Annotated in this window: 39 protein-coding genes and 3 tRNA genes (2 of these 42 only partly in view); 31 read left to right on the top strand and 11 right to left on the bottom strand. The window is 58.9% G+C overall.

What is annotated here, in order from left to right:
* The 3 genes from QFX05_RS01100 to QFX05_RS01090 form a co-directional block, all read right to left on the bottom strand.
* Positions 1-678, bottom strand: partial view of an NAD-dependent epimerase/dehydratase family protein gene (locus QFX05_RS01100; protein WP_279740365.1) — the 5' portion only. Its footprint begins 564 nt before the window's first position; 678 of the gene's 1,242 nt are visible here — the first part of the coding sequence; it begins with the start codon at positions 676-678; its stop codon lies beyond the left edge, outside the window.
* Between the two features lie 33 nt (positions 679-711).
* Positions 712-3,717, bottom strand: coding sequence for an alpha/beta fold hydrolase (locus QFX05_RS01095; RefSeq protein WP_279740190.1), 3,006 nt, complete (start codon positions 3,715-3,717; stop codon positions 712-714).
* 87 nt (positions 3,718-3,804) lie between these two features.
* Positions 3,805-4,860, bottom strand: a complete 1,056-nt coding sequence (locus QFX05_RS01090; protein ID WP_279740189.1) for a 3-oxoacyl-ACP synthase III — start codon at positions 4,858-4,860, stop codon at positions 3,805-3,807.
* A 318-nt stretch (positions 4,861-5,178) separates the two neighbouring features.
* Here QFX05_RS01090 and QFX05_RS01085 point away from each other — a divergent pair, with 318 nt between their 5' ends.
* From QFX05_RS01085 to adhP, 5 genes are all read left to right on the top strand, one after another.
* A complete protein-coding gene (locus QFX05_RS01085; protein ID WP_279740364.1) occupies positions 5,179-8,463 on the top strand; it encodes a chromosome segregation SMC family protein in 3,285 nt (1,094 codons plus the stop codon).
* A gap of 290 nt (positions 8,464-8,753) precedes the next feature.
* Entirely contained in the window at positions 8,754-10,088 is a 1,335-nt protein-coding gene (gene trpB / locus QFX05_RS01080; protein ID WP_279740187.1) for a tryptophan synthase subunit beta, read from the top strand.
* Complete coding sequence (trpA, locus tag QFX05_RS01075) at positions 10,088-10,942, top strand: tryptophan synthase subunit alpha (protein ID WP_279740185.1); 855 nt, start codon at positions 10,088-10,090, stop codon at positions 10,940-10,942. Before trpB ends, trpA begins: the two co-directional genes overlap by 1 nt.
* Positions 10,942-11,946, top strand: a complete 1,005-nt coding sequence (lgt, locus tag QFX05_RS01070) for a prolipoprotein diacylglyceryl transferase (protein WP_279740184.1) — start codon at positions 10,942-10,944, stop codon at positions 11,944-11,946. The genes trpA and lgt overlap by 1 nt, the downstream gene beginning before the upstream one ends.
* A 721-nt stretch (positions 11,947-12,667) precedes the next feature.
* Positions 12,668-13,708: an alcohol dehydrogenase AdhP gene (adhP, locus tag QFX05_RS01065; RefSeq protein WP_279740182.1), complete on the top strand. Its 1,041-nt coding sequence runs from the start codon at positions 12,668-12,670 to the stop codon at positions 13,706-13,708.
* A 768-nt stretch (positions 13,709-14,476) separates the two neighbouring features.
* Here adhP and QFX05_RS01060 read toward each other — a convergent pair.
* Together QFX05_RS01060 and QFX05_RS01055 are read right to left on the bottom strand one after the other, a co-directional pair.
* Complete coding sequence (locus QFX05_RS01060) at positions 14,477-15,013, bottom strand: GH25 family lysozyme (protein ID WP_279740180.1); 537 nt, start codon at positions 15,011-15,013, stop codon at positions 14,477-14,479.
* Positions 15,014-15,531: 518 nt separating this feature from the next.
* On the bottom strand, positions 15,532-16,104 hold the full coding sequence (locus QFX05_RS01055; RefSeq protein ID WP_049354549.1) for a flavodoxin domain-containing protein: 573 nt from the start codon (positions 16,102-16,104) through the stop codon (positions 15,532-15,534).
* 516 nt (positions 16,105-16,620) lie between these two features.
* On the opposite strand from QFX05_RS01055, the gene pyk reads away from it, so the two are divergent.
* Complete coding sequence (gene pyk / locus QFX05_RS01050; protein WP_279740175.1) at positions 16,621-18,084, top strand: pyruvate kinase; 1,464 nt, start codon at positions 16,621-16,623, stop codon at positions 18,082-18,084.
* Positions 18,085-18,313: 229 nt separating this feature from the next.
* Here pyk and QFX05_RS01045 read toward each other — a convergent pair.
* Positions 18,314-18,393, bottom strand: a tRNA-Leu gene (locus tag QFX05_RS01045).
* A 311-nt stretch (positions 18,394-18,704) separates the two neighbouring features.
* Between QFX05_RS01045 and ffh the strand changes: the two genes are divergently transcribed.
* The 10 genes from ffh (at position 18,705) to QFX05_RS00995 (ending at position 30,249) form a co-directional block, all read left to right on the top strand.
* Positions 18,705-20,282, top strand: a complete 1,578-nt coding sequence (gene ffh, locus QFX05_RS01040; RefSeq protein WP_279740173.1) for a signal recognition particle protein — start codon at positions 18,705-18,707, stop codon at positions 20,280-20,282.
* 118 nt (positions 20,283-20,400) lie between these two features.
* On the top strand, positions 20,401-23,073 hold the full coding sequence (locus QFX05_RS01035; RefSeq protein WP_279740171.1) for a YqhG/Tai3 family protein: 2,673 nt from the start codon (positions 20,401-20,403) through the stop codon (positions 23,071-23,073).
* A gap of 12 nt (positions 23,074-23,085) precedes the next feature.
* A complete protein-coding gene (locus QFX05_RS01030) occupies positions 23,086-23,571 on the top strand; it encodes an NUDIX hydrolase (protein ID WP_279740169.1) in 486 nt (161 codons plus the stop codon).
* A 310-nt stretch (positions 23,572-23,881) separates the two neighbouring features.
* The gene (rpsP, locus tag QFX05_RS01025) at positions 23,882-24,304 is read left to right on the top strand and encodes a 30S ribosomal protein S16 (protein ID WP_005505689.1); all 423 of its coding nucleotides are present in this window, start codon (positions 23,882-23,884) and stop codon (positions 24,302-24,304) included.
* 2 nt (positions 24,305-24,306) lie between these two features.
* Entirely contained in the window at positions 24,307-24,552 is a 246-nt protein-coding gene (locus QFX05_RS01020; protein ID WP_005505691.1) for an RNA-binding protein, read from the top strand.
* A gap of 236 nt (positions 24,553-24,788) precedes the next feature.
* Positions 24,789-25,451: a ribosome maturation factor RimM gene (rimM, locus tag QFX05_RS01015; RefSeq protein WP_279740166.1), complete on the top strand. Its 663-nt coding sequence runs from the start codon at positions 24,789-24,791 to the stop codon at positions 25,449-25,451.
* Between the two features lie 3 nt (positions 25,452-25,454).
* Positions 25,455-26,399 (top strand): tRNA (guanosine(37)-N1)-methyltransferase TrmD, encoded by a 945-nt coding sequence (trmD, locus tag QFX05_RS01010; RefSeq protein ID WP_279740164.1) that lies wholly within the window; start codon positions 25,455-25,457, stop codon positions 26,397-26,399.
* Between the two features lie 207 nt (positions 26,400-26,606).
* The gene (locus QFX05_RS01005; RefSeq protein WP_279740163.1) at positions 26,607-26,894 is read left to right on the top strand and encodes an antibiotic biosynthesis monooxygenase family protein; all 288 of its coding nucleotides are present in this window, start codon (positions 26,607-26,609) and stop codon (positions 26,892-26,894) included.
* A gap of 809 nt (positions 26,895-27,703) precedes the next feature.
* Positions 27,704-29,383, top strand: coding sequence for an energy-dependent translational throttle protein EttA (ettA, locus tag QFX05_RS01000; protein ID WP_070831151.1), 1,680 nt, complete (start codon positions 27,704-27,706; stop codon positions 29,381-29,383).
* Positions 29,384-29,673: 290 nt separating this feature from the next.
* Positions 29,674-30,249, top strand: a complete 576-nt coding sequence (locus QFX05_RS00995; protein ID WP_135007788.1) for an HdeD family acid-resistance protein — start codon at positions 29,674-29,676, stop codon at positions 30,247-30,249.
* Between the two features lie 134 nt (positions 30,250-30,383).
* On the opposite strand, the gene QFX05_RS00990 is transcribed toward QFX05_RS00995, so the two are convergent.
* Positions 30,384-31,292, bottom strand: a complete 909-nt coding sequence (locus QFX05_RS00990) for an acyl-CoA thioesterase (RefSeq protein ID WP_279740160.1) — start codon at positions 31,290-31,292, stop codon at positions 30,384-30,386.
* A 218-nt stretch (positions 31,293-31,510) separates the two neighbouring features.
* Between QFX05_RS00990 and QFX05_RS00985 the strand changes: the two genes are divergently transcribed.
* Positions 31,511-32,374 (top strand): transcriptional regulator, encoded by an 864-nt coding sequence (locus QFX05_RS00985; RefSeq protein WP_279740158.1) that lies wholly within the window; start codon positions 31,511-31,513, stop codon positions 32,372-32,374.
* A 547-nt stretch (positions 32,375-32,921) separates the two neighbouring features.
* On the opposite strand, the gene QFX05_RS00980 is transcribed toward QFX05_RS00985, so the two are convergent.
* Both QFX05_RS00980 and pepN read right to left on the bottom strand, forming a co-directional pair.
* Positions 32,922-34,082 carry an SGNH/GDSL hydrolase family protein gene (locus tag QFX05_RS00980; RefSeq protein ID WP_279740156.1) on the bottom strand — a complete coding sequence of 387 codons (1,161 nt, stop codon included), beginning with the start codon at positions 34,080-34,082 and terminating at the stop codon, positions 32,922-32,924.
* 203 nt (positions 34,083-34,285) lie between these two features.
* Positions 34,286-36,835 carry an aminopeptidase N gene (pepN, locus tag QFX05_RS00975; RefSeq protein ID WP_279740155.1) on the bottom strand — a complete coding sequence of 850 codons (2,550 nt, stop codon included), beginning with the start codon at positions 36,833-36,835 and terminating at the stop codon, positions 34,286-34,288.
* A 376-nt stretch (positions 36,836-37,211) separates the two neighbouring features.
* Here pepN and QFX05_RS00970 point away from each other — a divergent pair, with 376 nt between their 5' ends.
* The 9 genes from QFX05_RS00970 to QFX05_RS00930 all read left to right on the top strand — a co-directional run bounded on the left by QFX05_RS00970 (position 37,212) and on the right by QFX05_RS00930 (position 44,965).
* Positions 37,212-37,703 carry a ribose-5-phosphate isomerase gene (locus tag QFX05_RS00970; protein ID WP_070686549.1) on the top strand — a complete coding sequence of 164 codons (492 nt, stop codon included), beginning with the start codon at positions 37,212-37,214 and terminating at the stop codon, positions 37,701-37,703.
* A 103-nt stretch (positions 37,704-37,806) separates the two neighbouring features.
* The gene (locus QFX05_RS00965; RefSeq protein WP_279740151.1) at positions 37,807-38,691 is read left to right on the top strand and encodes an Fpg/Nei family DNA glycosylase; all 885 of its coding nucleotides are present in this window, start codon (positions 37,807-37,809) and stop codon (positions 38,689-38,691) included.
* 73 nt (positions 38,692-38,764) lie between these two features.
* A tRNA-Gly gene (locus tag QFX05_RS00960) sits at positions 38,765-38,838 on the top strand.
* Between the two features lie 291 nt (positions 38,839-39,129).
* Positions 39,130-39,204, top strand: a tRNA-Pro gene (locus tag QFX05_RS00955).
* Between the two features lie 109 nt (positions 39,205-39,313).
* Positions 39,314-40,615, top strand: a complete 1,302-nt coding sequence (gene tig / locus QFX05_RS00950; protein WP_279740149.1) for a trigger factor — start codon at positions 39,314-39,316, stop codon at positions 40,613-40,615.
* Between the two features lie 303 nt (positions 40,616-40,918).
* Positions 40,919-41,572: an ATP-dependent Clp protease proteolytic subunit gene (locus QFX05_RS00945; protein ID WP_005505718.1), complete on the top strand. Its 654-nt coding sequence runs from the start codon at positions 40,919-40,921 to the stop codon at positions 41,570-41,572.
* A gap of 5 nt (positions 41,573-41,577) precedes the next feature.
* On the top strand, positions 41,578-42,267 hold the full coding sequence (locus tag QFX05_RS00940) for an ATP-dependent Clp protease proteolytic subunit (RefSeq protein ID WP_414628308.1): 690 nt from the start codon (positions 41,578-41,580) through the stop codon (positions 42,265-42,267).
* Between the two features lie 499 nt (positions 42,268-42,766).
* Positions 42,767-44,134 (top strand): ATP-dependent Clp protease ATP-binding subunit ClpX, encoded by a 1,368-nt coding sequence (gene clpX, locus QFX05_RS00935; RefSeq protein ID WP_279740143.1) that lies wholly within the window; start codon positions 42,767-42,769, stop codon positions 44,132-44,134.
* Positions 44,135-44,323: 189 nt separating this feature from the next.
* The gene (locus tag QFX05_RS00930) at positions 44,324-44,965 is read left to right on the top strand and encodes a DsbA family oxidoreductase (protein WP_279740141.1); all 642 of its coding nucleotides are present in this window, start codon (positions 44,324-44,326) and stop codon (positions 44,963-44,965) included.
* A gap of 133 nt (positions 44,966-45,098) precedes the next feature.
* On the opposite strand, the gene QFX05_RS00925 is transcribed toward QFX05_RS00930, so the two are convergent.
* Complete coding sequence (locus QFX05_RS00925) at positions 45,099-46,655, bottom strand: LssY C-terminal domain-containing protein (RefSeq protein ID WP_279740138.1); 1,557 nt, start codon at positions 46,653-46,655, stop codon at positions 45,099-45,101.
* Between the two features lie 610 nt (positions 46,656-47,265).
* Positions 47,266-49,998: a valine--tRNA ligase gene (gene valS / locus QFX05_RS00920; RefSeq protein ID WP_279740136.1), complete on the bottom strand. Its 2,733-nt coding sequence runs from the start codon at positions 49,996-49,998 to the stop codon at positions 47,266-47,268.
* Positions 49,999-50,550: 552 nt separating this feature from the next.
* Between valS and QFX05_RS00915 the strand changes: the two genes are divergently transcribed.
* The 5 genes from QFX05_RS00915 to QFX05_RS00895 form a co-directional block, all read left to right on the top strand.
* Entirely contained in the window at positions 50,551-50,865 is a 315-nt protein-coding gene (locus tag QFX05_RS00915) for a penicillin-binding protein (RefSeq protein WP_279740135.1), read from the top strand.
* A gap of 140 nt (positions 50,866-51,005) precedes the next feature.
* On the top strand, positions 51,006-51,806 hold the full coding sequence (locus tag QFX05_RS00910; protein ID WP_279740133.1) for an SDR family oxidoreductase: 801 nt from the start codon (positions 51,006-51,008) through the stop codon (positions 51,804-51,806).
* Between the two features lie 543 nt (positions 51,807-52,349).
* Positions 52,350-53,963: an LPXTG cell wall anchor domain-containing protein gene (locus QFX05_RS00905; protein WP_279740131.1), complete on the top strand. Its 1,614-nt coding sequence runs from the start codon at positions 52,350-52,352 to the stop codon at positions 53,961-53,963.
* 1,144 nt (positions 53,964-55,107) lie between these two features.
* Positions 55,108-55,566, top strand: a complete 459-nt coding sequence (locus QFX05_RS00900) for a hypothetical protein (protein WP_279740129.1) — start codon at positions 55,108-55,110, stop codon at positions 55,564-55,566.
* 203 nt (positions 55,567-55,769) lie between these two features.
* On the top strand, positions 55,770-57,671 hold the 5' portion of the coding sequence (locus tag QFX05_RS00895; protein ID WP_279740127.1) for an HtaA domain-containing protein. It continues 684 nt past the right edge of the window; 1,902 of the gene's 2,586 nt are visible here — the first part of the coding sequence; it begins with the start codon at positions 55,770-55,772; the stop codon falls past the right edge of the window.

The raw sequence follows: 57,671 nt of genomic DNA, 5'->3' as shown, positions 1-57,671 counted from the left end.
GTTCGCCTCCAACGCCAGCAGCTCAGCGGCAGCCTTTGAACGCGCATAGTTACCGCGCGCATGCTCCGGGGACGCTACGCCGGCACCATCACCCACGATTGCCGCACCGGCATGAGCCACCGACGGCGAGGAAATATACAGGAACGAACCCACCGAATGGTTCAGTGCCGCCTGCAACAGGGTGCGGGTTCCCTCAATGTTGATGCGCTCATAATCAGACCACTCGCCGCTGACCGAAACCTTCGCCGCAGCATGCACCACGCCGTTCATACCGGTCATCGCCAGATCCACAGCCTGCGCGTTCGTAATATCGCCGCGCACCTGCTCAAAACGCGGGCGCACCGAATCGGGCAACAGAGCCGCAATACCCGAATCACCACGCTGAAAAACGCGCACATCATAGCCGGCACGCAACAACGCCAACACACTCTCACGACCTAGCAGGCCGCTCGCACCGGTAAAGAGGATGCGCTCGCCAATACGCGGCGCAAAATCAGGCTCCTCAATTGGGCGTAGCGAACGCGGGGCGGGATCAGTGTACCGTGCCGCCAGCGGCTGCGCCGGCTTACGGAACCGAGCCGTCGGGGAAGTCACCGCATGCGAGGTCGACAGGCGCGGTTCAGATAAGCGGGGTACAGACTCATGGGAAGAGGACTCACGCGAAGAATGAGGGGACATCATACTCCTTAGACTTAGGGATCCGGCAGGCGCTTACGCCCCCGCAAGAACCTTCGACGCCCACTCACCCAGGGCGGGGCGGTTAATCTTTGAATTATGGCGAATATCGGTCGGATGCTCGTGCACCACCAGCACCGCGGCAAGCTCCACACCGGTATCCTCGGCAACCTTCTGACGCACCAGCTGCGACAGCTCGAAGGGAGCCACACCCTCTACAACGGGGAAGCAGTTGGTGCCAGGCACGCGATTGAGCAGGGCACGCTTGAGACCCGATGCCGACTGGCGTGCCTCCAAAGCGGCAGTATTCGCCGAAGCCTCAATGACCAGCACCGGGGCGGCAGTACCGGCAGGGCCCACAGCAACCAGGGCGGCGCGGCGCACCTCCGGCAGGGACTCGGCGGACTGCTCAGCCGCAACCGGGGTCAGTACACCCTGCGAAGTCAGCAGTACGTGCGCGAGACGGCCTTCAACCCACAGGCGACCCGAAGCGTCCAGGTGTCCAACGTCACCGGTATGATGCCAACCCGGAGTGCTAATGGACTGCTCCTCAGTCACCCACAGGGTGTCGTAGCGGTCCTTCACATGCGGTGCCGACACCAGAATCTCACCGGTCACACCCGGCTCATGGGTCAGCTCATCCGCCACCGAACCGTCCTGCAGCAGCGGCGCAATAGCGACCGCCGCACCGTACACCGCAAACCCAACGCATACGCCGTCACGGGCGAACGGGTCAAGCACCTCACCGGCAGCATTCGGGGTGCCCTCAGCAATCGCCTGGCGAATCATCTCGAAAGACACATCGGTCACCGGCAGGCCCTCGGTCATGCCGTACGGGGTGTGCAGGGAAGCGTTCGGCACCAGGGCGAAGAGCGCCTCCAGCAGCGGCACGGGAATTGGTGCGCCAGCACTCAGCACGGTCTGAACCTTAGCCAATGCCGCACGCTGCTCCCCGTTCAGCTCATCGGCGGTTGCCACAACATTCACCAGAGCGGCAGGGGAAGCGAACACGACCGTCGCATCAATAGCCGCCGCAGCCGACGCCAGTGCAGAAGCCGTCAGAGTCTTCGGGCGGGTCACATCCATCGTAGGAGTCACGCTGGTAGCACCCAGCGCCGGGCCCAACAGAGCAAAAGGCGCGAAGCCAGCCACCAGACCGCTACCGGGCGCAAAACCGTACGTATTCGCAATGGCATCACGCATACCCGCCAGCTGACGCTGCGTGTACACCACGCCCTTAGCCGGGCCGGTCGAACCGGAGGTGTACAGCACCGCTGCATCAGCATCCGGCACGGGGGAGGGGAACTCCACCACGGTCGGGGTGGGCACTGGCGCACCCGGAGTACCGTCAGCGGCGGGCGCGGTAAATACCGAACCGGCAACGCCTAGTAGCTTCTCCTGCACCGGACCCAGCGGATCCACAGAAATACGCACACCCGGCCACAGCAGCGTACGTGCAGCACTGAGCGCAGCGGGAATACCCACCAGGAAGCCCGGGTTAGCACCCTTCAACGCGCGAGTCAGACCCGGCAGACCCAGACCGGTATCAGCCACCACAATGACAGCGCCCAGCTTCATGCAAGCGTAAATCAGAGTGGTCAGACGGGCACCCGGAGGCACCATCAGGTTCACGCGGTCGCCCGGACGCACACCCAGGGCGTGCAGGCGGGTAGCGGTGGCGTTGACCTGCTGGTTCAGTTCAGTCCAGGTCAGGGTCACAGACACGGAGGTGCCGTCACCCTTGGGGTCCATATCCACCACGGCGATGGAGGCATCGTCGGCGCGTTCGGTGAGAGCGGCGAGCATGGGGCGGAACGCCGCGGGAACAGTACCCTCAGATTCCTCAGCGGCAGCGCCCTCGCCGGTCGTAAGGCCGTGGCGGCGTGCGCGTGCGGCACGATGCTCCGCCTCCGCATTACGCGCCGGAACCAACACGCCATCCTCCAGCGTGCCAAAGGTTTGCGCAAGCCACGAAATCATGGGGGTGGCAATATCGTAATCCTCAATGACCAGGTGCGACGCCTTCTCGTAACGGTGCACCTTCGCCTGCGGCATGCGCTCCATCAGATCGAACAGGTAGCGGCGCTGGAACACCGGGTCCTTCGTACCCCACTGGAAGAACGCGGGCACATCCAGCTCACGGATCTGCTCGGCAATATGCTGCATCGGAGCATAGGAGGGGATATCAGTACCGGTCGGAATATCACCCACAAAATTACGCACACCCTCACGCCACGCCGAATGAGCGTACGGCGCACGGTATGTACGGTATATCGCCTCGTTCAGAGGGCTCGGGTATAGGCGCTTAGGCTGCTTACCTACCGGCTGCGGTAGAGCACCATCAAGCGCCCCGGCACCGGCAGAACCCGGCACAGGCAGGCGGCCCTCATTCTGAGCCAAGCCCAAGGTCACATCAATAAACGCGGTCGAATCGTGAGTACCCCACTCGTGCACACCCAACGCCAGACGTAGGGCGGCAGGGATATTCTCAATGCCGTCATGGTAGACCGCGGTGTTCGTCAGCATCACGCCCGAAAGAATCTCACGATGCTCCAGCGCCCAACCAAAGGACACCAGCCCACCCCAATCATGGGCGAGGGTCACGACCGGCTTGTTGGTCTCATCCAGACCCAGCGCCTTCGTAAAGTCACCCAGATCAGTGATACGGTCGGTCAGGGTACGGCGCTCACCCTCCAAATCCAGGTGGGTTCGCTCCGAATAACCCATATCAATCTGATCAACCGCAACCACACGCCACGGAGCGCGCTCATTCACACCCGCATCCAGCACGGTACGCCACAGGTACGACCAGGTCGGGTTCCCGTGCACACAGAGGATTGTGCCAATCGGCTCCAAACCCTGCTCGACCAGCACCGGAAGGTTATCTAGGTAGTGCCAGCGGCGCGCACCAGCCTGCTGCGCCCGCTGCTCAATGGGAGCGGTGGTGGGCACCTCCAGAAGGTGGGAGTAGCGCGGGTTCACGCCCGCCCATTCCTCCGGGTTGTAGGGAGGCTGAGCCTTAGGGAAGTTCAAATGGCGCATGCTGGGGGAATCCTTCCGGATCGAATCGGTAAATGTCTACCGCACAAAGGTTAAGGGGCTGCCGGCTAAAGGTTGCCGACTAACGGGCTACCACTGAATTTCAAGTAGGGCAGTGTTCAGACCAGAACCCACACCCATGCACAAAATACGGTCGCCCCCCTTGTAGGTCGGGGCGCACTCCGCAAGAGTCATCGGCAGAGCTGCCGCAGCCACATTGCCCCACTTCGGGAAGGTCATGGGGATGCGCTCACGCTCAATACCGACCGCCTCAATAATCGCGTTCGTGTGGGCGTTAGAAATCTGGTGGGTCACGTAGGAGGTCATGTCGTTCCACTCCCAGCCGTCCTGATGCGCTTGCTCCCAGGCCTGCGCCACCAGCTCCAGACCGTGCTTGAGCAGGCCCTCAGCATCAGTGTTCATGCCCTGATCCGCTTCGCCACCGATGCACAGGTTACGGTGCTCAGTGCCCGCACGGGATACCGAACCGACAATGCGGTGACCCTCCGGGTGGCGGTCAGCGCGACCGATCACAGCCGCCGCCGCGCCCGAACCGAGGGTCAGGGTCGCGAACTGTGCCAGCACATCCTCGCGGGTCGAATCAGGGTTGTTCAGAATGCGCACCGCGGTACGGTGCCACGGGGAGGGATCCTCGCCAGCGACAATCAGGGCGTAGTCGATAGCACCCGCATCAATCATGGTGGAGGCAACAGTCATCGCGTTCACAAAGCCCAGGCAGGCGTTCGTAATATCGAAGTTCAGGGCGTGACGCGGCAGCTCCAAGCGGTCATGCACACCCACCGAAACGGCGGGCTCAAAGTTATCGCGAGTCACCGAAGCGTTAATCAGCAGGCCAATCTGGGAACGGTCAATACCCGCCTCCGCAATAGCCTTCTCGGCTGCGGCAACCACGCCGTCCTCGAAGGTCTGGCCCTCGGTCCAGCCGCGGCGAGTGCTAATACCTGCAAGACGCTCCAGCAGGCCCTTCGGCATGCGCAGACGCTGATAGGTTTGGGCCAGCTGCTCATCGAAGTAGTCGCTTGTGACGACCTCCGGAGGCAGCTCATGAGTAATGGACAGCAGAGCTGCATTAGCGTGACGAATGTCAGAGTTCGTGCCGACCTTCTCGGCGGGTGCTTTCAACAATGGTGTGGCCCTTGAAAATAGATGTCAGTGGTATACAAAGACGGCGGGGATACGCACTGCGTTCCCGCAGAATTCGCGATGCTCATTCCAACATACCGCACCGGTCGAGCGGACCCGTATCCGTAGACCCAATATGGACGCCCCCGTTCACCCCGCGCGTAAGATGATGCACAATGACGAACTTTGACTCCCCATCACCCGGTGCACGCTAACGCCGCCAGCCCGCCGCACCGCGTACACTAGAGGGATGCCGCCAGGCACCACAAAACGTGCCTGGCACACACCAGTTCTTTTGCAGAAAGGCCCCTTGTGCACCTGATGTCGCTGACCCTGCGCGGGTTCAAGTCTTTCGCCTCCGCCACCACTTTTGAGTTTACCTCCGGCATTAACGCGGTGGTCGGACCCAACGGCTCCGGTAAGTCCAATGTGTTGGATGCGCTCGCCTGGGTGATGGGAGAGCAGGGCGCTAAGAGCCTACGTGGTGGCAGCATGAAGGACGTCATTTTCGCGGGCTCCGGCGAGGCTGGTTCGGGCGACGGGGCCCAGCGTGCGCCCCTGGGTCGGGCCAAAGTCACCCTGACTTTCGATAATTCCGACGGCACCCTCAGCATTCCCGCTGACCGGGTGCAGATTTCGCGCACCATGTTCCGCTCAGGTGGCAGCGAGTACGAGATTAACGGTTCCCCGGCGCGTCTTGCCGATATTCAGGACCTGCTCTCGGAGGCGGGTCTGGGTCAGCAGATGCACGTGCTCGTCGGGCAGGGGCAGCTGGATGCGGTTCTGCACGCTACCGCCCAGCAGCGCCGCGACATGATTGAGCAGGCGGCAGGCGTGGTCAAGTACCGCCGCCGCCAGGAAAAGACCAGCCGCAAGCTGGAGTCTGTGGCATCGAACGTTACCCGCCTGAGCGACCTGGTGGCCGAGCTGGATTCGCAGCTGCAGCCGCTGAGCGAGCAGGCGGAATCCGCCGCGACCGCGCGTCAGCTGCAGGCGCGCATCCGCCAGCTGGAGGCGGTACTTTTGGCGCGTCAGCTGGGTGTTCTGCAGGCTGAGCAAGCGCAGGCTCTCGCCTCCGAGTCTGAAGGTACCCGTCGCACCGAAACCCTGAAAGAACAGCTGGAGGCGGCGCGTGCCGCATCCGCGAAGCATCAGCAGGAGCAGAACCGTCTGAACGCTGAGGTCACCGCTTGCCAGAAGGCCGTGTCGACCCTGCGCGAGTCCGCCGCGCGCGTGCGCACCGTGCAGTCCATCGCCGCCGAACGTGTGCGCACCTACCGCGTGGAGCTGACCGAGGCAACCGCCGCCGCCCGCGCCGGATACGAACGTACCCTGGAACTGCTGGAGGAACGCCGCGAAGAGGCAGAACGCGCAGTTGAAATCTACTCTAGCTTTGAAGAGCGCTACGATGCGGCACTGAAGACCGTTGAGAAGGCGGCATCTGAGGTGGCGCAGACTGAGCGTGTCTCGGGTGAGGCAGCGCAGTCTCGTTCCCGCGCGCAGGCTCAGCTCGATACCGCCCGCGCCGCTGCGGTGGAGGCGACCCGCGCCTACGCGGCGGCGGCTGAGCGTGCAGCAACTCTGCGTGAGGCGCTGGGTCAGAGCCTGGGGGAAGTACCCGCCGAGCTGGGCACTGAATCTGCCGAGGCGTTGTTCGACCCTGAGACTGGTGAGCTCATGGATTCTGCGAGCGAGGGCGCGAGCCTGCTGCGTGTGCTGGATGCCGTGCAGATTAACCCCGAGTATGCGCGCGCGGCATCTGCGGCACTGACCTCGCTGGCAACCGCGGCGTTGAGCGTGCCGGTTGAGGGCGCCGAGGTATCGCAGCTGCGCGGTAATAAGGGTGAAGAAAGCGGCGAATCTGCCGCGAAGGAACTTTCAACAGAACTGCCCGAATCCTGCGCCGCTGAGCTGCGTGAGCTGGGTATCCGCCCCGCAACCGAGATGATTGAACCGCTCAGCGAGGACGCCGCCGCGCTCGCCGGTATCGACGAGCACGCCCTGGCACGCGTCACCGCGGCGCTGGGTGAGCGCCTGGCGGGTGTGCTGTTCGCGCCGGACGCCGCCTCCGCAGAGCACGCCCTGCACCTGCTCGCAGAGAATCCCCTCGCAGGTCAGCGCACTATGTGGCGTATTTTTGACCCCGCAGGCACCGAGCACACCCGCTACAGCCTGCTCTACCCGGCTGAGGGCGCCAGCCCCCTGGAACTTGCCGCCGCATACCGCGCCGCCTCCCAGGTCGTGACCCGCACCCGCGCGGAACTGGACGAAGCCGAGCAGTCCGTTCAGCAGGCTCAGACCGCGGCAGAATCGGCGGTCGAAGCAGAACGCGAGGCAGCGAAGGCGGCGGGCGTGGCGAGCGCCGAGCATGCCCGCGCCCGCGCCCAGGCGGAGTCCCTGGAAGCCTCCGCGCAGAACATTCAGAATGAGCGTGCCCGCCTGAACGAGCGCCTCACCGCCGCGGAGGAGTCCGTAGCCGAAGCGCGCACCGCCTACGAGTCGGCGCGTACCCGCGAGGATTCCTACCTGGCGGGCACGGGGGAGCAGGCTCCTGCTGCAACAATTGAGCGCCGCGCCCAGCGTCTGGGTGAGGTACTTGCCGAGCAGGTGAGCGAGCGCGAGCAGCAGCTGCACGAGCTGAGCGGTGCCCTGAAGAACGCCCAGGAGGGCCTGACCAGCACGAATGATGAGGTGCAGGACCTGCAGGCGGCGCACGCGGCGGCGCTGACCCTGCTGGCGCGCACCCAGACGGAGGCGGCGCGCGTGCAGGAGCGCGTACAGGCGCTGGCTGAGCGTGCCCGCCTGGTGACCGGTTTGACCCTGGAGCAGCTGGAGGAGGAGTACTCCGAGCAGCTGCCGGTTGACGTGCCCGCAGAGGAGGCTTCCGAAAATTCCGCCCCCGAAAATACTGCTACCGAGACGGCATCAGAGACTGCCGAAGCCTCCACCGAGAGCGTCCGCGCTCGCCTCAAGGCGACCCGCGCCGAACTGGATGCGCTGGGCGCCATTAACCCGCTGGCGTTGGAGGAGTACGAGGCGCTTTCGGAACGCCACGCCTACCTGAATCAGCAGATTGAGGATTTGAAGGCGACCCGCCGCGACCTGAACACGGTCATGGACGAGGTCAGTAGCCACATTGCGGAGGTGTTCACCGCCGCTATGGATGACATCAACACCCACTACCGCCGCATCTTTGAGACCCTGTTCCCGGGAGGCGAGGGCCACCTGGAGCTGGACGACCCCTCCGATCCGTTGAACTCGGGTGTGGAGATTCACGCGCGCCCGGCGGGTAAGAAGGTCAAGCGCCTGTCGCTGCTGTCCGGCGGTGAGCGTTCGCTCGCGTCGCTGGCGTTGCTGATTGCGATTTATATGTCTCGCCCGTCGCCGTTCTACGCCCTGGATGAGGTTGAGGCGGCGCTAGATGACCGCAACCTCTCGCGCCTGCTGCAGGTGATTGGTGAGCTGGGGGAGCGTTCGCAGCTGATTGTGGTGACGCATCAGAAGCGCACGATGCAGATTGCGGAGACCCTGTACGGGGTGTCGATGCGCGGTGGCGTGTCGACGGTGCTTTCCCAGCAGATGGAGGAGCTGCGCGAGCTGCTGTAGCTCGCCGCCCTTGCCCGGTCCTGCGCCACCCCTTCCCAGCGTTTAGACCTTCCAATGCGAGCCGCCCATACCCGCGGGCGCACCCACCCCGGCGAACGTCACATGTCCTAGGAATGGTCATGTGAACCTCAAGGTACTGTTCACTGCCCGTGCCCGGGTACTATAGGGGGATATGTGCGAACACCGCGCACCTATTCGCGGTTGGCGTGGTGTTTCGCTGTGATCAGGCCTGATGCCCCGCCCTACCCGCGGTGCGCATCCGGCGGCAACCATCCAGGGAAGGAATAGTGATGAGCGAGAACCTGGCAGATGCTTTCCTCAACGGCGAGTCGTTGAAGAATGCCCCCGGCCCCTATTTTGGTGAGTACGGCGGGCGGTGGATGCCCGAGTCGCTGATTGCCGCCATGGATGAGCTGGAGGCAACCTTTAACGAGGCGAAGAACGACCCCGAGTTTATTGCTGAGTTCCAGCGTCTTTCTGCTGAGTATTCGAACCGTCCGTCGCTGCTGACGGAGGTTCCGAAGTTCTCTGAGCATGCTGGTGCGCGTGTGTTCCTCAAGCGTGAGGACCTGAACCACACCGGTAGCCATAAGATTAATAACGTGCTGGGTCAGGCTCTGCTGGCTAAGCGTATGGGTAAGACCCGTCTGATTGCGGAGACTGGCGCGGGTCAGCACGGTGTTGCGACTGCTACTGCGGCTGCGCTCTTCGGCATGGAGTGCGTGGTCTACATGGGTGAGGAAGATACTGAGCGTCAGTCGCTGAATGTGGCCCGTATGCAGCTACTGGGTGCGAAGGTGATTGCGGTTCAGAACGGTTCCCGCACTCTCAAGGATGCCATTAATGAGGCGCTGCGCGATTGGGTTTCGAACGTTGAAAACACCCACTATCTGCTGGGTACTGCTGCTGGTGCGCATCCGTTCCCGGCGATGGTGCGTTTCTTCCACGACGCTATCGGTGAGGAGGCCCGCGAGCAGATTCTGGTTGAGACCGGCCGCCTGCCCGATGGTATTGCTGCCTGCGTGGGTGGCGGTTCGAACGCGATTGGCCTGTTCCACGCGTTCTTGGACGATTCGTCGGTTGAGATTTACGGTTTTGAGGCTGGTGGCGACGGCGTGGAGACGGGCCGTCACGCGGCGACTATTACTCTGGGACGCCCGGGCATGCTGCACGGCGCGATGACCTACCTGATGCAGGATGAAGACGGTCAGACTATTGAGTCCCACTCGATTTCGGCTGGTTTGGATTACCCTGGTGTGGGTCCGGAACACTCTTACCTGTCTGATATTGGTCGCGTGACCTACGAGCCGGTGACTGACACCGAGGCGATGGATGCCCTGAGCCTGCTGTGCCGTACTGAGGGTATTATCCCGGCGATTGAATCCTCGCACGCTCTGGCGGGCGCGCTGCGCGTGTGCCAGCGTTGGGCTGCGGAGGACCCGGAAGCCGCACGCGAGAAGACGATGATTGTCTGCCTGTCCGGTCGTGGCGATAAGGACATGGAGACCGCCCTGAAGTGGTTCGGCCTGGGTAAGGCGATTCCCTCTTCAACCCTGATGACCGGTAATAAGGAAGCTGCCGCATCCACTGCACAGAACGCACAGGCTGAAAGTGAGGCTAAGTAATGAGCTACCAGGACGCTATTTCGCATGCTGCCCCCTTTGAGGTGTTGGACGGTACGTTCCCGACTTCTAACCCCGATTCGCCGCTGGCAGCTCGTCTGACTGAGTGTGAGAAGCAGGGCCGCGCGGCGCTGATTGGCTACCTGCCGGTGGGCTTCCCGACCCTGGATGAGTCGATTGACGCGGCGATTGCTTTGGGCAATAACGGCGCGGACATTATTGAGCTGGGCGTGCCTTATTCTGATCCGGTCATGGATGGCCCGGTGATTCAGAAGGCGACTGGCGTGGCGCTGGAGAACGGTTTCAAGCTTCCTCATCTGTTTGAGGCGGTCCGCCGTATTACCGAGGCGACCGACGCGGTGGTTGTAGTGATGACTTACTGGAACCCGGTTCTGGCGTACGGTGTGAAGAATTTTGCGCGTGATTTGGTAGCTGCCGGTGGCGCGGGTATGATCACCCCGGATTTGGTGCCTGATGAGGCGTCGGCGTGGTTTGAGGCTTCTGACGAGTACGGTCTGGATCGTATATTCTTGGCGGCTCTTTCTTCTTCGCCGGAGCGTCTGGCGACTATTGCGAAGGCGTCGAGCGGCTTCGTATACGCCGTGTCGGTGATGGGTGTGACTGGTGCCCGCACCTCCGTGTCGGAGGCGGCTCGTACCCTGGTTGCAGACATTAAGGCTGCCGGTGCGCCTCGTGCGTGCGTGGGCCTGGGTGTTTCGACTCGCGCTCACGTCGAGGAGATTGGTGCGTATGCGGACGGCGTGATTGTCGGTACCGCACTGGTGAAGGCTTTGGCTTCTGGCGGTGTTGATGCGGTGGCTAAGCTGACCCGTGAGCTGGCGGGGTGTGAAGGCTAATGTCTGATGTACTCTCTCTGGCGAGCGTGCCGGTAGCTAACGTGCTGGCTTCGATTCCCTCCCCGAGCGTTTCGTACCTGCAGCTGGGCCCGTTCCGTGTGCATTTCTATGCCCTGTGTATTCTTGCGGGTATGGCGGTGTGCTTGTGGCTGGGCGCTCGCCGTTGGAAGGCGGCGGGTGGCACCCCTGAACGCGTTTTTGACGTGGCGATGTGGGCTATTCCGGCGGGCATTATTGGTGCTCGCGCCTACCACGTGCTGATTACTGACCCGGGTAGCTATTTCGGTCCGAATGTTGCTGATCCGTGGGCTTTCCTGAAGATTTGGGAGGGCGGCATCGGCATCATGGGTGCCGTGTCGGTTGGCGCATTGGGTGCTTGGTATGGTTGCCGCCGCTACGGGATTAATTTCCCGGCTTTTGCGGATGCGGTAGCGCCGGGTATACTGCTGGCTCAGGCGTTTGGCCGCTGGGGTAACTGGTTCAACCAGGAACTGTTCGGCAAGCCGACGACTCTGCCGTGGGGCTTGGAGATTAGCGCGTCGAGCAGTAATTTCCCGCCCCAGTATCCGGCGGGTACGCTGTTCCATCCGACATTTCTGTACGAGTCGTTGTGGAACCTGCTGGGTGTGGCTTTGTTGCTGTGGCTGGGCCGTAAGGGCGTGCTGAAGCTGGGGCAGACCCTGTGGCTGTACGTGCTCTACTACGGTATAGGGCGCCTCTTCATTGAGATGTTCCTGCGTATTGATACCTCGGAGATGCTCTGGGGTGTTCGTATTCACGTGTGGACTGCTCTGCTGCTGGTTCTGCTGGGTGCTACTGGTTTTGTGGTGGCTGGTCGTCGTGCGGCGGCGAAGGCTGCTGCGGGTATTGAGCCAGCTCCTGCGGAGTTCGTTCTGAAGCCTGCCGCAGATGAGTCTGCAGAGGACGCTGAGAAGAAGGCATCCGAGAGGGTAGAGTCCGCCGAGGATTCTGACTCTTCTGAGTCTTCGAGGAAGGGCTCCTAGCTTTCGTCTTCTAGCTTTCGTCTAAATTTCATCTTGATTGAACCCGCCGTGTGGAGGTGCACTCCGCACGGCGGGTTTGCTGTACTTGCCGATGCTTCATCTGCCCTGTCACGCCGCCGACTGCTGATGGTTCGGTGATTGATTTTTCGAGCACTTGCACCCAGAAGCTAGTGAGTACTGCGACTGCCGGTGCAGCTGGCTGACGGTGGCGCTGGCAGCGGTAGTAGGTTCATGGATCTGGGCTAGGCGTTGAACGCTCCGAATGGTCCGGGTGAGCGCGGCGGTGCAGGCTATTAGGGTTGTATTCTGCTTCTAGACGGTGGCTATGAGCGGCTATGAGCCTGTAGGGATTGTATAGGTGCAGATTGAACCCTTTCTTTAGGGTGGTATGCGCCTCAAACTTAATATTTAAATTTTTTTCTAAATGCTTCCCAGGCCTCTGGTTTAGGAAGCATTCTCATCTTCTGTGTCACTTCGTCATAGCGTCATATAAACCTTTGGCGGTTTAGTGCATTGGTAGGAATAGACCTTATCGAAAGCTTATCCTCGCTCGCGTGCCGACCACTAAGTAACCCCTCTGTCATATTCGGGGGTAAACCTTTAGATTGGCGGCTCATCATTTTACGGTGGAAATGTAAAGAATACGCGCGCCCACCCCGTTAGGTTGTACAGCGCAAATTGCGGCTTGAGCGCGGCCACCAATGACTAAGGAGTTTAGGTCATGTGCAAGGAAACCATGAAGGCTGTTGTCGTCCCTGAGAAGGTTGACGGTTCGGTTGTTGTCCGTGAGGTTCCCGTTCCGGCTGTCGGTCACGGCCAGGCGCTTGTGAAAATTGAGTACTCGGGTGTGTGCCACACTGACCTGCATGTGGCTTCCGGCGATTTCGGTGAGGTTCCGGGTCGTATTCTGGGCCACGAGGGTATCGGTCGTGTTGTCAAGGTAGGCGAGGGTGTTGAGTCCCTGAAGGAAGGCGACCGCGTGTCGGTGGCTTGGTTCTTCGAGGGCTGCGGTCACTGTGAGTACTGCACCTCGGGCCGTGAGACCCTGTGTCGTTCGGTGAAGAATGCAGGCTACTCGGTTGATGGCGGCATGAGCGAGTACACCCTGGTGACCGCTGATTACGCTGTGAAGGTTCCCGAGGGTCTTGACCCGGCGCAGGCAAGCTCGATTACCTGCGCCGGTGTGACCACCTACAAGGCGATTAAGGAGTCGCTGGTTCGCCCCGGCGAGTGGCTGGTTGCTTACGGTGCTGGCGGTCTGGGTAACCTGGCTGTTCAGTACGCTAAGAAGGTTTTCGGCGCTAAGGTTATCGCTGTTGACATCAACGATGACAAGTTGGCTCTGGCTCGTGAGACCGGCGCTGACCACGTCATCAACGGCCGTAAGGTTGAGGATGTTCCGGCTCGTATTCGTGAGCTGACCGGCGGTGGCGCTCACGCTGCTGTGGTGACCGCAGTGTCGAAGGTCGCGTTCAACCAGGCTGTCGAGTCGGTTCGTGCGGGCGGTTCTGTGGTTGCTGTTGGCCTGCCCTCGGAGATGATGGAGCTGTCCATTGTGAAGATTATTCTGGATGGCATCCGCGTGGTGGGCTCCCTGGTGGGCACCCGTCAGGATCTGGCGGAGGCGTTCCAGTTCGGTGCTGACGGCATCGTGGTTCCGGTGGTTCAGCTGCGTGAGGTTGACGAAGCACCGGCTGTCTTCGAGGAAATGGCGGCAGGTAAGATTACCGGCCGTATGGTTCTGGACTTCACCAGCCTCTAAGCTGGCGGATGATTCCAGGTCCTCGGTAGGGCTTCAAGGTCTCACTCGGCTGGGGTCCTGCCGGTAGTTTCGATGGTTATAACGTCTAGGGCGCATCCCGTGTGGCGGGGGAGTAGGGGTACTCTTTCTGCCGTGCATACGACGCGGGGTGCGTCCTAGTGTTTTTAGCTAGATGTTTTAGTGCCGGGTTTTTGAGAGCCGTTATCGTAAGGGGCTGAAAATCTGTGTGAGTACTATGTTCATAAACGTAATATGTACGGGAATTTATTTTGAAAATATCGGAGAATATCTCAAAATTCCCACCAAATTAGTTCATTAGAGTACCTTATTTGACGTCTATTGACCTTAAAATACATACTTACATTGTAAACATTTAATCACTGGTTGAAGTGTAATATTTGCCTAAAAGATAGGTTTCGAACGCCCCTGCGCATACCCTTGATGTATCGGGATGTAACGTGTGAAGGTTTCGGCCTCCTAGATATAGATTCCTTCTCCCAGAACGTTATACCCGGGTGAATTTCAGCATCTTCGTACCGTGCCGTTATTCACCATTGAGTCCTTACTTCCGGCCAGGCACCCCTCTAAGATACCTGCGGAAGAGGTCTCAGAAAGATTAGTGTGGGCCCCACGGACATAGTCAATGGGGACTATGTCCGCCACACTAATCCGAAATTCTTGGACGATACCGCACCAACGCTTTGCGGCGGCGCACTGCCTCGACATAAATTTATCTGCAGGCACGGGTAATATAGCCGAGTTCTCTACTCACTCGGTACCCCACCCGCTACAGAGCACATCTTGATTTTTGTGTTGTTCAAAAGATGCGTCCCGTAGCGAAAGAACGAGGGGCACCTCTGCCAGGTGCCTCTCGTTCTTATATGTGCGTTTTATCGTTGAGTAGATTCCACGCCGTTTAGTACCTGACGCGCTCTTTGGTAGATTCCACGCTGCGCGGTCCTGGCCGTTCACCCAGTTGCGGTGCACCGCGTTGGGGTTCTTCGCCAGAGCCTTCAGATCATTCACGGTGCCGAGGAAAAAGTTCGAGTCACCCACGAACGGGCCGGAGTTGGTGAACTGCCACATGCTGTAGCTGCTCCAACCCGCCGGAATTGCATCGACCACGGTCGAGTAGCTTGCCAGGTGCAGCGGCAGAGTGCCGAACTGCGCCGAGCCGTTGTACTGCTGAGCAAAGTAGGGGTTGGTGTAGTAGGTGCTCTCGGTCGCTTTCGCGTAGGCAAAGCGGGAATCTACGGCGTAGGCACTCACCCAGTTCACGTTCTGCTGGTGTGAGGAGACGTCCATGCCGAGGGTTCCGCCGGAAGGAATCTAGAAGGAGCGGCCTTGCGCCAGCGCTTGACCGGATGCCAGGCCCTGACCAGCCGCCAGACCCTGTGCGGAGCTCCGGGTTGTGGAAATACCGCTCAGAGTTGTGGTAAAAGCGGGGGAGGTGGCACCGGTTCGTGTGTTCATTACTGTGCGGACCGCACTATCGGGCGACTGTCTGTCGAGGTGTCTGTCGGAGGTGTCTAGCGCGGTGTGATTGGCCTGAGGGAATACCTCTTGGAGCGCGAAGGAAGGGGGGGTGGGCCGCACACACAAAGACCCACCCCCTCAGCGTCCGGCTACTGTTGGGGTGCGGCCTCGCATCCAGCATCCGGAGTTACATGGCCGATGCAGGAGAGATGAAGAGTCATCGACCACGCTATGGTGCCTGTTGGCACGTTTATCTCGGTGAGCCCCGCCCGACCTCTCGGCTTCTTACCGTGCCTATCCGAGAGGGGCGGGTGGGGGTCAACGAAAGCTAGTGAATCCTGAAGGATTTAGAGGAACTTCGCGATGTCCTCAATCAGCGGCTTGAGAGTCTCGCGGTCGATGTACTCAGCCTTGCCGGTCTTGTAGCATTCGAGCATCTGCTGAATACCTTCGTTGGGGTGCGGGTTCGCCATGAGCCATGCGCGTACCGGGCCCTTCAGTGCGGTCTTATGAGCCAGTGAAATCTTGTCGAAGTCGATACCGCCACGCAGGTGGTAGACGGGGCGACCTTCGGTGAGTTCAGGCGTGTAGCTCTTGGCGACGGCCTTGTCCAGCAGCTTCTTGGAGTATTCACCGGTGAAAGAGACGGTGAAGAATGCGGTGCGGTTCTTCTTGGGTGCAATAATCGGCAGAATCTTCTTGCGAAGTGCCGGTGCCCCGTTGAGGAATCCACCGTAGTCGCTGCCGGCAATTACGAAAGCGTCGAATGCCTCTGCCTGCTCGGGGGTGACCTTGGAAGCGGGGACAGTCTCAACTTCGGGAGCCTGCGGGAGTGCACGCAAATCTTCTGCCAACCAGGTGGCGTACTGTTCGGTGTAGCCGTAGGTGGAGCCGAAGATAATCAGCACGCGAGTAGTCATCTGTGAACCTTCCAGATATATTTCGCATTTCAAATACTAATTATGGGTTCCAATATAGGCTAGGCGCGCGAAAATGTGAAATCGCCTAGCTCTTGGATGCCCTATCTATTTTCTCATAGCCCAGTCTGAGTGTCTCTATGTTTTTGAAATATGCTCGAACGTTCTCGAATGTAACTAAATATTGTGCAGTAGGGGCTATGCATGAGTAAAAAGTACCCTAATCTACTTTCCGGGGAATGAGGGTGAATGGGGTGACGGTTGGCTCCCTCTGGTGTGTCCAGTGGGGAGGGGTAAATAAAATGCGATGTGAAACACTATTCTTCAAGTGGAAAGAGTTGGGTGAGGCATACCCAACTAGAGCCAAAACGCCTATAATTAAGAAGGAACCCCACGCATCTGGCACGTGGTGACCTGTTAGAGCACGTGGGAATAGTTGGGAATTTTGACGTTAGTCTTCCCTGGAAAATCAGCGTGAACCCTAGAGGTCACGCAAAACAATACACAAAGGTTAGGTACATGAGGCGCGCAAAAATCGTTGCAACCATCGGTCCGGCAATCGAATCCCCCGAGAAGATTTCCGAGGCAATCAAGGCTGGCCTGAACGTCGCCCGTCTGAACATGAGCCACGGTGACCACGCCGAGCACCAGGGGCGTTACAACACTATCCGTGAAGAATCCGCAAAGCTCGGTAAGGATGTTGCAATCCTCGCCGACCTGCAGGGCCCCAAGATTCGCCTCGAGCGTTTCGCCAACGGTAAGGAATACCTTGAGCCCGGTGCAGATTTTACCATCACCTCCGAAGACGTTGAAGGTACCGCAGAAATCTGCGGCACCACTTACAAGGGCCTGCCCGGCGACGTAAAGCTCGGTGACAAGCTCCTGCTCGATGACGGCAAGATTCGCCTCGAAGCAATTGAGGTCACCCCCACCACCGTTCGCACCCGCGTGATTGTCGGCGGCCCCATCTCTAACAACAAGGGTATTAACCTGCCCGGCGCAGCAGTCTCCCTGCCCGCGCTGACCGAGAAGGACGCAGACGACCTGCGCTTCGCACTGAAGATGGGTGCAGACATTATTGCACTCTCTTTCGTTCGTACCGGTGCAGACGTTGACCCCGTCCACAAGATCATGGACGAAGAGGGCATCCGCGTGCCCGTTATCGCAAAGATTGAGAAGCCCCAGGCAGTTGAGAACCTGCAGGACATCATTGACAAGTTCGACGGCATTATGGTCGCTCGTGGTGACCTCGGTGTTGAGCTACCCTTCTCTGAGGTTCCCCTCGTCCAGAAGAAGGCTATTGACATGGCACGCCGCTGGGCAAAGCCCGTCATCGTGGCAACCCAGGTGCTCGAGTCCATGACCGACAACCCCGTTCCCACCCGTGCAGAGGTTTCTGACTGCGCTAACGCAATCCTCGACGGTGCAGACGCCGTTATGCTCTCCGGTGAGACCTCGGTCGGTAAGTACCCGATTCTGACCCTGCAGGCAATGGCTGCAATCGTCAAGGACACCGAAAAGGACGGCCTGTACCGCGTACCTGAGTTGGACCGCAAGCCCCGAACCCGCGGTGGTGCAATCACCCGTGCAGCAGTGAACATCGCAGACCAGCTGGATGCAAAGCTCATCGTAACCTTCACCCAGTCCGGTGACTCGGCACGTCGTCTGGCACGTCTGCGCCCCGAGACTCCGATTGTTGCGTTCACCACCAGCTCGAAGGTTCGCTCCTTCCTGTCCATGCTGTGGGGTGTTGACGCTGAGCAGGTTGAGATGATTACCAACCAGGAAGATATGTTCCACTACGTGGATGAGTACCTGCTTGAGAATGGTCTGGCAGAAGCTGGCGACCTGGTCGTCGTTGCTGCTGGTGCTCCTGCAGGCCACGCAGGTACCACCAACATGGTGCAGGTACACCGCGTCTCCGGTGCTGAGGGGGAGCGTGAGGACCTGCGTCCTTACGAGGAGAACGAGGTCAAGCGCTAAGCCGCTAACTCTTTCTGAGTGAATTTTTGAGGGGTAGCTCGGATTAGTTCCCGGAACATACTGCCCGATGTATAGAAATCTCCGCCCGGTCGTGAACTATTATGGCTGGGCGGAGGTTTCTTATGCTTACGGGTGTTTACCTTCGGCTGGCTATGCGAAGGTATGGGCATGCACAGGTATAGAAAAAGCGGCGGGAAAGTTTTAAACTTTCCCGCCGCTTCAGTATGAGTGCCCGAGGTGGGACTCGAACCCACACTCCGAAGAACCTGATTTTGAGTCAGGCGCGTCTGCCAATTCCGCCACTCGGGCGTATCACGCACTAGTGCGTAACACCTTTAGAATTCTAACCCAGGCTGCCTAGAAAATCTAATTCATCTGACATGTTGAGGGTACTACGGGGTGCGGAGCGTCTGTTGAAGGTATTTGCCGTGCTTCTGATATGCCTTGGCTAGAGGCGCCCCTCGGTCTAAATCCTGAGCTGAGGGTGAACCGGTGGAGCTTATCCACAGGTGGAGGCGGGGGAGAAAGCGCTCATCCTGTATCCTTAAAGACTGACTAACCATCCCCGTTCGCCTTCGCGGCTGGGGGCCACCTCAACGTTAAGAAAGTGATCACGGCTCGTGTTCAATTCTCTCTCAGACCGCTTGACGGCAACTTTTAAGAACCTGCGCGGCAAGGGCCGCCTCTCCGAGGCAGACATTGATGCAACCGTCCGCGAAATCCGCCGCGCCCTGCTCGACGCTGACGTCGCTGTCCCCGTGGTCCGCGAATTCACCGCCCACGTGAAGGAACGCGCTCTCGGTGCGGAAGTTTCCGAGGCGCTGAACCCCTCCCAGCAGATCGTCAAGATTGTGAACGAGGAGCTGGTGAATATTCTCGGCGGCTCTACCCGCCGCATCAACATGGCGAAGAGCGGCCCGACCATCATTATGCTGGCGGGTCTGCAGGGTGCTGGTAAGACCACCTTGGCTGGCAAACTGGCTCACTGGCTGAAGGGCCAGGGCCACACCCCGATGCTGATTGCATCCGACCTGCAGCGCCCCAACGCGGTGACTCAGCTGAAGGTCGTCGGCGAGCGCGCGGGCGTGCCCGTGTACGCGCCGCACCCCGGTGTGACCAGCGAGTTTGACGTACCCACCGGCGACCCCGTGCAGGTGGCGCGTGACGGCGTAGCTGAGGCTCGCGCTAAGCTGCACGATGTGGTCATCGTCGATACCGCGGGTCGTCTGGGTGTTGACGCTGAGCTCATGCAGCAGGCACGTAATATCCGTGACGCTATTGAGCCGCACGAAGTTCTGTTCGTCATCGATGCGATGATTGGTCAGGACGCCGTGAACACTGCTAACGCCTTCAACGAGGGGGTGGACTTCACCGGCGTGGTCCTCTCTAAGCTTGATGGTGATGCCCGCGGTGGTGCGGCACTGTCGGTGGCTTCGGTTACCGGCAAGCCGATTATGTTCGCGTCCACCGGTGAGAACGTCACTGACTTCGAGCAGTTCCACCCGGACCGTATGGCAAGCCGCATCCTGGATATGGGTGACATCCTGACTCTGATTGAGCAGGCTGAAGCTCAGTGGGATAAGGCTGAAGCCGACCGCATGGCGAAGAAGTTCATCGATCAGGAGGACTTCACGTTTGAGGACTTCCTGGCTCAGATGCAGCAGATTCGTAAGCTCGGTTCCATGAAGAAACTGCTTATGATGATGCCCGGTGCGGCTCAGATGCGTCAGCAGCTTGAGGCTTTTGACGAGCGCGAAATTGACCGCGTGGAGGCGATTGTTCGCTCCATGACCCCGCACGAGCGTGTGGCTCCGCGCATCATTAACGGGTCTCGCCGTGCCCGTATTGCTAAGGGTGCGGGTGTAACCGTGTCTGAGGTGAACCAGCTGATGGAGCGTTTCGCTCAGGCTCAGAAGATGATGAAGAAGCTTGCTTCGGGCAAGATGCCCGGCATGCCCGGTGGTATGCAGATGCCCGGTATGGCGGCTGCAGCCGGTGGCGCTCGTAAGAACGCGAAGAACAACAAGAAGAAGAAGGCTCGCTCCGGCAACCCGCAGAAGCGTGCGGCTCAGGAGGCGGCAGCAGCTAAGGCACAGCAGGCCCGCGCCGGTGCTGCATTCGGTCAGCAGGCTCAGAGCCAGGAGATGGATCTGTCCAGCATGAACTTGCCGAAGGGCTTCGAGAAGTTCCTGCAGTAAGAGCAAATATGAGCCCCGGTAAGGGGTGGTACGGGTGCGCACGTGGTGACGGGGCGCACCCGTACCGGTATGGTGCCCGGGTTGGGTATATGAACGGGTGTGTGAAGGGAAGGTATCAATGGCTCAGAACGAGCAGAATTGGAATCGAGAGAACGCGGATGATCAGCTGGATGAGCAGGTCATGCCGTGGTCTCAGCGCGCCTTCGCTGATGACGCTGTAGAGGACCCCGCCGGCGAATCTGCAGTTGAGTCTGCAGCTGAGCCTGTAGCTGAGGAGGGCTCGCTGGGCTTCTCCGATGCTCCCGCAGAGGGCAGTGAAGACGACCTTTCAGGTGACTTTTCAAAGGACTTTGCGGATGGCTTCGACGATGGTTCGAGCATCCTTCCCGGGTACACCCCCGTCTGGGCGCGTATCGCCCTCGAGTACGGGGAGCACTCCGCCGAACTGACGGGCGACCTCATCTACTCCAGCGAGAGCGAAGACCCCGCCGTTGACGACGTTGCCGCAACCATCATGAACCTCATTCGTGAAGCCCGCAGCATACACGATGAGGTGAAGGCGGAAGACCACGATAAGCAGCGCACCTGGAACGACCGCACGAAGGTTGACCGCCTAGCCGCCGCCCTGGAGAGCGAAGAGTGGACCGTCGATAAGCTCACCGGCATGTGGGACGACGCCCCCGCACCCGCCGGAACCGGCGAATCGGATAACCCAGAGTACCTGCGCGCCCAGAATGAGGAGCGAACCGCTAAGAAGCAGCGCAATGAGCGCATCGAGCAGACCATGGAGCTGGAGGAGAACATTCAGCGCCGCCGCATCATGGCTCGCTCCACCACCGATGAGGAGCTGATTGTCGCCCTCATTGAAGCGACCGCCGCCTCCCCGGAACTGATTGCCTACGAGGTGGGCGAGCATCAGGTACAGCTCTACGTGCTGTGCGCCGTGGATGATGAAGGTTACATGAATGTGCTGGAGGTCGCTGACGGCCACCTGCACGTGGGTACTCCGGTTGAGGATTACGTGGCGCAGCTGGTGGATCAGCTGCCGGTTACCGGTGCCGCCCTTGAGGGTGAGGCGACCGTGTGGGAGGAACTGCCCAATGGACAGGGTGAGTTGGAGTTCCTGGTGGACGGCGACGCCGCCATGCTCATTGACCTGCCCATTGACATGATTACGGGGCTTCTTTTGGCGTACCTTCCTGCTGGTACCCGGCAGGTTGTTGCCGCGCCGGCGGGGGAGTGGACCCTCATTTCTGCCGATCCGGTGGATCTGATGGGCCTGCTGGGCCTGCTGAACTGTAACGCCCTGATTGCTGAGGGCAACGCGAACCAGCAGCACCTGGTGGTCTATGAGGAGCCTGCCCGTGAACCCTACTCGGATGAGGAGTGGTACCTGGAGGCGTTCGGCGAACCCTACGAGAATATCGTGGAGGAGTTCACCTGGCAGCGTGTCCCTAAGCGCCTGAACCGTGCTCTCAGTCGTGAGGAAATCGCACGTTTTGGCGGTGTGTTGGAGGACCTGCTTTCGGAGCTTCCCGGTAGCGCCCCGGAGCTGTCGGGTTCGAAGATTTTCGGTTCCGAGGAGGAGGAAATCGAGCAGGGTATCGCTAATGTCATGGCGATGTTTGGTGTGGAGGTTGACTCCATTACCAGTCGCCGCCTGAATGCGTACCTGCGCGATACGAGCAATACCTTAGCGTTGGAGTCGGTGCTGCAGCTGCTGGGTGTTCCCACGGAGCTGGCGCTGGTGCCGACCACCGGTTTTGATGTGGCGTCGATTAGTACGGCGCGCGTCTTCGGCAATGAGGATGAGGGCTTCACGCAGCCTGCAGATGCGGCTGAAACTGCCGATGTGTCTAAAGGTACGTTCTCTGAGGAGGATGAGGAGGTCGCACCTTACCCGGGCGGCTACACCTCGCCGCTGGATCGTAGCTACCGCCTCGTGGCGACTGGCCGCCGCGTGACTCTTGCCGAGTGGACGGACGCTATCAATAACGCTCATATTCCTTACGAGTACACCCACCTGGGTTCCCCGGAAGGTTCTGAGTCGGACTCTTTTGTGGAGACTGAAGAAGGCTACCTGACTCTTGACAGCGCCCTGCATGAGGCTGACTCCGCGGTGGATGAGGGGTATGGCATCGTATCGCAGGAGGTGATGGTGAGTCAGCAGGATTTCGAGGGTTCTGCTGGGCTCGTGCCTCAGAAGAACGCTGTGGTGAGTGAAAGAAATGAGCCGAATGCCCCGCAGATGAGTGCATCTCAGAGCTCCGCACCGCAGGGTTCCTTCGTGCAGAGCCTTGTACCACGTTCGCGCTGCAAGCGTCTGACTCCGGAGCAGATTCGTGCCAAGACCCGCCGCGTGGGCATTGCCCTCAGTATTGATGTGACGGCTCAGAGCGCTATCGCCTTGATCCTGGCGAATGTGGCACGCCGCCGTCGCGCTCAGGGTAAGGCGAGCCGTAAGTGCTCGGTGGCCGCAGCGCTCTTTGCTCTGAATGCCACCGTGGAATCTGCGCTGATTCCCACTGTGCTGCGTTCTTTTGAACGTACTCAGACGAAGAAGCATGCCCACACGGTGGCGGACGCTGAGCTGGTGCATCCGGGTGTTAGCGGGAGCGGTGAGCGCTCGACCAAGAAGCGCACTCTGATTGATGATTTGCGTGAGGGGCACTACCGCACGGTGGAGGATGCTACCCCGTCCACGGAGCAGGCACCCTCTGGACTGCGCGAGCGTGCCCTGGGTATAGTGCGTAGCATCAGGCAGCGTACTGCGAAGAAAACCGAACGCTAAAGGAAAGAAGCCATGAAGGATTCCTATCTGAGCAATGAAGAGCTGAAGGCTTTTATCGCCACCTTGCCCACGCGCCGTTTGGCGGCGGGCGCGCTGATTCGTAATGAGCGTGGCGAGATGCTGCTGGTGAAGCCGAACTATAAGGACGGCTGGATTCTTCCCGGCGGTACCGTGGAGGCAGGCGAGGCGCCCAAGCCCGGTTGTGAGCGTGAGATTACGGAGGAGCTGGGCCTGGGTGTGAAGCTGGGTCGTGTGTTGCTGATTTTCCACGGCCTGGCGTTGGGCGTGTGGGGCGATTCGACCTACTACATGTATGACGGCGGCGTGATAGCAGCGGATACGAAGATTACCCTGCAGGATGCTGAGCTGGTGACCTACGAGTGGGTTGCTCCGGAGAACCTAGATGGCTACGTGCGTCCGTCGATGGTGGAGCGTCTGCGTGAGTGCTACCGCGCTCTAGAGACGGGGGAGACCCTGGAGATGAGCAACCTTGACTAGTGGCGGCTATGCTGCGGCTCGCCGGGCATAGCTATCTGAGCCGAGTAACAGCCTAATGACCGGGCACATCACGGGTGCATCACCGGGCACAGAACGCTGTTTAAAAGTGATGTTCGGTGCCTTGAGCAATTATTTTTCCGTGGCGCTAGCTTAAAATCTTGGGCTCTGATACCCTAGCTGAGTACCCGGCGACGCGCGACCCCTCTCTTCGCGCGCTGTTGTGTCCATAGAGGTGCCGTGAACGGCCCGCCCCACGGGTGCTGAACCGTGTGCCTCGCACCAATATTATGAAACAGGAGTAACCACTAAAGTGGCTGTTAAGATTCGTCTCAAGCGTATGGGTAAGATCCGCGATCCTCGTTACCGCGTCGTGATCGCTGATTCGCGCGTCAAGCGCGATGGTAAGACCATCGAAGAGATCGGTATTTACCACCCGACCGAGCACCCCTCGCGTATCGAGATCAACTCTGAGCGTGCTCAGTACTGGCTCTCCGTCGGCGCACAGCCGACCGAGCAGGTTCTGGCTCTGCTGAAGCTCTCGGGCGACTGGGCTGCATTCAAGGGCGAGAAGGCAGAGTCCAAGGTTCTGCCCGTTGAAGCTAAGGCTGAGTTCGTTGTTCCCGAAAAGGGTTCCGTGATCCTGCCCGAGGCTATCACCCCCAAGGCTGAGAAGGCTGAAGAGGCTGCTGAAGAAGCAGCACCCGAGGCTGAGGCTGAGGAAGCAGCTGAGTAATTATGTTGGCTGATGCACTCGAACACCTGGTTCGAGGGATTGTCGATCGTCCGGAGGACGTAAAGGTGCGCCTGCGCACCCAGCGTCACCGTGAAACCCTTGAGGTTCGCGTGCATCCGGATGACCTGGGCCGAGTTATCGGCAGGTCCGGTCGTACCGCCAAGAGCATCCGTCTGGTGATGGACGCGATATCTGATGGCGAGCCGATGCGTATCGACATTATCGACACCGACAAAAAGCGACGCTAGCTCGTAAACGCTTGAAGCCCCCGCTCCCGGAATTATTCCGGAAGGCGGGGGCTTTTGCGTACCCGTTTTCTCTGCGCGAGTTATTGCTGTGAGTTATCTGTACGAGCGCTCGCCCCGGTCACCGTGGAGGCGAGGGAGAGGCGGCAGAATGCGCCCGTCCTAAGTGCCCGGTAGAATAGTGGGAGCCGTGTACGCGCACGGCGTAGGTTTTAACTTGTATCCAGCGGAGGAAAATTATGCAGGTTGTGGTGGCTCGTATCGGTAAGCCTCACGGTATTCGTGGTGAGGTGACGGTTCAGCTCTTTACTGATGCCCCGCAGGAGCGTTTTGCCCGCGGTGAGGTGCTCGGTATCGAGAATTTCAAGCCCGGCTCTGCTGCCGCTTCGGTGGCGCCTACCGGTGAGCTGACGGTTGCCGGTGCCCGCTGGAACAAGAAGATTCTGGTGGTCCGTTTTGATGAGGTGACTACCCGCAACCAGGCTGAGGAGCTGCGCGGTAGCCGCCTGGTCTACGAGGTTCCCGAGGATGAGGGCGATGAAGAGGGCTTCTACGAGCAGGAGCTGGTGAACCTGCCCGTGTACCTGCTGGCGGACGTTCCCGAGGGTGAGAGCCCCGTGGATAACCCGGCTGTGGGCAAGCCGCTGGGTAAGGTGACCGGTCTGCAGACCATGCCGGTTCAGGATTTGCTGCTGATTAAGCTGGCTCGTTCGCCGCGTCTTGCATCCGGTGCGGGTGAAGAGATCATGATTCCTTTTGTTGAGGAGATTGTGCCCGAGGTGGTTCCCTCGACCGAGAATGAGCCCGGCTTTGTACTGCTGACTCCTCCGGCGGGTTTGATTGACCTGGTTGAGGATTCTGCCCAGGTGACTGAGCATTCGACCGAGCAGGCGGGGGAGTAGTCCGTGCGCTACGATGTGGTCACGATTTTCCCCGAGTACCTGGAGCCGCTGAAGCTGTCCCTGCTGGGTAAGGCGCGCGAGAAGGGCCTGGTGGACCTGCACCTGCACGATTTGCGTGAGCACACCTTTGACCGTCACCGCACGGTGGATGACACCCCGTATGGCGGTGGTGCGGGCATGGTGATGAAGGCGGAGCCGTGGGGCTTGGCGCTGGATGAGGTGCTTGCCGCCTCCCCGCTGAACGTTACCGAAGATGCTCCTGAGGGTGCTAAGTCTGAGGGTGCTGGGCCCGAGGCTGATACCCGCCCGCTACTGATTGTCCCGTCCCCGGCGGGTGCCGTTTTTGATCAGGCAATGGCGTACAAGCTGGCGGAGGAGAAGCATATCGTCTTCGCCCCGGCGCGCTACGAGGGCATTGACGAGCGCGTGCTGGACTGGGCGCAGGAGAGCTTCCGCGTGATGCCCGTTTCCCTGGGCGACTACGTGCTCTACGGTGGTGAGGTTGCAGTCATGGCAATGATTGAGGCTATCACCCGCCTGATTCCGGGTGCGATGGGTAACCCCGCCTCCCTGGAGGAGGAGTCGCATACGGGTGGTCTGCTGGAGTATCCGGTGTACACGAAGCCCGCCGTGTGGCGTAACCGTGAGGTGCCGGAGGTGCTGCTATCGGGTAATCACGGTGCGATTGCGCGTTGGCGTCGTGACCGTCAGATTGAGCGCACCCTGGAGCGCCGCCCCGACCTGTTGGAGGCGTACCCGGTGGAGCAGTGGGATAAGAAGGACCGCCGCTTCTTGGCTGAGCGTGGGGTGCATTTTGCGAACCAGGCGAAGGCTGCTCAGAAGAAGGCGAAGAAGAACCCCGCACCTCAGGCTGATGGTGTGGCTCAGACTGATATCGTGGCTCAGACAGCACAGACTGATACCGTGCAGACTCAGCCGGAATCCTAAGCTGAACGGGTGCTCGTGAGTGCCTTGTGATTCTCTGAACGGGGGTTAGCGTCATATAACTGTTAGTTGGTGCTAACCCCTATTTTTTGTGTCCATGAACCGTTATGCTGAGGTTAACCTCGCTAAGAGCATAGTCTACCTATAGCTGGCGCGAGGTTGTAACCCGCTTTCATTGTTGAAAGTACGTACTCAACAGAAGGAGGACATATGTCCGTTGTTAAGGTTCACCGTTTGACTGTCGTTGGCGACAACCGCGCTGAGCTGGAGAAGCGCTTTGCTGCTGCCCGCCACATTGCTGACTCTTTCCCCGGCTTTGAGGGGTTTGAGCTCTGGCGCCCCCTGGATGAGGGTGGCGACTACTTTGTGGTGACCCGCTGGGTTGATGAGGCAAGCCATGATGCGTACGCGGCGGCTCGTCGTGAGCGTGACCCCAATACTGTTGTCTCTCACGCTGATGGCACCATGAGCTTCGAGAAGGTGGAGTTCGGCGAGTAACCGGTTACTCGGGAGAACTACGGATAAACTCCACCGGTTATCGCCCTGAGTAGGGTTCTATCTCATTTTTATCTCAAACAGTGAGGGGCTGCACTAACTTTTCTGCATATTGCTTTAGGTGGGTATTAGCCCAGATGGAGTGATATAGGGAAGGTTTAGGGTGGCCCCTCCTTGATTTTTCAGGGGTTATAGTCCGCGGGTGTTTTGTCCTGGCTGGATATATGGGGTCGGCACTATAAAGCACCTGAAATGTGCTCAACGGGAACCGGTGGAATACCTCAACCTGAAAGTGACACCTTGATGCAAAAAGGTTATTATGGTTCCCGAGAGCACACATTCGTCCGTGCCGGTAGTTCGGGCGAAGACAGCGATCCCCTCTCAGCTATGTCGTATGATGTGGTTGAGTCACTCAAGGGAAATATTCAGCGCACCCATGTGAGCGCTTCCTCTCCATAGGAAGCTCTGGCAAGGGAGCCAACTCAACTATCACGTATTCACACAAGTGGTGCATGGTACAAAACCCCGCAATATATGGGATGGGAGCTTGGTGGTTCGAGCGTTCATCGTGGTTGATGACCCACCCAATGCGGATAGGAATGTGCTTTGCAAAGCGGGTGAGTAAGCCGGTGGTCCGGACCGGTGCTCACCCGCTCCGCCGTTAAGGACCGCTTTTCACACACTAGGCTCAGTGCTTCCTGCTTTAAGTCTTCTTGTGATAGCTTCGAGTATAGTGCCTGCGTGGTACTCCGCATAGCATGTAATCCAAAACTCTCGTACCCTCAATCGAATTCACGCTAAAATAGGTAACTATGGCTGAATTTATTTATCAGATGATCAAGGCCCGCAAGACTGTGGGTGACAAGGTCATCCTTAACGACGTGACGATGTCGTTCTTCCCCGGCGCCAAGATCGGTATGGTTGGTCCGAACGGCGCGGGTAAGTCGACCATCCTGAAAATCATGGCTGGCCTCGACCAGCCCTCCAACGGTGAGGCGCGCCTGACCGCAGGCTACAGCGTGGGCATCCTCATGCAGGAGCCGCCGCTGAACGAAGAGAAGACCGTTCTGGGCAACGTTGAAGAAGGCGTGGGCGAAATCAAGTCCAAGCTGGACCGCTTCAACGAAATCTCCGCCCTCATGGCTGAGCCCGACGCTGACTTCGACGCCCTCATGGAAGAAATGGGTCAGCTGCAGGAAGCTATCGACGCTGCTAACGCTTGGGACCTCGACTCCCAGCTGGAGCAGGCAATGGAAGCGCTGCGCTGCCCGCCCGCTGACATGCCCGTCACCCACCTCTCCGGTGGTGAGCGCCGCCGCGTGGCGCTGTGCAAGCTGCTACTGCAGAAGCCTGACCTGCTGCTGCTCGACGAGCCCACCAACCACCTGGACGCAGAGTCCGTGCTCTGGCTGGAGCAGCACCTGCAGTCCTACGAGGGTGCGGTCATCGCGATTACCCACGACCGTTACTTCCTCGACCACGTGGCCGAGTGGATTGCTGAGGTTGACCGCGGTAACCTGTACCCCTACGAGGGTAACTACTCCACCTACCTGGAGAAGAAGCGCTCCCGCCTCGAAGTTCAAGGCAAGAAGGACGCTAAGCTCGCTAAGCGCCTGAGCGAGGAACTGGACTGGGTCCGTTCCAACGCTAAGGGCCGCCAGGCTAAGTCAAAGGCTCGTCTGGCACGCTACGAGGAGATGGCTGCGGAGGCTGAGAAGACCCGCAAGCTTGACTTCGAAGAGATTCAGATTCCTCCGGGACCCCGCCTGGGTAACGTCGTTATTGAGGCTGAGAACCTGCAGAAGGGCTTCGACGGCCGTTCCCTGATTAACGGTCTGTCCTTCTCCCTGCCCCGTAACGGCATTGTGGGTGTGATTGGTCCGAACGGTGTGGGTAAGTCCACCCTGTTCAAGACCATCGTTGGCCTGGAGCCCCTCGACGGCGGCGAGCTGAAGGTCGGCGAGACCGTGAAGATCTCGTACGTTGACCAGAACCGCGCGAACATCGACCCGGAGAAGAGCCTCTGGGAGGTCGTCTCTGACGGTCTGGACTACATCCAGGTCGGCAACGTTGAAATGCCTTCGCGTGCGTACGTTTCCGCGTTCGGCTTCAAGGGCCCGGACCAGCAGAAGAAGGCGGGTGTGCTCTCCGGTGGTGAGCGCAACCGCCTGAACCTGGCGCTGACCCTCAAGCAGGGTGGTAACCTGCTGCTGCTCGATGAGCCCACTAACGACCTGGACGTTGAGACCCTCGCATCCCTGGAAAATGCGCTGCTGGAATTCCCCGGCTGCGCCGTGGTCGTCTCTCACGACCGTTGGTTCCTGGACCGCGTGGCAACCCACATCCTGGCGTGGGAGGGCACCGACGAGAACCCGGATCAGTGGTACTGGTTCGAGGGTAACTTCGAGTCCTACGAGAAGAACAAGATTGAGCGCCTCGGCCCCGAGGCCGCCAAGCCGCACCGCGTGGTGCACCGCAAGCTGACCCGATAGGGTTTAGTTCGGTAGCGAGCCCCGCCTCCTGCGCTGTTGAAGCGTGGGGAGGCGGGGCTTTGCTGTGCCCGCTAGATGCCATATGCGCTGGATGCCGTACGCGCTGTGTGTACTGGATGCTGCGCGCGTTGGCTGCTGTATGTGCTGGCGAGGGGAGGGTCGCGTGTTCGCCGGTAGAAATAGTTCGCTCAGTGGCGACCGATATATCGTGGCGGACTTCGTATTTACGGTTTATAATGGGTATGTGCGTAAGTACAACTGACACATGTGATTACGAAGAGAAGAGCATTATGCTTTCAAAATATAACTGGATGTCCTTGGTTACCGGTCTGTTGCTGATTGCAGCGGCAATCTACATGTTCGCCAATCCCGCTATTCCGCTGGTAGTTCTGGGTTATGTGTTCTCCATTTCGGTGTGGCTTGGTGGCGTGTTTGAACTGGTACGTTACTTCGGCACGCCAAAGCAGGCACGTACCGGCTGGGACCTGGTTGACGGCATCTTGACCGTGGTGGCTGGCCTGATTCTGCTGACTGCCTCGGTGGGTGCACAGGCAACCTTCATCCCGACCATTGTGGGTACGTGGATGATTATGTGGGCGCTGATTCGTCTGATGACTGCCCAGGGCGTGAAATACCTGAGCTACGCCGCCGGACGCCACCTGCAGCTCTCTGCTATTGGTACCCTTATTCTGGGCTTGCTCGTGGTGCTGTTCCCGATAATCTACGGCGTGGCGGCAGTATGGATGGCAGCACTGGGTCTTCTGGTGACCGGTCTGGTATTCGTGGGTGACTTCTTTGTTTCCCGCCGCACCAAGAGCACCGTGCACATTTCCCCGGACGGTGTGATTGACGGCGAAGCTAAATAAGAGCTTCCAAACGGCTTCTAGACCGTACACTAGAACATAAGAAAGACCGTGTGAGACAACCACCTCACACGGTCTTTCTGTATGCTCTGCCAGGTTCGCCTGACGCCTTCCGGTAGTCCTAGCGGTGCTCTGCTTTATCGATATTCCGGCAGGCGGAACATCATTTCCTGCGCCACGGTCGCCACCAGCTCACCGGAACGATTGAAAATCGAACCCTGCGCGAGCATCCTGCCGCCCTGCGCGCTCGGGGAATCCAGCACGTACAGTAGCCACTTATCGGCACGTGCCGAACGGTGGAACCACATTGCGTGATCTAGCGAGGCGCTCTTGAGGCCCGGCTCCAGCCAGAACTTGCCGTGACGGCGCAGAGCCGGCTCCAGCGGCAGGTAATCCGAAGCGTAGGCGATAGCGGCGCGGTGCTCCGCCTCCGACGCCTCAGAACCATCAGCATGCACCAGGCGGTCAAAGGTCTTGAACCACACGCAGGCACGCGGCTGTGTCGAGGAGGCATCCGGCTGAGTGTACAGGGGCGCATCCACGTGGCGCATATCAATCGGACGTTCCCACGCTACCGCCTGTGCAATGGGGTGGGGGAGCTGGCCCAGATAATCGCTGACCTTCGGAAGGGACTCGGGGTCCGGAACCTCCGGCATGGTGACCGCGGTGTGCTCCGGGCCGCGGCTATCCGCCTGGAAAGACATAATTGCAGAGAACATGGGCGCCTCATCCTGGAACACCTGCACGCGGCGGGTCGAGAAGGAACGGCTATCGTTCAGGCGCTGAGTGGCGAAGAACAGTTCACGCTCAATATCGCCGGGACGCAGAAAATAGGCGTGAATCGAGTGGATGTCCTTGCCCTCCACCGTGCGGTCGGCGGCAATAATCGACTGGGCAAGAACCTGACCACCGAAAGTACGCGGCTGCTCGCGGGTGAGCGTCACGCCGGTAGACACTTCATCACTACCGAAGGAGGCGGGCGCCGCCTCCACGGGGGAGAGGTCCAGCATCCGCATGAGGTTTTGGGTCACAGTGGGCTTGGTCATGGTTTTATTCTCGCACGTTTTCAATGAGCCGGTTTCTGGCGTAGAGTGGGAGAGCATACTCTGAGACAACCACGACAGGTTGATTCGGAACATTGACTAGGAACAACGGCCCGGATTATCGATCTGGATGAACAATCCGGAACGTTCCCCTAACACACCATCGCATATATCACCCACCAACTTGCCACCGAGCAGGCCAACGCCGAAAAGGAGCAGAAATGACTACGCCGTCTGAAACCACCCCTGACAATACCCCCGTGCAGGAGAACGCTCCCGAACAGAACAGCGCACCGAACGCGGCAGCACCTATTGAGCTCAAGTACAACCCCCACGAAGGCGTGGAGGAACCCTACCTGATTCTGCCCGGCGGAGCCCAGGGGGCCGCAGTGGTTAAGGACCTTGCCACCTACATTTCTCGCGCCCTGGCGGTGAACCCGGACGCCGTTATCCGACTGACCGCGCGCGGCCGCGTGGTGGCGGTATTCGCCTGCTCCCTGGAGCCGGAGGACGCATCCTCGGATACCCCGGTCATCATGGGTCTGCGTGCCCTGCATCTGCTGGCTGACTCCACCCTGGACATGACTGTTCAGGCGCAGGCGCTGCTGGACCGTCTGGCACATCTGCAGAAGCAGGCAGAAGAACAGCGCAACGAAGGGAACCCGCAGCTGGTGCTGTTCATGCCGCCGGTGACCGTCAACGCTAGCTGGGCAGGTAAGTCAGCCCCGCTCAGCGGCTGGTACGAGGTCGGCACCGTCCCGGTTGAAGAGTTCCACCGGGCCACCGCAGAAGGCCTGGAGGCGGTAGAACGCGCCCTGCCCGAGAACCCCGGCGCCGCGGTGCTTTCCACGGTGCGCTCTCGTATTTGGTCCTCCGATATGGTGCTGGAGTACCTACCAGAATTTGATATCGTGCTTGTACCGACCGGTGCAGCATTTGCCCTGCGCGTGTTCGGTTTCATCCCGGAAGGCTTCACGGGTGATCTGCCGCTGTTCGCGGCGCATGTAGGTTCGGAAGAGTGGCTACGCATTGTGGCGCCCGCCGGTATGGTGCTGGTGCGCCGCGGTTCCGGTTCGCTGCTCTAAACCGCTCCTTGAGACACTTGTTGACTCTTTACGCTGGTGGCGTGGGATTTTCGCCTGCACCACCAGCGGTTTTTCTAGACGCATTAAAATAAAGATGACGAGCTTAATATGATGCTCGATGAGGCATTACTTTACAAAAATAGGGTTTTCTAGAAAAAACACGCCCTTTCACCGGGGCATCTTTGACACGCCGATTACCAGCTACACCGCACGGGAACTCTTCCGCAGCACCCTAACCAGGCGTATCCTTCCCGTACAGATCGAACGTGAGACCTTTATGGATCTGATGGCAGTCAACATCGACGGTACTCTTGCCAGTAACCGAGATTAGATGGACAAATACCTGACCGGTCTCTTCGCCAGCTACTGCCGATTCTTCAAGGCGATTCGCCACGCAACTGTTAACGTTGAAGTTGCTGACCGTATTCGCGACATGGCGGTATAAACGGGAACAGGTCAAACAAATGAGGCGCCGGAAGGCTTGAATCCTTCCGGCGCCTCATTTTTGATGCTATATGCGTTGATTGAAGCTGATGTACGCAGCTGATTAGGCGGTGCCGAGCAATTCACGCAGGCGAGTTGCAAAGGGTACCGCCAGCTTGTACTGTGCCTCATCCTTCAGGTGCACGCTATCAGCCATGTCACCCTCAGCCAGATAAATGGTCTGCCAGCCCGCGGTGTCCATGAATAGTACACCAGTCTCGCGGGCACCCTGCTGTGCGACCTCGTTCGCCACGTGACGCTTATGGGCCAGCTGCTTATCCGGTGCAGACGCCTCATCCATAGACACCACGCCACCGAGCACAATCTTCGAAGACGGGTACATGCGTCGCAACTGCTCAATGACCTGAGTCTGGTGCGCGTTCACGTGCTCACGAGCCTTCGTCTCATCCTCGTGAATATAAATGTCGTTACCGGAGGCATCCAGATAAATCACGCCGGGGTTACCGCTCGGTAGAGCCCAACGGCCACCCATCACACCCTGATAGTAGGAGGGGCATGCACCGTCGCGGGCGATCACAAAACCCACGCCGCCGCAACGGAACAGATAAGGAATGAAACCTGCCTGCTTCAGACCCAAACCAACCCATGAGGTTGAGGTCACCTGCGAGTCACCAATCACCAGGGCATCCTGAGCGCCCAGGATGTTCGCGTTACGCGGCAGACCATTCGCCTTATCCCAGTAGAGTTCAGCCTTCTCAAACTTGGTGTACAGTACGCCGTTCTCGGATCGCCAGCTCACCGGCAGACCCTCCCAAGCGGCAAAGTCGCTGTACCCGCGCTGCTTCCACCAATGCTCGTAGACACCGGATTCCACCGCAACCGGACCGTACTTGGGGGTGTACATGACCACGCCACCCTTGAACTGCTGAACCAGCATGTCGGCGGTATCAGCGGAGGTAGAGAACGGCACCTGAGCCTCGCTGGTTGCCTGCGCCCCCTCCTTGCCGAAGGCGTTCTGTGCGGTGCGTTCCATCTTCTGCGCCGGGGTGGTCGGTTCCGGAGTCGGCTCGGGGGAGGGGGACTCACTCGGGCTTTCCTGCGCTGACTGGGTAGGATCAGCACTCGCCGCAGCAGTTGCGGCGGTGCTACCAGGTGAGTTGAAGCCTCCTGCGGAGTAGTACACGCCAACAGAACCGGTGGCAACCACAGCAAGGATTGCGCCGGTCAGAGAAACTTTCGCGATAGGAGACTGGATAGAAGGCATGCACAACAGTATACGATAGCCGCAACCCCAAGTAGAGAGCCTTTGAAGGATAATCAAATGAAAATAACAAAAAATATGCACCGCAGTGACAAGATTTTAAACACTTGATGCAAAACGTCCCCTCCCACCCCAGAACGGGGCAGAAGGGGACGAACAAAACCTATGAGAGCAGACGGTCAACCCACCTCAACTCACAAGCATTGTTAGATGTCAGCAGCCTGAACCTTCAAGGCACGAGCCACGCCATCACGTGCCTCCGCAATCTGACGGTACAGAGCCGCAGCATCATCAGGTAAAGAAGCCAAGTACGACTCAGTGCGCTCCAACAGCTCAGCAGTCGGCTCGCTCGGGTACATGCCGCTAATAATCTGCATGGAAATCTCATGCGAACGCGAACGCCAGATACCCTCAATCTGCTCGAAATACGGCTCGTGGTACTGCTTGATCAGCTCGGGCTTGCCGGACTGGAAACCAGAAATAGCGTAACGCTGAATCATGTTCGACAGCTCGCCGGTAACCATAATCTTATTCCAGTACTCTGCCTTTGCCTCAGCAGAGGGCATGGAAGCGTACGCCTGAGCAGCATACTGCTGGCCGTTAGCGGTGTTGTCGTTCTCCAGCTCTTCAGCGACCTGCTCCGCGGTGAAGCGGCCACCGGTTGCCAGACGGCACACCAGGTTCCAACGCAGGTCAGCATCAATGTCCAGGCCCTCAAGGGCCAGCTCGCCCTCGAAGAGGCGCTGCACGTTGTCGTACTGCACCTCGGTGCGGGTCTGGTTGATAAACGCCTGCACCAGCTGCAACTGAGCATCCGAATCGGGCTCTGCGGCGTTAGCCAGCTCCCACAGACGGTCAGCAGCACGGCGGCGAGTCTCCTCACGAGCCTCGGGAGCCACGAAGGAGTGCAGGGTAGCAGACAGGTTGTTAATCTGGGTGCGCAGAGCGGTGGAGTTGGTCTCCTGACCGATGTTGTTCAGCACCAAGTCAACGTACTTGCGTGCTGGCATCTGAGCGTCACGCACGGTATCCCAGAGCGAACCCCAGACTACGCCGCGAGCCACGGAAGAATCAATGTCACCTAGGTGCTTGATCGCGGTCTCGATGGAACGCTCATCCAGGCGAATCTTTGCGTATGCCAGGTCCTCATCGTTGAGCAGTAGCAGGTCAGGACGCTTCTTGCCGAGAGCCTCCTCAACCACGGTCAGCTCGCCGTCAATGTCCAGCTCAATGCGGTCGGTACGGGTCAGCTTGCCGTCTACCAGGTTGTAGAAACCAATGACGGCACGGTGCGGGCGCAGAGTCTCGAAGCCCTCAGCGTAGGACTGGCGAATACCCAGAGACGAGATGTTACCTGCCTCGTCGTTCTCAACCTCAACAGCCAGAGTGTTTACTCCAGCAGTCTCAAGCCACTTAGCGCTCCACGCGCGTACGTCACGGCCGGAGGTGCGCTCCAGCTCAACCAGCAGGTCATCCAGAACGGTGTTACCCCAGCTGTGCTTATCGAAGTACACCTTCAGCGCAGCCATGAAGTTCTCCTGGCCGACCCACGCCACCATCTGACGCAGCACCGAAGCGCCCTTCGCGTACGTAATACCGTCGAAATTCACCTGGACATCGGCAAGGTCACGAATCTCAGCCACAATCGGGTGAGTCGAAGACAGCTGATCCTGACGGTAAGCCCAGGTCTTCTCCGAAGCAGCGAAGGTAGCCCACGCCTCCTTGGCGTAGCGAGTGTTCTCCGCAGCAGCCAGAGTCGACATGAACTCAGCGAAAGACTCGTTCAGCCACAGGTCGTTCCACCACTTCATGGTGACCAGGTCGCCGAACCACATGTGAGCCAGCTCGTGCAGAACGGTGATAGCGCGGCGCTCACGCAGAGCCTCCGCAACCTTGGAGCGGAAGACGTAAGTCTCCAGGTAGGTCACGCAGCCAGCGTTCTCCATTGCACCTGCGTTGAACTCGGGCACGAACAGCTGATCATACTTCTCGAACGGGTACGGGGTCTTGAACTGCTCCTCGTAGAACTCGAAGCCCTGACGGGTCAGCTCAAACATGTCCTCAGCATCCACGAAAGGCATGAGAGACTTACGAGCGTACACGCCCAGCGGAATCACGCGACCCTCAGAGTTAGTCAGTTCGCTGGTGACCTTCTCGTAGGGGCCAGCCACAATCGCGGTAATGTACGAAGACATGCGCGGGGTTGGCTTGAAGAACCAGGTCTTCGCACGGCCGCAACCGCATTCCTTATCCTCAACCTTCACCTCGGGCTGGTTCGACACAACCACCCAGTGCGAAGGAACACGCACAATAAACTCGAACTCAGCCTTCAGGTCGGGCTGCTCGAAGACCGGGAACACTCGGCGGGAATCCGGCACCTCAAACTGGGAGTACAGGTACACTTCGCCGTCGGCGGGATCCACGAAACGGTGCAGGCCCTCACCGGTGTTGGTGTAGAACATCTCTGCATCAATGACCAGGGTGTTCTCAGCAGCCAGGTTCGGCAGCTGGATGCGCTCGCCGTCAGCCAGCTCGGTGCTCAGCTCTTCACCGTTGAGGTTAATGGACTTAACTGAGGAGGTAATCGCGTCAATGAAGGTGGAGGTACCTTCCTGAGCATCGAAACGGATTTCAACCTTCGAGGAGAAGACGTCTTTGTCCTTCGGCAGGTCGAGTTCAATACGGTACGAGTGCACACGCTTAATAATGGATGCGCGTTCGATTGCCTCATTGCGGGTTAGGTTCAGGCCGGGCATACAGCTCCCTCTCCTTAGATGTGAATAGCGTGCCGTGCTGGCACGCTCTGTCATGGTGTCCTGGTTCCCGAGGTGCGGCTCCTGCGACGCTGCATACGTAGTGCTGGAGGTTTTGAAACTCAGGCGCGGTGAATCGGGACACTCAAAGTGCCATATCCCACAGTCTACCGCATAGGCGGGGGTCTAGAAGGCATCCCATTACCCGAACCAACGCGAATTCGATACAGTTAAGACAGAAAAACCTAAACGGGGAAGCGCATCCCACCTGATGGATGCGCGGCGCACTCTAGCAACGGTGCTCAGAACTGAGAACCGGCGTCTCCCACGAACACACATTCGCACGTCACACCAAGACAAAATCACCAGGAGAGTACCCATGCGCGTACACATCGCAACCGACCACGCTGGCCTCGAACTGAGCCACTATCTGATCGAGTCCCTCACCGCTGCGGGCTACGAAATGATTGATCATGGCCCCGCCGACTACGACCCGCTGGATGACTACCCCTCGTTCTGTATTAACGCAGCCCTTGGCGTGAAGCGCGACCGCGAGGGCGGCCTGGACTCCCTGGGTATCGTGCTCGGCGGTAGCGGCAACGGCGAACAGATGGCTGCGAACAAGGTTGAGGGTATCCGTGCGGCTCTGGCATGGAACCATGACACCGCGGCACTGGCTCGCGAGCACAACAACGCACAGGTCGTTGCTGTGGGCGGCCGCCAGCACACCAAGGAAGAAGCACTGGAAATCATCAAGGTCTTCCTGGCTACCCCCTGGACCAACGAAGAGCGTCACGCACGCCGTATCGGTCAGCTGGCTGAGTACGAGCAGACCGGCGACATTGCCGGCAAGCAGATTGACGCTGCCTAAGCTCTAAAATCTGAGGCGTATAGTGCAGGCTATACGCCTCAGTTATTTCTGCACCCCATATAATCCACGCTATTTCTAACCAGCAAGTTTTCGAGGAGAACCCGTGCCCGAAGGCCACTCCATCCACCGTATCGCCCGCCAGATTAGCGACGTCTTCACCGGCGAGCACGTGCAGGTTTCCTCCCCGCAGGGCCGCTACGCTGAGGGTGCCGCCCTGCTGGACGGGCACACCATCACCGGTGCATACGCGCACGGTAAGCACCTGTTCGTGACTTTCGACAACGACCTGACCCTGAATGTGCATCTGGGTATTTACGGTAACTGGAGCTTCGGCGGAGACGAAACGTTCACGGGTGCTTCGAGCATCGGTGCGCCCCGCAAGATTGGCGAAAAAGAATACGCCGCGGGGGAGGGAGAGCCCTACGCCGGTCCTCCCGAGCCGAAGAGCACGGTGCGTTGCCGTATTGTTTCCGAACACGGCTGGGCGGATCTGGTGGGCCCGACTATCTGCCGCACCCTTACGCCGGATGAGGTTCGCACCGTCCGCTCTAAGCTTGGCCCCGACCCGCTCAACCCGGACGCCGACCCCGAACATTTCTACCGCGCCGCACGTAAGAGCTCCCGCCCGATCGGTGTGATTCTGATGGATCAGGCAGCAATCTCCGGCGTGGGCAATATCTTCCGCGCCGAATCGCTCTACCGCCAGGAAATTGACCCGCTACGCCCCGGCAAGAGCCTTAGCGACGAGGAGCTGAAGCGACTCTGGGAAGACAATAAGCATCTGCTGGTCATCGGCGTGCGCGTGGGTCGCATCATCACCACCGAACCCAAAGACCGCCCCGGCATACTCGAAACCGAAGCCTGGCCCGAGCACGCCAACTACGTGTACATGCACCACGGCGAGCCTTGCCGTCGCTGCGGAACCACCATCCGTATGGAAGAAATCGCCGGCCGCAAACTCTACTGGTGCCCCGGCTGCCAGGTCTAAAAACTACTCATACATTTGCTCATATATTTGACAGCCCAGATGGAACCTCGCTACTATAGTCAAGTTCCATTCCGGGGATGTAGCTTAATGGTAAAGCCTCAGTCTTCCAAACTGATTACGCGGGTTCGATTCCCGTCATCCCCTCCACTTCAAAGGCTCCGGCGTAAGCACCGGGGCCTTTTTCGTTGCGGGATGACGGGAATCCCTTCCGCATGCGGATTTGTTTCCTCGCGCGCTCGGAATCCGCATGCTCCAGCTCGTCATCCCCTCACCGCGCATCCACACAAAACACCCTACAAAACCAAGGAAGACAGAAGAGTACGCGCTGAGTGGAAATAATTTGTGCACGAGCCGCTGTGTTGGGCATTTAGCAGGAAAACAGGTAAACTAGAGCACTGATTGTGTTATGCATGTATATGTTTAGCATGGTCAGTTTCACGGGGCGTGGCGTAGCTTGGCTAACGCGCCTGCTTTGGGAGCAGGAGATCGCAGGTTCGAATCCTGTCGCCCCGACGTGAAACGAGCGCCGCGACATCGTATCGTGTCGCGGCGCTCTTTCCAGTAAGCAACCGCGGCACACACGATTCGTGCCGCACCGAAACGATATGAGGAGATCACGGACGTGAAGACCGCCGTCGAGAAGCTCAACCCGACCCTCGCAAAGATTGAGGTCGAGGTTCCCTTCGCAGAATTCAAGCCCTACCTGGACCGCACCTACAAGAACCTCGCAGGCCAGATCAGCGTTCCCGGCTTCCGCAAGGGTAAGCTGCCCAAGCAGCTCATCGAGCAGCGTGCGGGCTTCGACTACATCGTCGAGGCATCCCTGAACGACGCTCTGAACGACTACTACGCACAGGCACTGGGCGAGAACGAACTCTCCCCCCTGGCACAGCCCGAGCTGGACGTTCAGTCCCAGCCCTCCACCGAGAACCGTGAGGCAGACGTCAAGCTGACCATTACCGTCACCGTCCGCCCCGAAATCGAGCTGCCCAACTACGAGGGCCTCGAGATTGAGGTTGACGAGGTAGAGGTCACCGCTGAGGACGAGGTTCAGGCACTGGACGCTCTGCGTGAGCGCTTCGGCACGCTGAAGACCGTTGAGCGCCCCGCAGCTGACAAGGACTTCGTGACCATCGACATCACCGCAGAAATCGACGGCGAGCAGGTAGACGCAGCAAACGACCTGTCCTACCAGATCGGTTCCGGTACCATGCTTGACGGCATCGACGAGGCTCTGACCGGCCTGTCTGCTGGCGAGGACGCAACCTTCGAGACCAAGCTCTCCGGTGGCGAGCACGCAGGCGAGCAGGCAGTCATCAAGGTCAAGCTCTCGGCAGTTAAGGAGCGCGAGCTGCCCGCAGCTGACGACGAGTTCGCACAGCTGGCTTCCGAGTTCGACACCATCGACGAGCTGAAGGAAGACATCAAGAAGCAGGTTGCAGAAGCTAAGGTTGCCGAGCAGGGCACCCAGGCACGCGACAAGGTCCTCGCAAAGCTCGTTGAGCTCGTTGAGATCCCCGTCCCCGAGAAGGTTATCGAAGACCAGCTCGAGCAGCACTTCAACAGCCCCAACGCTGAAGCAGCTCACGATACCGAGGAGCACCGCGCCGAGGTTCGCGAGAACACCGAGACCGCATTCAAGAACGAGATGGTTCTCGACGCTGTTGCGGACAAGGAAGAAGTGACCGTTGACCAGGCTGAGATGATCAACTACATCATCACCATGAGCTCCCAGTACGGCATGGACCCCAACCAGTTCGCACAGATGCTGGATGGCTCCGGCCAGGCTGGCGCACTGGTCGGCGAGGTTCGCCGCTCCAAGGCTCTGGCAACTGTGCTGAAGACCGCAGTGGTCAAGGACACCAAGGGCAACGTTGTTGACCTGTCCAAGTACCTGGGTGAGGGCGAAGAGGCAGCTGCCTAAATCCCGCCATGGTCTGCAAGAAGCCACCCCGCTAGAGGGCGTGAGCTGATTGGTTGAAACGTGTAGCCTCAGCGGGCATCCACCGAGTTACCGGTTGGGTGCCCGCTGAGGCTCTTTTCACCCCCCAATCTATTCCACCCCAAGTTTTTGCCTATGCTTCACCCCCTGGCGAACGAACAACGTGCAGAGAAGCGGGGGAGAGCAACTATCGGTAAGGTAGTAGCAACGAAACTTTTCGCGTGCGCTCCGGCGCGTAAATCGCGCAAAGACGCAGCGAAGACCCATTAGAGAAGAAGAGGAAGAATGTCCAGCTACATGCCTCTGCCCATCGGCGCCTCCCAGGCAGCCGGCGTGGCGCCCGCGCCGTCTATGGCAACCCCCATCGTTGGTGCCCAGGAAGATTACGTCTACAACAGCCTCCTGAAGGAGCGTATTATCTGGCTCGGCTCCGAGGTGCGCGACTCCAACGCTAACCTCATCTGCTCCCAGATGCTGCTGCTCTCGGCTGAAGACCCCGAGGCAGACATCTACCTGTACATCAACTCTCCCGGCGGTTCTGTAACCGCCGGCATGGCTATCTACGACACCATGCAGCTCATCCCGAACGACGTGGTGACCGTGGTGACCGGTATGGCAGCATCCATGGGTCAGTTCCTGCTCACTGCAGGCACCATCGGCAAGCGCTACGCAACCCCGAACGCCCGCATCCTCATGCACCAGCCCCTCGGTGGCATTGGCGGTACCGCATCGGATATCCGCACCCAGGCTGAGCTGATTCTGGACATGAAGAAGCGCCTGGCAGAGATCACCGCTGAGCGCACCGGCAAGAGCCTGGAAACCATCCTGAAGGATAACGACCGCGACAACTGGTTCAACGCGGAAGAAGGCCTGGAATACGGCTTCTTCGACCACATTGCCACCACCGCCGGTAAGCTGCCCGAATCGAAGAACGCATAAGGGAGATGCACATGAACTACCTGCCGAACGATATCACCACCTCGGCGCCGGCTATGCCGAGCAACCGCTATGTGCTCCCCAGCTTCGAGGAGCGCACCCCCTATGGTTACAAGCGTCAGGACCCGTACGCAAAGCTGTTCGAGGACCGCATCATCTTCCTGGGCACCCAGGTGGATGACGCATCCGCTGACGACATCATGGCTCAGCTGCTGGTGCTGGAGGCACAGGACCCCGAGCGTGACATCACCCTGTACATCAACTCGCCCGGCGGCTCCTTCACCGCAATGACCGCCATCTACGACACCATGCAGTTCATCCGCCCCGAAATCCAGACCGTGTGCCTGGGCCAGGCGGCATCCGCTGCGGCGGTTCTGCTGGCTGCCGGTACCCCCGGCAAGCGTCTGGCACTGCCGAACGCTCGCGTGCTGATTCACCAGCCCGCGCTGAGCGGCCAGCAGGGCGGTCAGGCATCTGACATTGAGATTCACGCAAACGAGGTTATGCGTATGCGTGAGTGGACTGCACAGACCCTGGCACTGCACTCGGGCAAGACCTACGAGGAAGTTGACCTATCCATTGAGCGTGACAACATTCTGACTGCGGCTGCTGCCCTGGAGTACGGCCTGGTCGATAAGGTGCTGGAGTCTCGTAAGCTACGTAAGCCTGCGACCAACACCGCTATTTCCCACACCTAAACTTTAGTTTTGAGGAATATCCCCGAGCATTTTTTAGGGGAGGGGCGGCATCGTGCCGTGTGCGAGCCTTCGGGCTGGTGCGCGGTGTGGTGCCGCCCTTTTTGTGTCCGCTGATTTGTGCCCGCCGGGTGGGGTGCGGCGAGATCAGCTGATAGGTGGCGTTGGCCTGCGCTTTCTTGTAAGGTTTTGCGATCTGCCAGGCTTTAGCCTCTGCCGGGTTGTCGCGTCACATGCCGGAGTATCAGCCCCCGGCGCCGTCATAAAAGACGCGCTTTGTCATATGCCCGGTAAGTCCGTGCATTTGCGGTGCGTAATTCTTGGTTCCGGGGTGAACTCCGGTAGCCTTAGAGAAGGAGAAAATTCGAGTATTTCATACCGTTTTCTCACTCAAACTAAGGCACCCACTACCCGCCGGTGCACCTCCTGAGAAATCACCGCAGATATCAGGTCACCGACCCTTCTGTACCGATTTCACCACGCCGATTGAAAGGGAATTTTCGTGGCCACAGACATCATTGTGCCTCCCGAACAGCCCAACGCCAGCATGCGATGCTCATTCTGCAAGAAGACTCGCGCGCAGGTTTTCAAGATTGTGCTCGGCCCGAACGTTTCCATCTGCGACGAATGCGTGGAGCTGTGCGAAGAGATTCTCGCGGAAGAGCGTCTGAAAGTCAAAGCCCCCGCAGCTGCCCCCGCGGCTCAGCTGGCTACTCCGCGCGAAATTTACAGCTACCTCAACGACTACGTCATCGGTCAGGACGCGGCGAAACGCACCCTGGCGGTGGCGGTGTACAACCACTACAAGCGCATCCACGATATTGATAACCCAGTACTGACTTCCCGCATTCTTTCGGCGACCGCGGGGGAGCAGGTGGAGCTGGGCAAGTCGAATATTCTGATGCTCGGCCCGACCGGTTGCGGTAAAACCTACCTGGCGGCAACCCTGGCGAAGAAGCTGGATGTGCCCTTCGCCCTGGTCGACGCAACCACTCTCACCGAGGCGGGCTACGTGGGTGACGACGTGGAGAACATTCTGCTGCGCCTCATTAACGCTGCTGACGGTGATATTGCCAAGGCTCAGCGCGGCATTATTTATATTGACGAGATCGACAAGATTGCCCGCAAGGGTGGCGAGAACCTCTCCATCACCCGTGACGTGTCCGGTGAAGGCGTGCAGCAGGCGCTGCTGAAGATTATTGAGGGCACCGTGGCGACCGTACCGCCGGAGGGCGGACGCAAGCATCCCGCGCACGCAAACATTGAGATTGATACCTCAAACATTCTCTTCATCGTGGCTGGTGCCTTCGACAATATTGACGACCGCATCGCAGCCCGCGTGGGTGCCGGCGGTATCGGTTTCGGTGCTGAACTGGGCGGTTCCGTGAAGAACCCGCTGGACCAGATCATGCCCGAGGACCTGGCGCACTACGGCATCATCCCCGAGCTGATTGGCCGTCTGCCGGTTATCTCGACCCTGAGCGAGCTCAATGAAGAAGAGCTGGCTCGCGTGCTGACCGAACCGAAGAACGCACTGCTCAAGCAGTACCGTCACCTCTTCGCCCTGGACGGAGTAGAACTCATCATCGATGACGCAGCAGTCGAGGCTATTGCGCGCCTCGCTGCCGAGCGCGGTACTGGTGCCCGCGGCCTGCGTTCCATGATGGAGCAGATTCTGCAGCCGATTATGTTTGACATCCCGGACCGTACCGATGTGGTATCTATCGTCATTGGTGAGGACACCGTGCTCAACGGCACGGAACCCCGCTACGTGCTACAGGCGCCCGACCCTGAAGCCGAGGCCACCCGCACCGTGAAGGGGGGAGCGAAGACCGCCTCCCTGAAAGATGCGGACCGTCAGGCAGCATAACCGAATACTTCCAGCCGATAAGGCTAGGGAATAAAGAAGCCGTCGCCCTGGTTGTATGGGGTGACGGCTCACTAGCAGGTACCGCTCTCATTCACATGTCCTGAAGAGCATATGTTGAAGAGCATGTACCCAAGAATAAGCGCCGGCTCATAGAAGCGGCTGGCGTAATCATATGAGAGAGGAACACTCATGGCTGAGAACGCACCCGCACAGGTTGATTTTTGGTTTGACCCGATTTGCCCCTGGTGCTGGATTACCTCCCGTTGGATTGGTGAGGTGCAGAAGGTCCGCAACGTTGAGGTGACCTGGCGCCCCTTCTCCCTGTCCATGCACAACCAGGGTCGCGAGCTGCCCGCTGACTACCAGACAATGATGGACCAGTCCTGGGCGCCGACCCGCCTTATCACTGCTGTGCGGGAGCTGCACGGCAACAAGGTCATCAAGCCCCTCTACGACGCTCTGGGTGAGCAGATTCACCACAATAGCAACAAGGCTGATTCCTACCGCGACGCAATCGTCAAGGCACTGGAGGAGGTCAACCTGCCCGTAGAGCTGGCAGATGTCGCCTTCACCGATCAGTACGATGAGCAGATGCGCGCTTCCTTGAACCTGGCGCTGGAGACCGTGGGCGGCACCGATGTTGGTGTTCCGCTGATCTCTATCAACGGCACCGCTTTCTTCGGCCCGGTCATCTCCCCGAGCCCTGCCGGTGAAGAGGCAGGTAAGCTCTTCGACGGCGCCCTGGCGCTGGCTTCCTACCCCGGCTTCTTTGAGCTCAAGCGCCCCCGTAACGTGGGCCCGATTTTCCACGGCGAAATCGGCGAAGCCTAAGAATCCTGCACTGCGCTGAGGCTCGTTAGAGTCTGCGGCTGCAGAGCATAAAAGTACCGCCCGGTTACTGACCGGGCGGTACTTTTCTATTCACTATGTTGCCCTGAAGCGTACAATCCCTGAAGCGTGCACTCTACGCGCGGTGAGTGCGGCTTGCAGAGGTACCCCTGCGAGCCTTCTGCGTTTTCTGTGCCTTGTGCTGAGCCCTGTGCTCGAGCACCTTCGGGTGCGTTGCGCGCTGCACGATCTTCGTATCACGCATATGGAAGGTGCGGGTTGCCGTGTACTGGACTGCCGCGTCCGAGGTGAAAGCTAGCATCGCGAACACGGCAACGCCCAACTGGAAGAAAATCGTGGACAGCATTAGGGACTGGCGCCCCAACAGCACGCCGCCGGTAATCGCCGTGAAGTTCAGAGCCGTTAATAGTAGAGCCAGTCGGCGAGCCTTCGACGAGCCTCGCAAGGTGCTCCACAGCAGGAACAGGTGCACCGCCGAATAAATCGCTACGAAACCAACCAGCACCGTACTGGTAATGGTCAGCAGTACGTCGCTATCCATCTGATCGAAAAGGCTTAACAACTCAACATCGTTGCCGGAGCCTTCCTCCAGCAACTTGGCGCGCATTGCCGGGCGGCTGAGCGCCAGAATGATGCTATTGATAATGTCTGCGAGCGTCACGGCGATGAGCATACCCGAGCCGACCAGCAGACTCAGCGGCATGCGGTACGCCAGGTCGTGTGCGCTGGAGAGGTGAATTTCTTCCTGCTCCTGCGGCTCCAGGCCCTCGTTGTTCAGCACGATGACCGGGAGCGCGCCGTCCGTGCGGATTGCGTCACCGCCACCGTTACGGGCGTGGTACCCGGAGGAAAAATCGTGCAGAATCTCAACGTGAGTTTCCGGGTGAGCGTACTGAATGGACTCCACAATGTAGTCGCGTTCAAAGTCGGTTTCAGCGTCAATGCGGTGCGTGACCTGCAGGGTGAAGAAGCTGAAACCCACGCCGGAGTCGTACGTGCCCGCTGCCAACCAATCCACCTGGTGACCGCCCGGCAGCAACCAGCCGTCCGGGGTTTTCCAGAAGCGCACATGGTGGCGTTTCTCGGGGTTGCCGTCCACTTCCTTCTGATAGGCGAAAGCCTGTGTCTTGCCAAAAATTTTCAGCGGGGAGACGGGTGCCTCCGCGTAGGAGCGGCGGGTGATGGTGGAAAGAATAATCTTCCAGGAAGAGACGAGGGTAACGTCGTCAGCGCGAGTCCAGCCGGCGTCCTGCATGACCTGGTGAATCTGCTCCTCGGTACCAATCAGACCGATATTGACCGGGTCACCAAGCAGGCCGTCCGGGGTGCGGGTACGGCCAATAAAGTAGTCGGGTACGTAGATGCGGGTCATGATGGCGTGAAAACGCGGTAGCGTCAGGTATGCGGTGACCGCCCAGAAAATGAAGGCGATGGGGAAACCCCAAAAAGAGTGGCCGACAGTATTCGCCAGAATCATGAAGGTCAGTACGAGAGCCGCGATGCCTGCGAAGATGAAGAACAGAATATCCCAGAAATTGACCCACAAGCTGCGCGGGACGAGGTCTTGAGCTGAGCCGCGTGTGTCAATATCGCCACGGTAGACCGGTGGAGAGGTAACTGGGGGAGCAACGTCACTACGTATAGGCCGCAGGACGCGTTTTTGGTGGGGCATTCCCGCCCTTTCTGCAAAACATAGTTAGGGTCTTTGAATACCCATAACTATAGCAAGGGACGGGTTGTGTGAAGTATGCATTCCGGGCAGGGCTTAATTGCTTGGCTCGATTGCCCCGCCCCAGAAAAACGCGGTACCAACGCGAAAGTGCTAGTGTTGCCGCACGAAAGAGAATATGGGGTGGCCCTACTTGGGGGGGGCTTAATCTCAACCGCGGCACGTGCGGCGGTGATGGAGCTTTCGTGGTGCAGCATATCGCAGTTTTCGCGCATGAAGCGCACCCACTTGCGGGTCAGGCCTCAAGCTGCTGAGCGCTCAAAGAACCGGAGGCGATGCTCGCCTCATCGGTGGCGGCGCTGGTGGAGATGTGTTGATGCCAGAGCTCATACACTTCGTTGGTGTAGCTGGCGTGTAGAGCCTGGGCAGACTTATGCGTCTGCCGAAGTTGAATATTCCATGGTCTAACGGACCTAAACCCAACCCCAGAAAATAGAAAACTAACATACAGAGGCACAGAAGACGGGGCAGTACCGTCAATCGGTACCGCCCCGTCTTCAACGCTCAAACAGCGTCATAAATTTAAACGAAGAACGCTTAAAATTTGGCGAAATTACTCAGCTGCTTCTTCCACAACGAGCATAACATCGCGAACCTCCAGCTCGCCCTCAGCCGCCACCAGAGACAGCTCACGAGCGTTACCGGCAGCCTTCAAGTCAGCCATGCCAGCGGCAATGCGATTCAGCTGAGCTTGAGGAGCCGCAATAGTTGCGGACTCAACCTCGGTGCGCTGCTTAACCTTCGCGTCGCTCTTAGCCTTGCGCAGGCCACCCAGAGCCTCAGCAACATCCGGCAGGATCTGCTTCAGCGACTCAATCTGAGCCGGGTCAGCATCCGCCAGGACCCACTGGGCAGAAATGCCGGCAGTCGGGTTCTGTGCAGAGTACTCAGCCAGCAGGGTACCTTCCAGAATGGGCAGTGCCTGCGGCCACTCGGCGCGGTGCACGCTACCTGCACGCCACCAGGACCAAATCTCTTCGGTCACGAACGGCAGGAAGGGCGCGAACAAGCGCAGCAGAGCATCCAGGGTGGTTGCCAGCGCAGCCAGAACAGAAGCCTGCTCCTCCTCGCCGCGAGCACCGTACGCACGGTCCTTAACCAGCTCAACGAAGTCGTCGGTGAAGGACCAGAAGAAGCTCTCGCAAATCTGCAGGGCACGAGCGTACTCGTACTTCTCGAATGCGGCGGTTGCTTCCTCAATCAGGTACGCCAAGCGAGCCAGCAGGGAACGGTCCAGAGCGTTGATCAGCACACGACCCTGAGCCTGAGAAGTAATCACGGACTTCTCGGTAGCGCCCAGGTTCAGCACGAACTTGGATGCGTTCAGCAGCTTGATAGCAAGACGGCGGCCAATCTTCATCTGGCCTTCGTCGTAGGCGGTGTCAGCACCCAGGCGAGCGGAAGCAGCCCAGTAGCGTACAGCGTCCGAACCGTACTTCTCCAGAACCTCGTTCGGGACCACAACGTTGCCCTTAGACTTGGACATCTTCTTGCGGTCCGGGTCAAGGATCCATCCGGAAAGCGCGGTGTTGTACCAGGGTACGGAGGAAGCCAGGGTCTCCGCGCGAACAGCGGTGGAGAACAGCCAGGTACGGATAATGTCGTGACCCTGCGGGCGCAGATCCATGGGGAAGGTCTTCGCATGCAGGTCCGGGTTCACGCCCCAGCCGGTCGCAATCTGCGGGGTCAGGGAGGAAGTAGCCCAGGTGTCCAGAACGTCCGGGTCAGCGATGAAGCCACCCGCTACGCCGCGCTGGTCCTCGGTGTAACCGGGAGCAGCCTGAGATGCGGGGTCAACCGGCAGCATCTCTTCGGTCGGCAGAATCGGGTTCTCGTAGTCCGGCTCGCCCTCAGCGTCCAGCGGGTACCAGACGGGGAAGGGAACGCCGAAGAAACGCTGGCGAGAAATCAGCCAGTCGCCGTTCAGACCCTCAACCCAGTTCTCGTAGCGGCTACGCATGAAGGAGGGGAACCAGTTCATCTCACGGCCGCGCTCAATAAGCTTCTCGCGGCGTGCCGCGTCACGGCCACCGTTGCGGATGTACCACTGACGGGAAGCAACGATTTCGAGGGGCTTGTCACCCTTCTCGTAGAACTTCACGGGGTGGGTAATCGGCTTGGGGTCGCCGTCCATTTCGCCAGCCTCAGCCAGCATCTCCACGACGGTCTTCTGCGCGGTGAAGACAGTGGTGCCTGCCATGCGTTCGTAGCGCTCGCGACCCTCGGCGGAGGTAATCCACTCGGGGGTTTCACGGGAGAAACGGCCATCGCGACCGATGAGGGCGCGGGTGTCCAGCTGCAGTTCACGCCACCAGGTGACGTCGGTGGTGTCACCGAAGGTACAGATCATGGCGATACCGGCACCCTTATCCGGCTGTGCCAGCGGGTGCGCCTTGATCTCGACCTCAACGCCAAACAGCGGGGAGGTGACGGTGGTGCCGAACAGCGGCTTGTAACGCTCATCGTTCGGGTGTGCCACGAGAGCCACACAGGAGGGCAGCAGCTCGGGGCGGGTGGTCTCAATCCAGACCTTCTCACCGTTGGGGCGGTGGAAGCTGATGCGATGGTACGCGCCGGGGCGTTCCTTGTCTTCTAGCTCAGCCTGTGCCACTGCGGTGCGGAATGTGACGTCCCACATGGTCGGTGCTTCTGCCATGTAGGCGTTGCCTGCTTCCAGATCCTTCAGGAAGGCGAGCTGGGAGACCTTGCGGGAGTGCGCGTCGATGGTGCGGTAGGTGCGCGACCAGTCAACGGACAGACCCAGGGTGGTGAAGAGGTTTTCGAAGACCTTCTCGTCTTCAACCGCGAGCTCTTCGCAGAGTTCAATGAAGTTGTTGCGGGAGATACGCGGCCACTTTGCCTGGCTGCGGTCAGGCTTGGGGGTACCGTCTGCCTTCCAAGTGATCAGGTCACGGAAGGAGTCGTTGTCTGCCACCGAGGGGTCGCAGAGAACGCCGTAGTAGTTCTGAACACGGCGTTCGGTGGGCAGGCCGTTGTCATCCCAGCCGAGCGGGTAGAACACGTTCTTGCCGGTCATGCGCTGGTATCGTGCAATGACGTCGGTCTGGGTGTAGGAGAACATGTGACCCACGTGCAGGGAGCCAGATGCGGTCGGCGGCGGGGTGTCAATGGAGTAGACCTGTTCGCGAGTGGTGTTCTCGTCGAATGCGTAGGTTTTCTCGTCGGTCCAGCGCTGCGAGAGCTTCTCTTCGAGGCCTTCCAGGGCGGGGCGGTCGGGAACGTTAATCTGTACGGGCGAGTCTGAGCCCAAAATGTTTTCAGCCATAACGGCTATTTTCTCATATTCACGGCATTCTCTCAGCTCCAGGGGAATTCCGCGCTGTGCTGTGCTGTTCGTACCGCTCGATGGCGGCTTCTAGACGCGCCAGGAGGTGCCGGTACCGGCGCGCAAATTGTGCCCTGCGTGCTGCGGCACGTATCCCGCTGGAGGCGGCGAGTTCTTGCCAACTGGCGGGGTCGAGGTAGCTCTGCCCGAGTAGCAGGTGAACCTCAGAACTGTAGGGGGTTCCGGTGGCGGCACGGATGCTGTGTGCTCTCTGCTGTAGGGTGCGGCGTTGCTCGTGTAGCGCGGTGATGCGCTCGTGCGGTATTGCTGTCATGGAAGTTCCCTATATGAGGAGTAACCGGTATGAGGAGTAACCGGGGATTCAACGGTAAACTCAGCGGAAAATGGCGAGGGGGAGAGAACCCCCTATTATCTGTCCTTGATTACCAGCAGTGTAGGCGCGAAAATCTTGAGTATCAACAGCTGGTGAATCCTTCTCAGTAGCGCGGAGGCGGCGTAGACTGAAAGTACATGACCTTCGAGGAGTTGCCAATGAGTTCTCTGAGTATTTTTGGTTTGGGTACGCCTGAAACTGTTTTGCTGATACTGCACCTGGTGCTGGTTGCGTTGTGCGTCTGGCATTTGACTGTGTGTAGCGGTTACGGTGAGGCGCGTATGCGTTTCGTACTGCCTCTGATTGTGTTCATGCCCGGTGCCGCGATTCTTTATCTGATGTCGGCGCGTGAAGGTACAGTCCCTCCGGACACCATCAGGACCGGTAGTAGCTCGCCCGTCTATTTTGAGCACCGCCTTGGGTTCCGTGACGGCGGCAGGAGCCGTTGGGGGTTGCCTCGCCGCCGCAAGTAGTAGGTGTGACAGTGCCTGTACCGTTCGTCCTGAATAGTGGCATTGTAGGCATCTATCTCGCTATCGAACATTTCAAAATATATGCCCGCGGGTCTGCTCGAACAGAGCACCCGCGGGCATCGCTCTACTAGGATTAAAGTATGACTGAGAACACCCACATTCCTGTATCTCCTTTCCTGCCCAATACCGGTGTTGGCAAAGTTGCCGTGGTGACCGGCGCCTCCAGTGGTATTGGGCGAGCTACGGTGCATCAGCTGGTGGCTAGCGGATGGACTGTTTATGCAGTGGCGCGGCGTACTGACCGCCTCTACACGCTTTACACCGAGACTGGTGCACATCCGGTTACGTGTGATGTGACCGACGAGCATTCCGTACGCTTCGTTGCCGAGCAGATTTTGGAAGAGCAGGGCACTATTGATGCCCTGGTCAATATTGCTGGTGGTGCTATTGGTGTGGACAAGGTCGCAGAGGGTAAGCCTGATGATTATCTGAAGATGTACCAGATGAATGTGCTCGGTATTCTGCATATGGTGCGTGCTTTCGCGGAGGCACTGCGGCAGAATGGCCACGGCACGATTCTGAATCTGACCTCCACCGCTGCTGAGCACGGCTACGAGGGTGGCGCCGGATATAACGCGGCGAAGTTCGGCGCTCGCGGCCTGACGGAGGCGCTGCGCTTGGAAGAGGCAGAGCATAATGTGCGCGTGATTGAGATCTGCCCGGGCATGGTGCATACCGAGGAATTCTCCCTGAATCGTCTGGGTTCTAAGGAGGCGGCTGAGCGTGTTTATGCCGGAGTCGAGAAACCTTTGACTGCCGAGGATGTGGCGCAGACTGTGACCTTTGCGTTAAACGTTCCGCACCACGTGAACCTCGACCGTATTACTATTCGCCCGGTGGCGCAGCCCAGCCAGTTCAAGGTGATTCGCAAAGAGAGCTAAGTTTTGTGATCTTGCGTCCGCTGATGCGGGGGTTTTATATTTGCCTCGCCTGCACTCCTGATTCTTAGGATGCGGGCGAGGCTTTTTGTTCGTGTGCGCGGGAGGTCTGCGGCTTGTATGGAGCTTTGGTTGGGGTGCTACGCGGGGTGGGAAAGAGTGGGGGAGAGATGTCCAAGAGTACTTAATAGAACCATAAAGTGGTACATGAGACTTATGGTTCACTATGGTGAAATAGTTGGGATGAAATTATTCATGGAAAGTATCCTAATTTCCTAAAATGCAATCAAAGTGTAAGGTCGTCGGCGCTCATATGTCAGTATATGACTGGAAAACACCACAATTGGTCTGTAATAACCCTCAACTTAAGAGATGGTTTTATAACGATTTCATTACAGTTACTTAAAGTGGATATTAAAAGAGTAGAAGACTCAGAGTCGGGTGTTAGCCTTTTAGCAATCACACCCATATGTGAATCTGTGCGTCCCTCAATGACGGAGGCGCGCCGCTTAGGTTCACCATCGATAATTCAGAGATCGAGGAAAAATGTCGAAGACTACCCGTCGCGTTTACAAGATTGCAGCTGCGGCAGCTTTTACCGCTGGATCTGTAGCAGCAATCCCGGCAACCTTTGCGGCAGAAGCACCCGCCGATCAGCAGCAGGTTGTTGATCAGAAGGCATCTTCTCAGACTTCTTCCCTGCCCGGCGGCAACGCAACCGAGACTCCTAAGGCTGAAGCCCTTAAGGCTGAGGCAACCGAAGCACCTAAGACCGAAACCCCCAAGGCAGACGCAACCGAGACTCCCAAGGCTGAGACTCCTGCCCCCACCACTCCGGCAACCCCCGAGCCGACCAGCCCCGCCACCCCGGCTCCCGAGGTGAAGCAGGCTGACCCCTCCATCGTTATTGAGGATGCTCGCTTCCCCGCTGATGCACAGCTGAACACTGTGAACATTGTTGGCGCAGGCTTCTACGGCGAGAAGGTTGGCCCCGGTGTGCAGGTCAGCATCTACGCACTGGATGCAGACAACCAGATCACCGGCGAGGCTCTCGCTACCGTTGTGGTACCCGCAGACCAGATTCAGGATGGCACCTTCAAAGGTTCCATCACCGTTGAAACAGGCAAGCTGCCCGCCGGCGCATCCTACGCACTGTCTGCTGTAAGCAACCCGCAGGGTCAGCCCGATCAGAGGCTCGTAGCTATCTCCTCCTTCAAGGTTACTGAGAGCGTTACCCACGCACCGGAGACCCCCAAGGAAGAGACCCCCGTTCCTGTAACTCCCACACCGGAAGCTCCCAAGGAAGAGGCCCCGGCACCCGAGGCACCCAAGGATGAGACTCCCGCACCCAAGGCACCCAAGGAAGAGACCCCCGTTCCCGTAACTCCCACACCGGAAGCTCCCAAGGAAGAGCCCCCCGCGCCCGAGGCTCCCGCGGTACCCGAGAACGCAACCCTCACCACCGAGGATGCTTCCCTAGATCCGAACGACCAGTACAACGTTCTGACCTTCAACGGCTCCGGCTTCACCCACGAGTCCGTCGCTAACGGTGTCCAGATCGCGATCTTCCGCTTGGATGCAAGCGGCAACATCACCGGTGAGGCTCTGGCAACCCACGATGTGCCTGCTTCTGAAATCGTGAACGGCACCTTCCGTGTCAAGGTTGGCGTTCTTGCTGAACTGCTGCAGCCCGGTTACGCATACGCAATGGTGGCAACCAGCGACCCCAATGGTCTGGTTCACCAGGTTGCAGTCACCACCGCTACTGTGAGCGATGCGAACAACCCAGCACCGACCCTGCCGGCAGCAACCGAGGATGACAATACCACTGTTCGTGATAACGGCGACGGTACCACCAGCGTCTTCACCGCTGAAATGCGCGAAGACGGTTCGGTTGTCGTAACCGAGACCCGCATGCCCACTTCTCAGGCACCCAAGGCTAAGGTTGGCAACGCTTCTGCTGCTACCTCCTCTAGCTCCAAGGGTCACACCGTAGGCTTCTCCGGCACTAAGGGTTCGACTTCGACCTCTTCTTCGGCTTCCTCGAAGCCGCAGCTGGCTAACACCGGTGCTGAAGGTGTTGCAGGTATCGCAGGCGTTGGCGCTGCAACTCTGATTGCTGGTGCCGCACTGATGCTCCTGCGCCGCCGCAGCCTCTAATAGCTTAGGCTTTAATAGCCCAGGCTCTAAACATCTGATGCTCACCGCGAGGTGTGTGAAGTAAGTGCCGCTAATACTTTAGACAGAGTGTTAGTGGCACTTTTGCGTATCTGTGTTTTTTCTTTCCCGTGCTTTCTGTGCCTGGATGCTTGGGGGAGGGGGCGTGTCGGTTGAGGGGTTGGCTTGTTGCGCTCAATGGTGAGGGGGGGTTCTATCAGGAGTATCGGTCTGTACTCTTTGTGAAACAATGTAGGAAAAGTGGCATGACCTGCTATTTTTTGACTTAAAATAAATAAATTAAATGCATTAAAGCACAGAATATTTTTATTGCAAATCCATTAATCTACATATATATGCAATAAAACTTTGACTCTCAAGGTGGAGTTGAAAAGTTTTATCTAGTCTATGTATTTTGAGTGCTCTTGATGGAGTTCTGAAAGATAAAAAATATGCTATGTGGGTTATTGCACAGTAAAATACTTGGGAGGTAAAGCATATTTACCACAATAAATAAAAAAGTATTGTTAGTGTGGAATTACCGATAAATAGAGCAATTCCCTTCATGATCGTGCCCGCAGCTCATCTGATTGTCTCAAAAGAATGAAGAAGGCAACTTGGAGCTGAGCATACACCAGTGCCTCAATGTTGAGCAGCCGTACATGGCGGAAATTGAGAACCTGAGCAACAGTGAGACTGTCTCGATTGAGTTTACGCCCAAGCCTGGTGTAACAGTCGACGAGATTATGGCTAGCTGCCAGAACATTTTTCCCGGACACCACCGGAGTTCCCCGTGCCGTAAAGGTGGAGGCGCGGCTTGAGGCTCAGTGTTCTGCTCGTGCGGATTACTGCGCAGTCTCGAAGCTCTGTGGCGGATACTTCTGTGCAGGCTCCTGAGACGATGATTATGTCTGGCTATGCACGCTATTGCCCGGCTGTACTGTGGTGAACCTGCTGGGTTATCAGTCTTCGGAGTCTGAAACGGTGAATGTTGCTTCTCCTCAGGAGAGTATGGGTGCTGAAGGGTTAGGTGCGGAGTAGTTTAGCGTATCTGTTTCTTGGTGCTGTGAGGCGTGGCTCTCTGTAGGGGAGTTGTTGAGGGGGAGAGGCTCTGCCGGGTGCCTGCGTGTTCGGTAGGGTACCTTCTGTGAGCCCTACTGCGATTTCTAGCGGCGATTCTACCGTAAATAGTGCTGCGGGCGGCAACAAGGTCCGCGGTATCCGTTCCGATACTGCTATGGCGCCGGGAACTCGGGACGCCACGATTTCTGTTCCTCGCTCCTTGCGCTCTTCGAGCCCTGAATCTTCTTCGGCTCTGGGGTACCGTACTGGGCAGGCCCATGTTGTGCAGGCAACCCCTGAGTCTGATTTGCCGTCCGGTAATGATTCGGCGGTACAGTCTCGTCGCGCCGCGATTTTGAGTGGCTCCTCGTCGAAGGTGCGCACTGAGTCGGGGTCACCGAATGGTGTGAAGGAGACGGAGGCGCAAATTACTCGCGGAGTTGAGAAGTCCTCGCCCTTGTTGCCGATTTTGGTGATTTTGGGTGGCGGTCTGATTCTTGGCACCCTGGGTGTGTCACGTTTTAACTCTTGGAAGCGAGACTAGGTGAAACGAGGCTAGGGGAGTAGAAGCCGTCTTAGCGCTCTACCTGGCGGAGTGTAGCCGTCGGCGTGCGAGGGTATTTAGGTGATGCGGTATATTTCGCGCGCTGTCACAAAACGGTTTCTTGGAATCTGATGTTGAGAAATGCTTACACTGTCGATATAGTAAGCCTGTCCTAACAATGTCGATAGTATGGATACACACCAATGAAGATTTTCACATCTGGCACCCGCTTCTCCAAGGGAGCCTGCGCCCTCGTCGTCGCTGGCGCTGTCACTCTGCCCCTGGCACCCGTTCTCGCTGAGAACATTAATATCGCTGCCCAGAACGTTGCCGCACAGAACGTTGCAGCAGGCGACCAGGCAACTGCCGGCGCATCCTTCGGATGGGGCGTGCGCGCCTCCTTCCTGTCCTACAACGGTATGCCCCGCGAAATGACCGACGGCGCAGCCTGGGACGCAACCGCAAAGCAGTTCACCTTCACCCCGACCTCCACCACCATCTCTGAAGACGGCAAGCAGGTCACTCTGCAGGCTGCCGGCCGCCTCTGGTTCACCGGCCACTGCGCTGAAGGTCAGGACCCCGAAACCGGCTGTGCCCTGAACCTCACCTTCTCCAACCCTCGTGTGGAACTGAACCTCGCTGACGGCACCGGCTCCCTCTACATGACCGTGCGCACCAAGAACTACGCCTCCGGCAAGTTCGAAGGCCCCGCGGAAGTCAAGATGGCGACCCTGAGCACCGGCACCGCCAAGCAGAGCGAGAAGGGCGGCGTGGTCAGCATCAGCGGCATCTCCGCGAACCTGACCGCCGATGGTAACCACGCCTTCTCCGACTTCTACAACGAAGGCGCTAGCCTCGACCCGCTGAGCATCTCCTACACCGGTAGCGCAGCCAACACCCCCAAGAGCGCCTACAGCGTCGCCGAGTCTTACAACACCGGCGCGGGCGTGAGCCAGCCCCAGAACACCGCACGTCTGGGTCAGAACCACATCGTGCACGTGGCACCCCCGAGCTTCGGCGGCGACACCACCTACACCGTGCTGACCAGCTCCAACTTGAAGATGACCGACACCGGCGTCCTGAAGGCAAATAAGGGCGTTTTCGCTGTGGATACTGACGGCAACCGCATGCTCGTCATCGGCAGCGAGACCAACAAGCCCGAGCTGTACACCGTGACCGCGGAGGGTAAGCTCGTCTCCTCCGGTATCTATTCCAACGCAGAGCTCGGCGCCAACACCGTCAAGGCAATCGGCTACAACCCCGCCAATAACACCTGGGGTATCGTTAGCATTGACGGTCAGGGCGGCGGCAAGCTGACCATTATCGACGCATCCGGCAAGGCAACCTCGCAGGCTCTGCCGAAGCCCGACTCTATCGACCCGCAGGTTGTGAAAGCCTACTCGCTCGACGAGTACTACGGTGATTCGTTCTCCACCAACACCGTGACCCTCGCACCGCTGCCCGACGGCAGCTTCGTTTACGCGCCGTCGACCTCCATCTACGACGCGGCTGGCGAAAAGGTGGTTCAGAAGGGCCACCTGCTGCACCTGAGCAGCAACGGCGTGTCCCTGGTGCCGAACTCCTCGCCCGAGGGCTACACCACCACCCTGTCCTCGACCCTGGTCAGCCCCAAGGGTTATATTTACCGTTGGAACAACTGGTACGGCGGTAAGGTGCAGATCCTCAAGTACGAGAACGGCACTTTCAGCGTGGTCCGCGAGTCCGCAACCCTTGAGGGCTTCGAGAAGACTGAGGTCGCCACCATGTTCCTGACCCGCGCGGGTAACGTGGTTGTGGTGGACGCCTCCGGCTCCCGCCTGGTGTTCATGGATGACACCCTGAACAAGGTGAACGAGGTGGTGCTCTCCTCGATGCGCAAGACCGACAAGAGCGGCGGCTACAACGCTCTCGAACTGCCCAACGGCGATATTATCTACCCGTCCAGCTTCGAGAACCCGAATACCTACGAGGATCAGTTGTGGCTGAACCGTCTGGCAGCAAACTCGGCACCGGAACCGGCCCCAGCACCCGAGCCGACCAAGGCACCGGAACCGACCAAGTCTGCTGAGCCGACCGTTGAACCCACTGTGGAGCCTTCTGCAACC

The sequence above is a fragment of the Rothia similimucilaginosa genome (assembly GCF_029850875.1).
Taxonomy (GTDB): Bacteria; Actinomycetota; Actinomycetes; order Actinomycetales; family Micrococcaceae; genus Rothia.
This window is presented reverse-complemented; position numbering and strand designations above follow the sequence as displayed.

Bases quoted from the DNA above. Each gene is read 5' to 3' on its own strand.
- QFX05_RS01095 (WP_279740190.1), bottom strand. From the start codon at position 3,717: ATGCGCCATTTGAACTTCCCTAAGGCTCAGCCTCCCTACAACCCGGAG.
- QFX05_RS01085 (WP_279740364.1), top strand. From the start codon at position 5,179: ATGTCGCTGACCCTGCGCGGGTTCAAGTCTTTCGCCTCCGCCACCACT.
- trpB (WP_279740187.1), top strand. From the start codon at position 8,754: ATGAGCGAGAACCTGGCAGATGCTTTCCTCAACGGCGAGTCGTTGAAG.
- trpA (WP_279740185.1), top strand. From the start codon at position 10,088: ATGAGCTACCAGGACGCTATTTCGCATGCTGCCCCCTTTGAGGTGTTG.
- lgt (WP_279740184.1), top strand. From the start codon at position 10,942: ATGTCTGATGTACTCTCTCTGGCGAGCGTGCCGGTAGCTAACGTGCTG.
- adhP (WP_279740182.1), top strand. From the start codon at position 12,668: ATGTGCAAGGAAACCATGAAGGCTGTTGTCGTCCCTGAGAAGGTTGAC.
- QFX05_RS01060 (WP_279740180.1), bottom strand. From the start codon at position 15,013: ATGGACGTCTCCTCACACCAGCAGAACGTGAACTGGGTGAGTGCCTAC.
- QFX05_RS01055 (WP_049354549.1), bottom strand. From the start codon at position 16,104: ATGACTACTCGCGTGCTGATTATCTTCGGCTCCACCTACGGCTACACC.
- pyk (WP_279740175.1), top strand. From the start codon at position 16,621: ATGAGGCGCGCAAAAATCGTTGCAACCATCGGTCCGGCAATCGAATCC.
- QFX05_RS01035 (WP_279740171.1), top strand. From the start codon at position 20,401: ATGGCTCAGAACGAGCAGAATTGGAATCGAGAGAACGCGGATGATCAG.
- QFX05_RS01030 (WP_279740169.1), top strand. From the start codon at position 23,086: ATGAAGGATTCCTATCTGAGCAATGAAGAGCTGAAGGCTTTTATCGCC.
- QFX05_RS01020 (WP_005505691.1), top strand. From the start codon at position 24,307: ATGTTGGCTGATGCACTCGAACACCTGGTTCGAGGGATTGTCGATCGT.
- rimM (WP_279740166.1), top strand. From the start codon at position 24,789: ATGCAGGTTGTGGTGGCTCGTATCGGTAAGCCTCACGGTATTCGTGGT.
- QFX05_RS01005 (WP_279740163.1), top strand. From the start codon at position 26,607: ATGTCCGTTGTTAAGGTTCACCGTTTGACTGTCGTTGGCGACAACCGC.
- ettA (WP_070831151.1), top strand. From the start codon at position 27,704: ATGGCTGAATTTATTTATCAGATGATCAAGGCCCGCAAGACTGTGGGT.
- QFX05_RS00995 (WP_135007788.1), top strand. From the start codon at position 29,674: ATGCTTTCAAAATATAACTGGATGTCCTTGGTTACCGGTCTGTTGCTG.
- QFX05_RS00990 (WP_279740160.1), bottom strand. From the start codon at position 31,292: ATGACCAAGCCCACTGTGACCCAAAACCTCATGCGGATGCTGGACCTC.
- QFX05_RS00985 (WP_279740158.1), top strand. From the start codon at position 31,511: ATGACTACGCCGTCTGAAACCACCCCTGACAATACCCCCGTGCAGGAG.
- QFX05_RS00980 (WP_279740156.1), bottom strand. From the start codon at position 34,082: ATGCCTTCTATCCAGTCTCCTATCGCGAAAGTTTCTCTGACCGGCGCA.
- pepN (WP_279740155.1), bottom strand. From the start codon at position 36,835: ATGCCCGGCCTGAACCTAACCCGCAATGAGGCAATCGAACGCGCATCC.
- QFX05_RS00970 (WP_070686549.1), top strand. From the start codon at position 37,212: ATGCGCGTACACATCGCAACCGACCACGCTGGCCTCGAACTGAGCCAC.
- QFX05_RS00945 (WP_005505718.1), top strand. From the start codon at position 40,919: ATGTCCAGCTACATGCCTCTGCCCATCGGCGCCTCCCAGGCAGCCGGC.
- QFX05_RS00940 (WP_414628308.1), top strand. From the start codon at position 41,578: ATGCACATGAACTACCTGCCGAACGATATCACCACCTCGGCGCCGGCT.
- QFX05_RS00930 (WP_279740141.1), top strand. From the start codon at position 44,324: ATGGCTGAGAACGCACCCGCACAGGTTGATTTTTGGTTTGACCCGATT.
- QFX05_RS00925 (WP_279740138.1), bottom strand. From the start codon at position 46,655: ATGCCCCACCAAAAACGCGTCCTGCGGCCTATACGTAGTGACGTTGCT.
- valS (WP_279740136.1), bottom strand. From the start codon at position 49,998: ATGGCTGAAAACATTTTGGGCTCAGACTCGCCCGTACAGATTAACGTT.
- QFX05_RS00915 (WP_279740135.1), top strand. From the start codon at position 50,551: ATGAGTTCTCTGAGTATTTTTGGTTTGGGTACGCCTGAAACTGTTTTG.
- QFX05_RS00910 (WP_279740133.1), top strand. From the start codon at position 51,006: ATGACTGAGAACACCCACATTCCTGTATCTCCTTTCCTGCCCAATACC.
- QFX05_RS00905 (WP_279740131.1), top strand. From the start codon at position 52,350: ATGTCGAAGACTACCCGTCGCGTTTACAAGATTGCAGCTGCGGCAGCT.